51 protein-coding genes, 2 tRNA genes and 3 pseudogenes (1 of these 56 running past the window's edge) are annotated in these 57671 nt (G+C 69.3%); 36 read left to right on the forward strand and 20 right to left on the reverse strand.

Annotated features, from left to right (window positions below; translation table 11 throughout):
* The first annotated feature begins 102 nt into the window (after positions 1-102).
* From D1832_RS12175 to D1832_RS12215, 9 genes are all read left to right on the forward strand, one after another.
* Entirely contained in the window at positions 103-1356 is a 1254-nt protein-coding gene (locus tag D1832_RS12175) for a sugar transferase (RefSeq protein ID WP_118914352.1), read from the forward strand.
* Positions 1331-3457, forward strand: a complete 2127-nt coding sequence (locus D1832_RS12180) for a glycosyltransferase (protein WP_118914354.1) — start codon at positions 1331-1333, stop codon at positions 3455-3457. The genes D1832_RS12175 and D1832_RS12180 overlap by 26 nt, the downstream gene beginning before the upstream one ends.
* Positions 3454-4899 (forward strand): oligosaccharide flippase family protein, encoded by a 1446-nt coding sequence (locus D1832_RS12185; RefSeq protein WP_118914356.1) that lies wholly within the window; start codon positions 3454-3456, stop codon positions 4897-4899. The genes D1832_RS12180 and D1832_RS12185 overlap by 4 nt, the downstream gene beginning before the upstream one ends.
* Complete coding sequence (locus D1832_RS12190) at positions 4896-6161, forward strand: O-antigen ligase family protein (protein WP_118914357.1); 1266 nt, start codon at positions 4896-4898, stop codon at positions 6159-6161. The genes D1832_RS12185 and D1832_RS12190 overlap by 4 nt, the downstream gene beginning before the upstream one ends.
* On the forward strand, positions 6158-6790 hold the full coding sequence (locus tag D1832_RS12195) for a hypothetical protein (protein WP_118914359.1): 633 nt from the start codon (positions 6158-6160) through the stop codon (positions 6788-6790). Before D1832_RS12190 ends, D1832_RS12195 begins: the two co-directional genes overlap by 4 nt.
* The gene (locus D1832_RS12200; protein ID WP_118914361.1) at positions 6787-7566 is read left to right on the forward strand and encodes a polysaccharide deacetylase family protein; all 780 of its coding nucleotides are present in this window, start codon (positions 6787-6789) and stop codon (positions 7564-7566) included. The genes D1832_RS12195 and D1832_RS12200 overlap by 4 nt, the downstream gene beginning before the upstream one ends.
* The gene (locus D1832_RS12205; protein WP_182434781.1) at positions 7563-8594 is read left to right on the forward strand and encodes a glycosyltransferase family 4 protein; all 1032 of its coding nucleotides are present in this window, start codon (positions 7563-7565) and stop codon (positions 8592-8594) included. The genes D1832_RS12200 and D1832_RS12205 overlap by 4 nt, the downstream gene beginning before the upstream one ends.
* A gap of 62 nt (positions 8595-8656) precedes the next feature.
* Positions 8657-12583 (forward strand): AAA domain-containing protein, encoded by a 3927-nt coding sequence (locus D1832_RS12210; protein WP_118914365.1) that lies wholly within the window; start codon positions 8657-8659, stop codon positions 12581-12583.
* A 122-nt stretch (positions 12584-12705) separates the two neighbouring features.
* Positions 12706-12894, forward strand: coding sequence for a hypothetical protein (locus D1832_RS12215; protein WP_118914367.1), 189 nt, complete (start codon positions 12706-12708; stop codon positions 12892-12894).
* Between the two features lie 130 nt (positions 12895-13024).
* Here the strand turns inward: D1832_RS12215 and D1832_RS12220 are convergent, their stop codons facing one another.
* The 4 genes from D1832_RS12220 to D1832_RS12235 form a co-directional block, all read right to left on the reverse strand.
* On the reverse strand, positions 13025-13384 hold the full coding sequence (locus D1832_RS12220) for an MscL family protein (protein ID WP_047312278.1): 360 nt from the start codon (positions 13382-13384) through the stop codon (positions 13025-13027).
* A 710-nt stretch (positions 13385-14094) separates the two neighbouring features.
* Positions 14095-14313 (reverse strand): FmdB family zinc ribbon protein, encoded by a 219-nt coding sequence (locus D1832_RS12225; protein WP_047312570.1) that lies wholly within the window; start codon positions 14311-14313, stop codon positions 14095-14097.
* Positions 14314-14405: 92 nt separating this feature from the next.
* The gene (locus D1832_RS12230) at positions 14406-15965 is read right to left on the reverse strand and encodes a potassium/proton antiporter (RefSeq protein WP_118914369.1); all 1560 of its coding nucleotides are present in this window, start codon (positions 15963-15965) and stop codon (positions 14406-14408) included.
* A gap of 44 nt (positions 15966-16009) precedes the next feature.
* A complete protein-coding gene (locus D1832_RS12235) occupies positions 16010-16597 on the reverse strand; it encodes a 5-formyltetrahydrofolate cyclo-ligase (RefSeq protein WP_182434782.1) in 588 nt (195 codons plus the stop codon).
* Positions 16598-16616: 19 nt separating this feature from the next.
* Here D1832_RS12235 and galU point away from each other — a divergent pair, with 19 nt between their 5' ends.
* The 7 genes from galU to D1832_RS12270 all read left to right on the forward strand — a co-directional run bounded on the left by galU (position 16617) and on the right by D1832_RS12270 (position 22139).
* Positions 16617-17564 (forward strand): UTP--glucose-1-phosphate uridylyltransferase GalU, encoded by a 948-nt coding sequence (galU, locus tag D1832_RS12240; protein WP_118914372.1) that lies wholly within the window; start codon positions 16617-16619, stop codon positions 17562-17564.
* Between the two features lie 102 nt (positions 17565-17666).
* Positions 17667-18875 (forward strand): molybdopterin molybdotransferase MoeA, encoded by a 1209-nt coding sequence (locus tag D1832_RS12245; protein ID WP_118914374.1) that lies wholly within the window; start codon positions 17667-17669, stop codon positions 18873-18875.
* A 1-nt stretch (position 18876) separates the two neighbouring features.
* Positions 18877-19344 (forward strand): cyclic pyranopterin monophosphate synthase MoaC, encoded by a 468-nt coding sequence (gene moaC / locus D1832_RS12250; RefSeq protein ID WP_118914376.1) that lies wholly within the window; start codon positions 18877-18879, stop codon positions 19342-19344.
* On the forward strand, positions 19337-19831 hold the full coding sequence (locus D1832_RS12255) for a MogA/MoaB family molybdenum cofactor biosynthesis protein (RefSeq protein WP_118914378.1): 495 nt from the start codon (positions 19337-19339) through the stop codon (positions 19829-19831). The genes moaC and D1832_RS12255 overlap by 8 nt, the downstream gene beginning before the upstream one ends.
* A complete protein-coding gene (locus D1832_RS12260; RefSeq protein ID WP_118914379.1) occupies positions 19828-20430 on the forward strand; it encodes a GNAT family N-acetyltransferase in 603 nt (200 codons plus the stop codon). Before D1832_RS12255 ends, D1832_RS12260 begins: the two co-directional genes overlap by 4 nt.
* Before the next feature lie 84 nt (positions 20431-20514).
* On the forward strand, positions 20515-21465 hold the full coding sequence (locus tag D1832_RS12265; protein WP_118914381.1) for a hypothetical protein: 951 nt from the start codon (positions 20515-20517) through the stop codon (positions 21463-21465).
* Positions 21466-21698: 233 nt separating this feature from the next.
* Complete coding sequence (locus tag D1832_RS12270; RefSeq protein WP_147362698.1) at positions 21699-22139, forward strand: hypothetical protein; 441 nt, start codon at positions 21699-21701, stop codon at positions 22137-22139.
* Between the two features lie 295 nt (positions 22140-22434).
* Here the strand turns inward: D1832_RS12270 and D1832_RS12275 are convergent.
* The 4 genes from D1832_RS12275 to D1832_RS12285 form a co-directional block, all read right to left on the reverse strand.
* Positions 22435-22507, reverse strand: a tRNA-Ala gene (locus D1832_RS12275).
* 135 nt (positions 22508-22642) lie between these two features.
* Complete coding sequence (locus D1832_RS16135) at positions 22643-22882, reverse strand: hypothetical protein (protein WP_338067325.1); 240 nt, start codon at positions 22880-22882, stop codon at positions 22643-22645.
* Positions 22876-24099 (reverse strand): amino acid permease, encoded by a 1224-nt coding sequence (locus D1832_RS12280; protein ID WP_338067326.1) that lies wholly within the window; start codon positions 24097-24099, stop codon positions 22876-22878. The genes D1832_RS16135 and D1832_RS12280 overlap by 7 nt, the downstream gene beginning before the upstream one ends.
* Before the next feature lie 112 nt (positions 24100-24211).
* A complete protein-coding gene (locus D1832_RS12285) occupies positions 24212-25903 on the reverse strand; it encodes a dolichyl-phosphate-mannose--protein mannosyltransferase (protein ID WP_118914384.1) in 1692 nt (563 codons plus the stop codon).
* Between the two features lie 121 nt (positions 25904-26024).
* On the opposite strand from D1832_RS12285, the gene rsmI reads away from it, so the two are divergent.
* On the forward strand, positions 26025-26861 hold the full coding sequence (gene rsmI, locus D1832_RS12290; protein WP_118914441.1) for a 16S rRNA (cytidine(1402)-2'-O)-methyltransferase: 837 nt from the start codon (positions 26025-26027) through the stop codon (positions 26859-26861).
* On the opposite strand, the gene D1832_RS12295 is transcribed toward rsmI, so the two are convergent.
* The 3 genes from D1832_RS12295 to D1832_RS12305 all read right to left on the reverse strand — a co-directional run bounded on the left by D1832_RS12295 (position 26862) and on the right by D1832_RS12305 (position 28763).
* Positions 26862-27266: a hypothetical protein gene (locus D1832_RS12295; RefSeq protein ID WP_118914385.1), complete on the reverse strand. Its 405-nt coding sequence runs from the start codon at positions 27264-27266 to the stop codon at positions 26862-26864. It lies immediately after the preceding gene.
* A 2-nt stretch (positions 27267-27268) separates the two neighbouring features.
* Complete coding sequence (locus tag D1832_RS12300; protein WP_118914387.1) at positions 27269-27868, reverse strand: DUF4126 domain-containing protein; 600 nt, start codon at positions 27866-27868, stop codon at positions 27269-27271.
* A 106-nt stretch (positions 27869-27974) separates the two neighbouring features.
* A complete protein-coding gene (locus tag D1832_RS12305; RefSeq protein WP_118914388.1) occupies positions 27975-28763 on the reverse strand; it encodes a PDDEXK family nuclease in 789 nt (262 codons plus the stop codon).
* A gap of 342 nt (positions 28764-29105) precedes the next feature.
* Here D1832_RS12305 and metG point away from each other — a divergent pair.
* From metG to D1832_RS12350, 8 genes and pseudogenes are all read left to right on the forward strand, one after another.
* A pseudogene (metG, locus tag D1832_RS15895) lies at positions 29106-31030 on the forward strand (methionine--tRNA ligase).
* 31 nt (positions 31031-31061) lie between these two features.
* Complete coding sequence (locus tag D1832_RS12320) at positions 31062-31913, forward strand: TatD family hydrolase (RefSeq protein WP_118914391.1); 852 nt, start codon at positions 31062-31064, stop codon at positions 31911-31913.
* 327 nt (positions 31914-32240) lie between these two features.
* Positions 32241-33107 carry a resuscitation-promoting factor gene (locus D1832_RS16025; RefSeq protein WP_206609400.1) on the forward strand — a complete coding sequence of 289 codons (867 nt, stop codon included), beginning with the start codon at positions 32241-32243 and terminating at the stop codon, positions 33105-33107.
* Between the two features lie 77 nt (positions 33108-33184).
* The gene (gene rsmA, locus D1832_RS12330; RefSeq protein ID WP_118914394.1) at positions 33185-34093 is read left to right on the forward strand and encodes a 16S rRNA (adenine(1518)-N(6)/adenine(1519)-N(6))-dimethyltransferase RsmA; all 909 of its coding nucleotides are present in this window, start codon (positions 33185-33187) and stop codon (positions 34091-34093) included.
* 9 nt (positions 34094-34102) lie between these two features.
* Entirely contained in the window at positions 34103-35029 is a 927-nt protein-coding gene (locus D1832_RS12335) for a 4-(cytidine 5'-diphospho)-2-C-methyl-D-erythritol kinase (protein ID WP_118914396.1), read from the forward strand.
* Between the two features lie 51 nt (positions 35030-35080).
* Positions 35081-36904, forward strand: coding sequence for an ABC-F family ATP-binding cassette domain-containing protein (locus tag D1832_RS12340; RefSeq protein ID WP_118914398.1), 1824 nt, complete (start codon positions 35081-35083; stop codon positions 36902-36904).
* Between the two features lie 109 nt (positions 36905-37013).
* A complete protein-coding gene (locus tag D1832_RS12345) occupies positions 37014-37679 on the forward strand; it encodes a TetR/AcrR family transcriptional regulator (RefSeq protein ID WP_118914399.1) in 666 nt (221 codons plus the stop codon).
* Positions 37676-38605 carry a TIGR01777 family oxidoreductase gene (locus tag D1832_RS12350; RefSeq protein ID WP_118914401.1) on the forward strand — a complete coding sequence of 310 codons (930 nt, stop codon included), beginning with the start codon at positions 37676-37678 and terminating at the stop codon, positions 38603-38605. Before D1832_RS12345 ends, D1832_RS12350 begins: the two co-directional genes overlap by 4 nt.
* Positions 38606-38615: 10 nt before the next feature.
* On the opposite strand, the gene D1832_RS12355 is transcribed toward D1832_RS12350, so the two are convergent.
* From D1832_RS12355 to D1832_RS12365, 3 genes are all read right to left on the reverse strand, one after another.
* A complete protein-coding gene (locus D1832_RS12355; protein WP_118914402.1) occupies positions 38616-39020 on the reverse strand; it encodes an MmcQ/YjbR family DNA-binding protein in 405 nt (134 codons plus the stop codon).
* Between the two features lie 2 nt (positions 39021-39022).
* A complete protein-coding gene (locus D1832_RS12360; protein WP_118914404.1) occupies positions 39023-39544 on the reverse strand; it encodes a MarR family winged helix-turn-helix transcriptional regulator in 522 nt (173 codons plus the stop codon).
* Positions 39545-39620: 76 nt separating this feature from the next.
* Positions 39621-40340 (reverse strand): TetR/AcrR family transcriptional regulator, encoded by a 720-nt coding sequence (locus D1832_RS12365; RefSeq protein ID WP_227484564.1) that lies wholly within the window; start codon positions 40338-40340, stop codon positions 39621-39623.
* 113 nt (positions 40341-40453) lie between these two features.
* On the opposite strand from D1832_RS12365, the gene D1832_RS12370 reads away from it, so the two are divergent.
* From D1832_RS12370 to D1832_RS12390, 5 genes are all read left to right on the forward strand, one after another.
* Positions 40454-40532, forward strand: a tRNA-Gln gene (locus tag D1832_RS12370).
* A gap of 382 nt (positions 40533-40914) precedes the next feature.
* Positions 40915-41220, forward strand: a complete 306-nt coding sequence (locus tag D1832_RS12375) for a hypothetical protein (RefSeq protein WP_118914406.1) — start codon at positions 40915-40917, stop codon at positions 41218-41220.
* A gap of 117 nt (positions 41221-41337) precedes the next feature.
* Positions 41338-42192 carry a hypothetical protein gene (locus D1832_RS12380; protein WP_118914407.1) on the forward strand — a complete coding sequence of 285 codons (855 nt, stop codon included), beginning with the start codon at positions 41338-41340 and terminating at the stop codon, positions 42190-42192.
* A complete protein-coding gene (locus tag D1832_RS12385; protein WP_118914409.1) occupies positions 42189-42554 on the forward strand; it encodes a GntR family transcriptional regulator in 366 nt (121 codons plus the stop codon). Before D1832_RS12380 ends, D1832_RS12385 begins: the two co-directional genes overlap by 4 nt.
* 220 nt (positions 42555-42774) lie before the next feature.
* On the forward strand, positions 42775-45333 hold the full coding sequence (locus tag D1832_RS12390) for a glycogen/starch/alpha-glucan phosphorylase (RefSeq protein ID WP_118914411.1): 2559 nt from the start codon (positions 42775-42777) through the stop codon (positions 45331-45333).
* A gap of 99 nt (positions 45334-45432) precedes the next feature.
* Here the strand turns inward: D1832_RS12390 and D1832_RS12395 are convergent, their stop codons facing one another.
* The 6 genes and pseudogenes from D1832_RS12395 to D1832_RS12410 form a co-directional block, all read right to left on the reverse strand.
* Entirely contained in the window at positions 45433-46086 is a 654-nt protein-coding gene (locus D1832_RS12395) for a LuxR C-terminal-related transcriptional regulator (protein WP_118914413.1), read from the reverse strand.
* Between the two features lie 147 nt (positions 46087-46233).
* Positions 46234-47010, reverse strand: a pseudogene (locus tag D1832_RS12400) (alpha/beta fold hydrolase); the annotation flags it as partial.
* Between the two features lie 36 nt (positions 47011-47046).
* Positions 47047-47187, reverse strand: coding sequence for a hypothetical protein (locus D1832_RS15910; protein ID WP_241511001.1), 141 nt, complete (start codon positions 47185-47187; stop codon positions 47047-47049).
* A 97-nt stretch (positions 47188-47284) separates the two neighbouring features.
* A complete protein-coding gene (locus tag D1832_RS15915) occupies positions 47285-47734 on the reverse strand; it encodes a hypothetical protein (RefSeq protein WP_241511002.1) in 450 nt (149 codons plus the stop codon).
* A gap of 29 nt (positions 47735-47763) precedes the next feature.
* A pseudogene (locus D1832_RS16255) lies at positions 47764-48177 on the reverse strand (low temperature requirement protein A); the annotation flags it as partial.
* Complete coding sequence (locus D1832_RS12410) at positions 48156-48428, reverse strand: low temperature requirement protein A (RefSeq protein WP_118914419.1); 273 nt, start codon at positions 48426-48428, stop codon at positions 48156-48158. The gene D1832_RS12410 and the pseudogene D1832_RS16255, both read right to left, overlap by 22 nt.
* Before the next feature lie 246 nt (positions 48429-48674).
* Between D1832_RS12410 and glmU the strand changes: the two genes are divergently transcribed.
* The 6 genes from glmU to mfd form a co-directional block, all read left to right on the forward strand.
* The gene (glmU, locus tag D1832_RS12415; RefSeq protein WP_118914421.1) at positions 48675-50210 is read left to right on the forward strand and encodes a bifunctional UDP-N-acetylglucosamine diphosphorylase/glucosamine-1-phosphate N-acetyltransferase GlmU; all 1536 of its coding nucleotides are present in this window, start codon (positions 48675-48677) and stop codon (positions 50208-50210) included.
* A gap of 8 nt (positions 50211-50218) precedes the next feature.
* Positions 50219-51190: a ribose-phosphate diphosphokinase gene (locus tag D1832_RS12420; RefSeq protein ID WP_118914444.1), complete on the forward strand. Its 972-nt coding sequence runs from the start codon at positions 50219-50221 to the stop codon at positions 51188-51190.
* Between the two features lie 320 nt (positions 51191-51510).
* Positions 51511-52215, forward strand: a complete 705-nt coding sequence (locus D1832_RS12425; RefSeq protein ID WP_118914422.1) for a 50S ribosomal protein L25/general stress protein Ctc — start codon at positions 51511-51513, stop codon at positions 52213-52215.
* 113 nt (positions 52216-52328) lie between these two features.
* Complete coding sequence (gene pth, locus D1832_RS12430) at positions 52329-52919, forward strand: aminoacyl-tRNA hydrolase (protein WP_118914424.1); 591 nt, start codon at positions 52329-52331, stop codon at positions 52917-52919.
* Positions 52909-54489, forward strand: a complete 1581-nt coding sequence (locus tag D1832_RS12435; protein WP_118914425.1) for a hypothetical protein — start codon at positions 52909-52911, stop codon at positions 54487-54489. Before pth ends, D1832_RS12435 begins: the two co-directional genes overlap by 11 nt.
* A gap of 137 nt (positions 54490-54626) precedes the next feature.
* Positions 54627-57671, forward strand: partial view of a transcription-repair coupling factor gene (gene mfd / locus D1832_RS12440; RefSeq protein WP_118914427.1) — the 5' portion only. The gene runs 582 nt beyond the window's last position; 3045 of the gene's 3627 nt are visible here — the first part of the coding sequence; it begins with the start codon at positions 54627-54629; the stop codon falls past the right edge of the window.

The following is a 57671-nucleotide window of genomic DNA, read 5'->3' on the forward strand; positions in this document are numbered from 1 at the left end:
CTCGCCCTCGGCTTCCGCAACCTCACCCACTACATCGCCCGAGCACTCCTGGAAGCCGGGGGATTCAGACCCCAACTACACCCTCATCTGTGAAGAGCCCCGTTGGCCGTACTGGGTCTCGCAATCGGGATGGTCACCACCTACCGCTGGGCCGGGTTGTACCGACGCCGATTCAGTCAATCGGTGCTCGACGAACTGCCGTATCTCGTGCTCGGAATCCTCGTCGGTTTCGGCGTCGGTGCCCTCGCGCTTCTCGTCGACGACGCCCCGACGTGCGGCGAGTTGTTCGCGGGGTTCGTGCTGACCGTGACCGTCGTCATCGCCGGACGCACGCTCGTGTACCGCCTACGTCGCCGCCGCGCGCCCCGTCACGCCCAACGTGGCGGCACCCGGGTCCTCATCGTCGGTACGGGCGCCGGAGCCCGCGAGTTGGCCCGCCGCATCACCACAAGCGGTCAAGGCGCGGCGCTCGTGGGATTCCTCGGCGCCGAGCCGGACGACGGTGCGCTCGTCGAGCAGACGATCACCGCTCCCGTCATCGGCGACTACGCCGACTTCGGCGAGGTCGTCGAGACGTTCGGCGTCAACATCGTCGTCTGCGCCTTTCCCGAACTCCAGGAGTGGCAGCTCGCACACCTGCTGCGCCGCGATGCGCCGCCCGACGTCGAGGTGTACACCGTGCCGAACGGGTACAGCATGCGTCGCTGGGGCGGGCCGTGGGCCGATCACATCCGCGGTATCCCCATCATCCCCGTCGCCCCGGCCCAGATGCGGTGGGTGGACGTCGTCAGCAAGCGGGTTCTTGACATTGTTCTGGCGCTCGTCGCGCTCGTCCTTCTCTCGCCGGTACTGCTGGCCGTGGCGCTCGCGGTGCGCATCGAGCTCGGACGCGGCGTCATCTTCCGCCAGGAGCGCATCGGCAAGGGCGGAGAAACGTTCACCATGCTCAAGTTCCGGTCCATGCACCCGGCGCGCGAGGGGGACTCGCAGACCCGCTGGAGCATCGCAGGCGATCAACGCATCGGTGCCGTCGGCCGTTTCATCCGCGCCACGTCGCTCGATGAACTGCCGCAACTGTTCAACATTCTGCGCGGCGACATGAGCTTCGTCGGCCCGCGTCCCGAGCGCCCCTACTTCGTGGAGCGCTACTCGCAGATCTACCCCGACTACGAGGACAGGCACCGCGCGCCGGCCGGGCTCACCGGCTACGCGGCGGTGCAGGGCCTGCGCGGCGACAGCGACATCGCCGAGCGGGCGCACTTCGACAACCTCTACATCGACAACTGGTCGATGTGGCAGGACCTCAAGATCATCGTGAGGACGGTGGGCAGTGTTTTCGGACGCCACGGCAGTTGACGACGACGCGCGTTTCCCACGCCCCCTGCGGGTCGGCATCGTGTTGCCGACGCGCACCCGCGGCGGCGCCGAGGTGTGGCAGGAGCGGCTCGTCCGGGAAGAGGCGACGGCGGATGTCACGGTTCTCGCACCGCATGGCAGCGACGCCCTGCGCCGCTGGCAGGAACGGTCGGCGCGCACGCTCGACCTTCGCTCGGGGCGCCGCTTCCGCGGTGCTGCGGCGAGCGTCGTCGACCTGCGTGAATACCTGCGCACCTCCCGTCCCGACGTCGTCGTCGCGCACGGCGTGAAGGCCGCGCTGCTCACCCTGACCGCGGCCGCCGGCGCCGGAGCGCGCGTCGCCTGGGTGCGCCACGACGACAGTTTCCCGCGCCTCTCGCGCATCGTGAACACGCTGGCGGACGCTCGGCTGCTGGGCTCCGAGGGGGCCCGGCTCGCAGGTGACATCCGTGCGGTTGCCATCCAGGGGCCGCTTCCCGGTGCGCCACTGACGCGGGCGGCCGCGCGGCGGACCCTCGGGTTCGACGAGGGCTCCAGCGGCATCAGGCGTGCCGTCATGGCCACGCGACTCGCGCCCTACAAGGGGGTCGATGTCGCCATCCGTGCCCTCGCGTGCCTACCGACGTGGAAGCTGCACGTCTTCGGCGTCATCGATCACGCCTACCCGCAGGAGGCCGAGCGACTCACCGCACTCGCGGAACAACTCGGCGTGGGGGAACGGTTCGTGCTTCACCCTGCCCGTGACGACGCCTGGTCCCTCCTCGGTGCCTTCGATGCTGCGCTGATGCTCACGCGCACCGACGCGGGAGCCCACCTCAGCCGCGAGGCGTTCGGGTTGACGGCGTACGAGGCGGTGCGCGCGGGAGTGCCGGTCGTCGCGGCGTCACCTGTCGCCGAACAGCTCGGCGCTGCAGGCATTCTCGTCGGCTCCGAGGACGTCGACGCCGTCGTCGCCGCTCTGCGTGAGTGCGTGCGACCCGAGCGCCGCCGTGAACTGCTCGCCGCAGGCCCCGGTGTGCTCGCGACCACCGTTCTCGAACCCGACGAAGCCGCCGACCGCTTCACCCGCCTCCTCGCGGGGACCGCCCGCCGACCGGGGGCGGGCGTGCGAGGCGCCGAGCCGATGTCGGTCGTCACGACGGTGCTCGACGAGGCCGAGGCTCTCGCGCGCCTCCTCGACGACGTGGTGCCGCTGCTCGGTCCTGACGACGAACTCGTCGTCGTGGACGGCGGCTCACGCGACGGCACGTTCGAGGTGGCGCAGGAGGCCGGCCGCCGTGATGCGCGGGTACACGTGTTGCGGGCCGAGGGCGCCGGAATATCCGAGGGCAGGAATGCCGGGATCGCCGCCGCCGCCCACGAGCTCATCGCGTGTACCGATGTAGGGTGCACACCGGCCCCGACGTGGCTCGAGGCCTTCCGCAGCGCAGCGAGCGAGCACCCCGAGGCCTACCTCTTCACGGGTGTCTACACCGCGACGGCGAGGAATGCCGTCGATGACGCGTTCGCCGCCTGCGGCTACCCGGACGTCGCTGAACTGCACCACCCGAGCGCCGGTCAGCGCCTCTACGCGCGAGCGTTCGGCCGAGCGTTCCGCCCCGAGATGCCCACGGGGCGTTCCGTCGCCTTCAGGCGAGCCGCCTGGGCCGAGGTTGGCGGTTTCCCCGAGAACCTCCCGACGGGTGAGGACGTCACGTTCGGCATGCGGATCGCGGCCCGCCACCCGGCGCTGCTCGTCGCCGATGCCGCCGTTGAATGGGAGCAACGACCGAGCGTGCGCTCCACCCTGCGCATGTACTACCGGTACGGGCAGGGCTCGGCCGACTCGGGCAACACCCGGCTCGTCGTGCGTGACGGCCTGCGTCTGCTCGCCTACGGGGGTGGCGCCGTTCTCGCGACCAGAGGGCCCCTTGCCCGAACGGCACTCGCCGTCGGTGCGGTGGGCTATCTCGGCGTGCCGGTGCGGCGCGCGCTGCGGCGTCCGCGCGGCGTTCGCGCCGCAGCGCTCGTGCCCTTCGCGACGGCGGCTCGCGATGTCGCGAAGGTGGCCGGAGCACTCGAAGGCATGACGCGCCAGGCAAAGCGGGGCGCTCACTCGTGACTCGTGCACCCGCGACGCGCAGCTCGGCGCGGCGCCTCACCGTCGGAGCGCTCACCCTGAGCGTCGGCGAAGTCGTCGGCAAGCTCGGCACCCTCGGCATGCTCGGGCTGATGGCCCGGCAGCTGGGCGCGGCCGACTTCGGCCTCTTCAGCCTCGGCCTGGGCCTCGGACTGTTGCTCGCGTCGGTCGTGACGCTCGGCTTCGACCAGCGCCTCGTGCAACTCGTCGGCGCGGAACCGGAGTCGCTCGACGCCCGCCTGTCGGCCCTGCTGACACTGCGGATGGCGCTCGCGATCACCGTCGTCACCGTGTCCGCGATCGTCCTCATGACGCTCGACGAACCGGCCGCCTCCCGCGAGGTCATCGCCGTGCTTGTGGTCGCGGGATGTAGCGACACGCTCGTCGAGGCCTTCCGTACGGCCGCGAACGTGCGTGCCGTCCAGGTCGTGCCCGCCGCGGTGCTTGTCGTGCAACGGCTGCTGGCGCTGGGCCTCGTCGCCTGGGTCCTGGCCGAGGGACACGGGGTGGTCGCGGTCGCGTGGGCCTACTGCGCCGCGTCCCTCGGGAGTCTCGTCGTCATGGCGGGGGTGAGCCGTGTCGTGGCCGACGTCCGGCCGCGGGCGGCTCTCGTCACGCGCCACCACCTCGGCGACTTCCTCCGCGCCGTGCGGGTCACCGGGATCAATGACCTCGTCTCCATGACGCTCTTCCGCCTCGACGTCGTGTTGCTGGCCGTTCTGGCCGGTGAGGTCGCCGTCGGCCACTACACCGCGGCCTACCGGCTGCTCGAGACAGTGCTCTTCGTCAGCTGGTCGCTGTGCCGCGTCGTGCAGCCGAGCCTCGCCGACACCTCGGCCCCGATTGCGTCGCGCGCGGGCATCGTGCGCGCCTGCATCGTGCTGGTCGCAGCGGTCTACGTGCCTTACACCGCGCTCCTCGTGGTGCGCGGCGAAGACCTCATGCACCTGCTGTTCGGCGCCGAGTTCGCCTCGGCCCACGTGCTGTGGGGTCTGTGCCTCGCGCCCCTCGCATTCGGACTGGCACAGGTCGGTGCCACCGCGCTACTCGCCCTGCGTCCCGATCCCGCTGTGCTGTGGGCCAGCACCGCAGCCCTCGCGACCAACGTCGGGCTCAACCTCGCGCTCATTCCCGCGTTCGGCGCCGTGGCCGCCGCCGTGACGACGAGCCTGTCCTACGTCGTCCAGGCAGGCGTGACGGTGACGGCGCTGCGCCGTGTCATGCCGGTGCGTAGCGCGACTCGGCCCCTCGCAGTCGTCGCGCTCGCCGCGTTCGTGGCGGCCGCGGTCATGCTCGTCCCCATGGCGCCGCTCGTCGCGATGGCGTTCGGCGTGGGCGTCTACGTCCTCGTGTGGGGCGTCCTGACGTCGGTGTGGGATCGCCCCACGCTCGGTTTCCTCCGCTCTCTCGCGAGGCCGGCATGAGCGCCCAGCTACGAACCCGGCGCGAGGCACGCGAACACTGCACCGCAACCCGCCTGCGCAGCCTGCTTGCCGCGGCCGTCGCGACGACCCTCGCCGTCGCACCCTGGTCGGAGCGGGCCGTGGCGCCCCTCATGGCTCTCGTCTGCGTTTTCGCCGGAGTCGTGGTGCTCTTCGAGCGTCACGTGCACGTGCCCGTAGCCCTGCGCGCGAGCGCACTCGTACCGATCGGCCAGACGCTCACGCTGCCGTACGCCCCCGACCTGCCGTGGTCCTGGCGTCTTGTGGCCATGAGCTGGATGGGGTGGATCTGCGCCCTCGGTGTCGCCCAACTCGACGCGCGTCGCCGGGCCTGCATGCTCGTCGCTGTGAGCGCGTCCGCCGCCGTCGTGGCACTCGGGTCGCTCGCAGATCTCGGCGCGCTCTCGAGCCACGAGGGCGGCGGCGTCATCAACGGCCGCCTCCAGGGGCCGCTCGCGCAGCCCAACGAACTCGGTTCGCTCATGCAGATGGCCTTGCCGTTCGTCCTCCTCACGACGTTCGCCGCCTGGGCCCCGCGTGACGGCCGCATTCGTGCCCGGACGTGGCGAGTCACGAGCGTCGTCGGCCTCGCCGGCGTCGTCGCGGCACTCGTCTTCAGCCTCTCTCGCGGTGCTTGGATCGGAACGCTCGTCACGCTCACCCTGGTGGCGCTCGTGCGTCCCGCCGCCCGCCGCGGACTCATGACGTTCGGGCTCGCGCTCGTTCTCGTGGGGGCGCTCGCAGCCGCAGCGGGGGGATCGTTCGTCAGCGCCGTCAGCGCGCGGTTCGACTCCCTCACCTCGCCGACGCGCAGTGCGTCGGACGAGCGCCCGGCGATCTGGGCGTATGCCGGCGAGCTCGTTGACGGTCGTCCGTTCACCGGGGTCGGCGTCGGTGGCCTACCGGAAACCGCCGGCGACGCAACCTTCGGCATGATGAACGTCGCGCCGCTGCACGCGCACAGCATCGTGCTCACAGCGTTGGCCGAAGGCGGACTTCTCGCACTCGCGACCCTCAGCGTGCTGCTCGTCGTCGGCGTGCGCGTACTCGCGCGCATGAACGCGCGTGGTGCGCCGGTGGTCGAGGTGGCCGCCGCAGCCGCGCTCGCCGGCGCCTTCGTGCACGGCGTCATCGACTTCCCTTGGCGCGCACCGGCACTCACCGCCACCACCTGGCTTCTTGTCGGGCTTCTCCCGGTCGGCGTGACGCGCTCGCGCCGTTCCTCGACGAAAGGAAACCCATGACCGACCATCGCGAATCGACGGACCTGCCCGCTGCGGAAACCCGCGGCTCAGGTTCGTCACCGACCTCCAGGGACGCTGATGGCGCGTCCCGCACGGGCATCGGACGATGGCGCCTGCCGCTCGCCATCGTCGTCCTCGGCACTCTGGTCGTCGCTCTGACGGCGCTGCTCCTACCGGGTCGCTACGACGCGACATCCGTCGTCGGGCTGCGCGCCGCATCCGAGAGCGGGAAGCAGGCCGACATCGCGGCCAGCGCCGACAGCCTCAAGCAGGTTGCCCAGCAAGAAGCGGTGGCGAGCGGTGCGCCCGGACACGTCGAGAGCGTCGGTCGCTCCATCCCCGTGTCGCGTGACGCGAAAGCCACGGCCAACCTCGACCCCGACTCGACGACCATCCGCATCATCGCGCAGGGCGTGAGCGCACGTGAGTCCTCGGCTCTGGCCAACGCGCTCGCCGATGACGCTGTCAAGCGCGTCGGACGTGACGGCACGGCCCGCGCGGTCGTTCTCGAACGGGCCGAGCCGACCTATGCCGAGAAGAAGCCGAACCGGCTGCTCGTGGCCGGGGCGGGGGAGGCGGCCGTCCTTGCTGCGGCAGCGCTTGCCGGCGCAGCGCGGGGGCGGCGATGAAGGGCCCCACGCCGATCGTCCTCATGTACCACGGCGTGGCCCAGGTGCCGCGCTCGCTGGACCCGGCGAACATCTTCGTGACGAAGGAAGCGATCTCCCACCAGATCGCACGCCTCACCGAGCGTCACGGGTTCCGTCCGCTGACCGAGGCGCAATACCTCGACGCGCTGGCCGGTGAGCGCCGCGTGCCCTCGAACAGCTGCCTCATCACGTTCGACGACGGCTACGCCTCCGTGCTCGACGAGGCGGCGCCGTTGCTTGCCGCCGCGCGTGTCCCGGCCATCTGTTACGTCTCACCCGGGTTGCTCGGCGCGCAGCCCGACCGCAGTGAACCGGCCGCCTCGGCCCGCCTCGATCGCGACGGCGTGCAAGCACTGCGCGAGTACGGAGTCGAGATCGGTTGCCACAGCGACCTGCACGCGTCCATGCGCGGGATGAGCGCCGAGCGGCTCAGTGCTGCGACGAGCGTCGCGCGTGAGGAGATGAAGGCGCTGTTCGGCCACACCCCGCGCACGTTCGCCTACCCCTACGGCGATCACGACGCGGCGGCGCGAGCTGCTGTGCGCGAAGCCGGCTTCGAGTGCGCCTTCGCGACCTACGAGGGATACGGACGTTTCGCCCTGCCACGGGTCGACATCAACGCCACCGACACCCCGTTCACCTTCGACCTCAAGCTGCGGCGGCTGTACCCGTTCGTCCGTCGTTCGCTGGGGCGCGTTCCCGTGGTGCGACGAGCGACGCACCACGTCGTCGGCTACGCCCCGAGGCAGCCGTGACCCGGATCCTTCACGTCACCGAATGCTTCACCACCGGAGTTTCGCGCGCCATCCGCACGATCGCGCAACTCGCGCCGGAGCACGAACACCACCTGCTGTACACCGGCCTCGACGAGCCGGGCGAGTCCACGTTCGCCTCCTGCCGCGAGCTGCCGGACGGAACCTCGGCGCGCATTCGGGCGGTGCGTGAGGTCGCCGGCGCGCTCGGTGCCGATGTTGTTCACGCACATTCGAGTTGGGCCGGCGTCTACGCGCGGGCGCTGCCGTTGTCGGCCCGCGTCGTCTACCAGCCGCACGGGTACAAGCTCTCCGACACGAGTGCGTCACGGCCGGCGCGTTTCGCTGTGGCAGCCGCCGAGAGCCTGCTGGGGCTGAGGAGCGATGCCGTCGTCGTTCTCTCACCGCAGGAGGCACGGCTCGCCCGACGGCTGACACCGAGGGCGCAGGTCGTCGTCGTGCCGAACGTGCCGACGCTGCCGGTTCGTGAGGGATCACCGGAGAGCTCGGAGGCCCCGCGGGGCGGTGGCGAGATGGCCCATCCGACGATTGTCATGAGTGGCCGGGTCAGCCGGCAGAAGGATCCGGAGTGGTTCGTCGCCGCCGTCGAGCTCGTGCGTCGAGAGCGTCCGGACGTGCGGGCGGTGTGGCTCGGCAGCGACGACGACAAGGGCTTGACCGAGCGCCTCATGGCCGCCGACGTGACGGTGACCGGTTGGGTCGACGCCGACGAGGTGCGGCGCTTGGTGGGTGCGGCGGGCGTCTATCTCCACACGGCGCGGTACGAGGGGTTCCCGCTCAGCGTTCTCGACGCGCTCGCGCTCGGTACGCCGACGCTCGTGCGTGACATCCCCGCGTTCGAGGGAACACCGCTGTGGGCCGTCGACTCACCGGCGGTGGCCGCCGATCGTGCCCTGGCCCTGCTCACCTCGCGTGAACAGCGGGAGGCCAACCGTCGTGCGGGAGCACAGCTGCTGACCACCATGTCGCCGGACGCCCAACAGGCGGCCCTGGCCCAGCTCTACGGGTGAAGTCGCACCCCGTCACGGCGAGGCGAGGCGAAACAGACCCTTGGTCTCGATAGCCTTCCGGGGTGACGAACGACGACCGCAGCGCTCCTGAGGCCCACGCGAGCGTGCTCGACACCGAGCGCGCCCAGGCCGTGCGTGACGCTGCCGCTCTTTGGCAGCGTCACCTCGTCGACCTCGGCGGACGCAACTCGCTTCTGTGGCAGCGCACCGACGACACGGTCGAGCTCGATCTCACGACGGCGCACCCGGCCGGCGTCGCGAAGTTGCTCTCCGGCCGCAACGTGCTCTTGTCCGAGATCGTGCGCGAACCCAGCGCCTACCGTGCCGCGTACGAGCGGGCCATCGCCGTGCGCGATCTCTCGCGTGAGCTGCTCGAGGAGCGCGGCATCATCAGTTGCTTCCTCGCCCTCGGGCGTGCGACCTGGCAGCTCAGCGGTGACGCCGTCCCCGCCGCCCCGATCCTCCTGCGCCAGTGCGACATCCACTTCGGTGGTCGCGACGGTGACGACCTCGTGCTCGAGGTGTCGCGCACCGTCGAACTCAACTCGGCGCTGTCGACCTATTTCGCTTCGCGCGGCATCAACATCGACCAGGACTACCTGACGTCGCTCGCGTCCGGCCCCCACGGCTTCGACCCTGCTCCGACCTACGACATGATGCGCCGGGCCGGCGCGAGCATCCCCGGCTTCCGTGTCGACGAACGTCTCGTCGTCTCGACGTTCAGCTACGCCAAGCTCTCCATGGTCCGCGACATCTCCGACCAGTCGGCGTTGCTGCACCAACACCCCGTCATCGCTGCCATGGCGGGTGACGAGCAGGCCACGTTCGACGTCGGCGCGCAGATGCCCGAACCCGGCCTCGACGCCGACCCGCGCGATGAGTTCCTCGTCCTCGACGCCGACGCGCAGCAGCAGGCGGCGATCGACGCCGTCATGGGCGGCCAGCACCTCGTGCTCATGGGCCCGCCCGGTACGGGCAAGAGCCAGACGATCGCCAACCTCGTGGCCACCCTCACCGCACACGGCCGCAGCGCTCTCTTCGTTGCGGAGAAGCGCGCTGCGATCGATGCGGTCATCGGCCGGCTCGAGGGTCTCGGGCTGCGTGACCTCATGCTCGACGCCCATGCGGGCTCCGGCACCGCAGCCGACCTCGTCGACGCTCTCGCGCGCCGCCTCGTCACAGCGCCTGCCTCGGGGGCACCGCACGTCGGTGATGCCCTTCGTTCGAGTCACGACACCGGCCCGGGCCAGGACGCTCCTGACGAGGCCGTCATCGAGACGCTCGAGGAGCACCGCTTCACCCTGCTCGAGCACGTGCGCGCGCTGCACCGCGTGCGTGACCCGTTCGGCGTCAGCGCCAACGACGCGCAGGATCGCATCGCCGAACTCAACGCCCTGCCGGTGGCGCCGCGTTCGCGCGTGCGCCTCGAAGGCGAGCCGTTGCGGCGCCTCGACGAACAGGGCCGTGACGAGGTGGGCCGCCTGCTGAGCGACCTCGCGCGCCGCAACGCCTGGCGTGACGACGGGCAGCCCGACCCCTGGTTCGGCTCGCGCGTGCGCGGGCGTGACCACATGGAGCGCGCGAAGGCACTCGTCACCCGCCTCGCCGGCGAGAACGGGAACGACGGCGATCTCGCCGCTCACCGATCCCAACTCGACGAACTCTTCACGAAGGCGGGCCTCCCGCTGCCGGAATCGGCCACGCGTGCGGCCGAGGTCCTGGATCTCATGGAACAGGTGAACAAGACGCTCGACGTCTTCACCCCCGAAATCTTCGGTGTTCCGCTCGACATCGCCGTCACGGCGAGCGCCACCCGCGCCCAGCGGAAGGAAACGGGCGAGGCTCCCGGCGTCCTCGAACGACGCCGTGTACTCAAGCAGGCCCGTGCCACGTTGCGGCCGGGACGGCCCCCGGCCGATCTGCACGCCGCGCTCGAGCGGGCGTGTGTGCAGCAGACCCGTTGGAAGGAGCTCGGCGGTACCGGGCGCCCCAACGTTCCCATCGGTACGGAGGAGGCCCGCAGCGCCCACGCCCGCCTCACCGAGGAGCTCGACTGGCTCGGTGTGCGGCTCGAGGGCACGGCGGGCGCCACCGAACTGCTCACCACACACTTCGACGAGCTCGCGGAGCGAGTTGCCGATCTTGCCGCCAATGTCGATCGACTCGAGATCGTGCCGACCGTCGGAGGCGATCTCGAGCGCCTGCGCGCCCAGGGTCTCGGCGCCGTCATCGACGACTTCGCCGCTCGCGGTCTCGGCCCTGACGCGGTCGGCCCCGAGTGGGAGTTCATGTGGTGGACGAGCGTTCTCGGTCGTGTGCGCCGTCACGACCCGGCCTACGAGCAGCACCGCGGCAACGAACTGCGTGCATCTGCGGTGAAGTTCGCCGACGCCGATCGCCAGCACCTTGCTGCAGCCCCCGAGCGTGTGCGCGCCCGCGCCTACCGACGCATCGACGCCGTCGCGGAACACTTCCCCGAGCAGGTCGAGGCGATGGAATCGGCCCTCGTCTTCGGTCATCACGCAGGCAGCGCCGACGCGCTGCGCCACGCGTTCGCCGGCGCCCCCGACCTCATGACGGCGCTCGCTCCCTGCTGGGCCATGAGCCCCCTCGTCGTTGCGCAGACACTCCCGCCGGGGCAGTGGTTCGACGTCGTCATCTTCGACGAGGCGAGCCAGATCCCGCCGGCCGAGGCGATCTCCGCCATCAGCCGTGGTGCACAGGTCGTCGTCGCCGGAGACACCCAGCAGCTTGCGCCGACGAGCTTCTTCCAGCGCACGGCCGCGGGTGAGGACACGGCACACACGGGGGAGTCTGTGCTCGACGTGCTCTCCGCACTCCTGCCGGTGCGCCACCTGCGTTGGCACTACCGCTCGCTCGACGAGCGCCTCATCGCGTTCTCCAACGACGCGGTCTACGACGGTGAACTCGTGACGTTCCCGCGGGCACGTACCGAGAACGTCCTACGCTTGCACGTCGTCGGCGCGAACGCCGTGGCCTCCGACGACCTCCCGGTCGCCGCAGCTCAGGCAGCCTCGGTCGACGAGAACGCACCGGAGGTCGCGGCCGTCGTCGATCTCGTCTCACAGCACGCCCGTCAGCGGCCCGAGGAAAGCCTCGGCGTCATCGCGCTCGGTCTCACGCACGCACGCCGCGTCGAGCGCGCCGTGGCGGCGGCAGCCCGCACCGACGAGGCGCTCGCGGCCTACCTCGAGGCGCACGTCGACGAGCCGTTCTTCGTCAAGAACCTCGAACGCGTCCAGGGTGACGAGCGCGACGCGGTGGTCCTCACCCTGGGTATTGCCCCGACGAGTGGCAGCCTCGTGCGCCGCTTCGGGGCGCTCAACCACGTGGGTGGCGAACGACGCCTCAACGTTGCCATCTCGCGCGCCCGTCGCCGCATGGATGTCGTGAGCACGTTCGCCGGCGAGGACCTGGAACCCACGACTCTGCGCTCGCGCGGGGCGACGCTGCTCCGCGATTTCCTGCTCTACGTCGCCGAGTGCGACGAGCGCCTCGAACCTCGTGCCGAGGACGTCGACGGGGTCACCGTGGTCGGCGGCAAGCGTCGCCGTGCTGCAACGTCCGGATCCGTCGCGTTGCGCCGGGTCGGGGCCGACGCGGAGATCGTGCCCGTGCCGTTCGTCGTCGAGGACTTGGCGCGGCGCCTTCGCGCCGAGGGGCTCACGGTGCACACCGGCTACGGCCATTCGCGCATGCGCGTCGACCTCGCGATCGAGCATCCGCGCGAGCCGGGGCAGATGCTGCTCGCCGTCGAGAGCGACGGCGAGCACTACGCGGCGATGAACAGCGTGCGCGAACGCGACCGGCTCCGTCCCGACGCGCTGCAGCGTCTCGGCTGGGCGCACGACAGGGTGTGGACCGTCGACCTCTTCCGTGACCCGGCGCGCGACACCGCCCGCATTGTCGAGTTGGTTCACCGTCTCGCGGCGCAGGTCGACGTCGCAGGTGAAAGCGTGCCGCAGTGACCGACGTGTCAGGGCCCGACGGCGCTGACCGCCCGAAGGCTGCGGGAGGCGAGCGCCAGGGGAGTGGGCGGCCATCGCGTCGCGGTCCTCGTCGCGCCACGGCTGCCCAGACCGGATCGGTCATGCCCGCCGCCTCCGCCACGCCGGAGGCGGATTGGGCCGAGTGGCTCGCTCGCCGGGAACCCGAGACCCAGACGCCGCCTTCGCCCGTGAGCACGGACGAATCCGAGGCGAAGGGGGCAGCCGAGAAGCCGCGCCTGAACGAGCGGGATCGGTGGTTCCTCGAGCAGCGTCCACCGCACTGGGACTGAGTGGCCCGGGCGTCGCGAGCGAGTCGCGAAACGATCCGAGCGCGCGGTCACGAGAAGGGGCGTCGACACCGTGATGGTGTCGACGCCCTTTCGCGTCAGAGGGTCAGTGCCCTCGGGATGAGCGTGAAGCTCAGACGCGACGCTGCGCGCGCAGCTCGTCGCGGATCTCGGCGAGGACGGAGATCTCCGTGTCCTCGACGTCGGCCGGCTTCTCGAAGCGGGCCTTGGCAGCCTCGTACGGCTTGACCATGAAGAAGTACACGACGAAAGCGAGGATGAGGAAAGCGACGAGAACCGTGAGGAACGCGCCCACCGGAACGTCGCCCGGCTTCCAGTTGTTGAAGTCCGGCGTGCCGCCGAGCTTGCCGATGAGGCTCATGACGACGTTGACGAAGGCCTCGACGACCTTTGCGAAGGCGCCCGCCATGATGAACGCGACGGCAAGCTCGATGAGGTTGCCGCGCATGATGAAGTCCTTGAAGCCCTTCATGGCTTCTCCTTACTACTCAGTACCAGTGAAAAGGTGCGAGGTGAGCGTACCCATCCAGGTGAGACACAAAGAAATGCGGCAATCCCCCAGCGTGCCGGAATTCGTGATAACCGGGCGGTCAAGGACTGACCGTGAGGAACAGATCTGACCAGGACGAGTGTCCATCATTGGTATGGCGCGCAATTTTCATCACGTCGGGCGGCGTGAGGGCCACGAGAACAGGTGCTCGATCGACTCGATTCGACACGTCCGCGCTGCGGGACTTCGTCTCGAATGGTGGTACGACTGGCGCCGCCGAGGTGAGGCGCGTGCCGTCGGGTGCCCAGACGTCGACGCGTGAGGTGCGAGTCAGTCGGTCCGCTAGTGCGGCGTCCGCGTCGATCGTCACGAACTGTCGGCCGCGCAGCTCAGGGCGTTCGGAGTTGTCGGTTGTCGACGCGCCGGACGAGGGGGATGAGGAAGCAGGGACGTCGTGGGTTCCACCGCCGGTGCCACGAGTGCGGCAGCGGCGAGGCAGACGCAGGCGCCGAGTTTGCGGAGTCGACGTCGCCTCGTGGCGGCGGCTCGGGTGGGCGCATTGAGACGGTGGACGACGTCGAGATCGCGCAGGCTGGGCATATGTCGACGCTAGGCGCGTGGCAGTTACGCGTCACGCGGGACGCCCCGTGCCCTGTGGAAGAGGCCCACCGGCCGTCAGGGTTGGGGAGAAGTCAGTCGCTGGACGAACTCGACGAACCACTGTCGGCCGAGCCGGAACGGCTGTCCGTGCGGTAGAAACCGCTGCCCTTGAACGTCACGCCGACGCCGTCGAACACCTTGCGCAGGTCGCCCGAGCACACCGGGCACGTCGTCAACGCCGGGTCGGAGAAGGACTGCCGCTCCTCGAAGCGGTGGCCACAGTTCTTGCAGGCGTAGACATAGGTGGGCATGGTCTCCTCCAACGGGGCGAACGGCGGGCGCTCGTTCTTTCGAGCGTCATCGTAGGACAGGGGCGGGGGTGGCCGCTCTCGCCCCGCGAAGCTCAGGAGTGACCGGTCCCGGCATGCTCGGTGTCCGGGCCGGTGTCGGTACGCCAACCGGCCAGGCGGCCACCCGCGCTCACTTCACGAACGCGCTGGGCGGCGAGACCACGCACCGACTCCTTCGTCACGACGAGGAGTTGGTCGCCGGCGCGCAGGACGCTGCGCTCGTTCGGGACGTATCCCTCGTCACCGTTGACGACGAGGGTGACGTTGGCTCCGACCGGCAGGCGCAGTTCGTAGACGCGCACGCCTATGAGGCGTGAGGTCGGGCCCACCTTGACCTGGAGCATGTCGGCACCGAGGTCCGTCAGGGGCGTGTTCTCGACCTCCAGCTCGACGGTGTGGGCTTGCTCGTCGATGCCGAGGCGTTTGGCGACGAAGGGCAGGGTCGGCGCCTGCAACAGGGTGAAGACGATGACGAGCACGAAGACGAGGTCGAAGATCCATCGCGTGTCGGACGCGCCCAGCGTCAGCGGCACGGTCGCGAGAACGACGGGTACCGCGCCGCGCAGTCCGGCCCAGGACAGGAAGACCTGCTCACGCCACGAGAAGCCGAACGGTGTCATTGACACGAGAACAGACGCGGGGCGCGCGATGAGCAGGAGGACGAATCCGACGACGATCGCCGGCACGAGCTGGTCGGCGAGGCGTGACGGCGATGCGAGCAGCCCGAGGAGAACGAACAGACCGATCTGTGCGAGCCACCCGAGGGCCTGACCGAACCCGCGCACCGCCTGACGGTGTGGGATGTTCATGTTCCCCAGAACGAGCGCGGCGAGATAAGTGGCGATGAAGCCGCTCGTGTGGACCGTCGCGGCTGCGGCGTACGCGAAGACGCCACCCGCGACGACGCCGATGGCGAACAGGCCGGACGAGCCCGGCGCGATGCGTTGCGAGAGTGAGCCCAGCACCCAGCCGACGAGCAGGCCGACGAGCGCGCCGCCAGCAAGTTCGAAGACAGCCGTTCCGGCGAGTTCGAGAATGGTGTGGTGCTCGCCGCCGGGTACGACCTCGCTGGCCAGCGCCATCACGAGGAGGACGACGGGGGCGTCGTTGAAGCCCGACTCGGCTTCGAGCACGCCGGTGAGGCGGTGCGGGAGAGGGACCTTGCGCAGCACGGAGAAGACGGCCGCGGCGTCTGTAGAGCTGACGATGGCGCCGAGCAGGAGCGAGGTCGACCACCCCAGGTCGAGCAACCAGTGGGTGAGTGCGCCGACCACGCCGACGGACACGAGGACGCCGAGCGTCGACAGGAGCAGTGCCGGGGCCACGGACGAGCGGATGCTGCGCCATTCCGTCGTCAGGCCGCCCTCGATGAGAATGAGCACGAGTGCGGCGTAGCCGAGAACCTGAGTGAGGTTGTCGTTGGAGAAGTCGATGCCGAAGCCGCCCTCGCCGAGCACGACGCCGATCGCGAGGTAGATCAGCAGGGTCGGCAGCCCGGAGCGGTTGGCCAGGCGCACCGCGGCGACCGCGACGAGGAGAACCATAGAGCCGACGAGAAGAACGAAGGGAAGGTCGTCGGTACCGAAGCCCGTGCCGGCCGCTGATGCGATCATGCGCCGCCCCCTCCTACCCGCTCACCGTTCGTCGTCACTCGGCATTATCTCAGGGGCTCGCGCAACCACGTGAGCCCGTTCACGGTGAGCACGGCGTCGACGCGCTCGTCGTGGGCCTGCGTGGGGAAGTCGACGCCGAACTCGTCCGGAAAGACGACGGCGATGACGGGCGTTCCCTCACGGCGCCGGGGGAGCGCTCGGTCGTAGCAGCCGCCTCCTTGCCCGAGCCGTTCCCCGCGCGCTCCGATGGCAAGGGCGGGTGCCACGACGACGTCGGCGAGCGCGATGGCGTCCTTGCCGAGATCCTCACCGGTTGCGAGGTCGCGCCACGACAGATCGAGGTCCTCGAGGGTGATGGGGACGATGACTCGGCCGTTCTCCAACAGGCGCGCGTTGAGCGGTTCGAGATTCGACTCGGTGTCGAGCGGCTCGAAGGTGGCGACGCACGACGCGGCGCGCAACGCCGGTTCCGCGAGACGGAGCAATCGCCGCCCGTCGGCCTCACGCTCGGACGTCTCACCCATGTCACGGCGGGCCCGTCGCGCGGCGCGCAACGTGCGCCGGACGGCACGTTTAGCCTCCCGTGACGCCGCGTTCACCTCCGGCCCCGTGGAAGCGTCGTTGTCACCCATGACGAGTAGCCTAGGAGACATGACTGAATCGACGACGCCCGCCATCCGACGCCGTGCGCGCAAGGCCGTCATCCCGGCCGCCGGCCTCGGTACCCGCTTCCTGCCCGCCACGAAGGCCATCCCGAAGGAGATGCTGCCGGTGGTCGACAAGCCGGCCATCCAGTACGTGGTGGAAGAAGCCGTCCGTGCGGGCGTGCCCGACATCGTGACGATCACCGGCCGTTCCAAGGCCTCCCTGGAAGATCACTTCGACCGCCACTGGGAGCTCGAGCAGGCCCTCGAGCGCAAGGGCGACGAGAAGCGCCTCAAGCGCGTGCGCAAGTCCAACGATCTGGGCGACGTGCACTTCGTCCGTCAGGGCGAGCCGAAGGGGTTGGGCCATGCCGTGCTCATCGGCAAGAACCACGTGGGTAACGAGCCGTTCGCCGTGTTGCTCGGTGACGACCTCATCGACGAGGGTGATCACCTCCTCGAGGAGATGATCGAGGCGCAGTTCAAGCACGGCGGTTCCGTCGTGGCCCTCATGGAGGTTCCGGCCGAACAGATCAACCTCTACGGCTGTGCCGAGGTGGAGCAGATCGACGGTGAGACCTCGGGCGTCGTGCGCGTCAAGGGCCTCGTGGAGAAGCCCTCGCCCGAGGAAGCACCGAGCAACCTGGCCATCATCGGCCGGTACGTGCTCGACCCGTCGATCTTCGAGGTGCTCGAGCGCACCGAGCCGGGCCGCGGCGGCGAGATCCAGCTCACCGACGCTCTGCAGGAGCGTGCGAACGCCACGGGTGACGGCGCGGGCGTGGTCGGCGTCGTGTTCAAGGGCAACCGCTACGACACGGGTGACCGTCTCGACTACCTCAAGGCCGTCGTGCGACTCGGCGTTCGTCACCACGACTTCGGTGACGACTTCCGGTCGTGGCTGCAGGAGTGGGTCACCACGGACGAGGGCAAGGGCAACGAGAAGCGCGCCTGACCCCCTGCTTCGAGCCGCCCCGGCAGCGCCCCCGCGAGGGACGCCGCCGGGGCGGATCTCTTCGTGTGGCCCGTTGTCGGTGATGAGCGGCACAATGTAGGGGTGATCTCCCACGACGACCATCTCGCGCGCATCCTCGCGGCGGCGCCTGCGCCGCGGGTGGAGCGTCTCGCTGTGTCCGGCGGATCGCTGCTCGGACGCGTGCTCGCTGCGGACGTGAGGAGTGCCGTCGAGCTCCCGGCGTTCACCAACTCGGCGATGGACGGCTACGCCGTGCACTCCGCCGACGTGAACGAGCCCTGTGAGCTGCCCGTCGTCGGTGACATCGCTGCCGGAGACACTCGCTCCCTGAGCTGTGAGCCCGGCTCGACCTGGCGCATCATGACGGGCGCACCCATGCCCGAGGGAGCGGACGCCGTCGTGCCGGTGGAGCTGACCGACGGTGGCGTGGAGCGTGTGCGGTTCGAGGCGGCGGCCACGCCGGGCAACCACATCCGTCATGCCGGCGAGGACGTACGGGTGGGCGACCTGCTCCTGCCGCGGGGTACGCACGTGGCGCCGCACCACGTGGCGGTGCTCGCATCGAGCGGCGTCGCGCAGGTCGATGTCGTCGCGCGGCCGCGCGTTGTCGTCGTCTCCACCGGTGACGAACTGCGGGCGGCCGGAAGCGAACTCGCCCACGGCCAGATCCACGACTCCAACGGCCCGATGCTCGCCGCGCTCGTCGAGGCCGCGGGGGCGCAACTCGTCGAACAGGTTCACCTGCCCGACGATGCCCGGGCCGTCTCGCAACTGCTCGAGCGGGCCGTGGAGAGCGCCGACGTCGTCATCACGACCGGCGGTGTGAGCGCCGGCGCGTTCGACGTCGTCAAGGAGGCACTCATCGACGCCGGCGACGTGACGTTCGACAAGGTCGCGATGCAGCCGGGCAAGCCGCAGGGGTTCGGGCTGCTCGGCGAGCGCCGCGTACCCGTCTTCACCCTGCCCGGCAACCCGATGAGCACGCTGGTCTCCTTCCACGTCTTCGTCCTTCCGACGCTCGACGCCATGGGTGGGCGCCCTCCCCGCGAGTGCGAGCGCGCCGTGGTCGAGCGCGGTTGGACGTCGCCGCCCGGGCGTGCGCAGTTCGCGCGGGTCGCGGTGCGTCGTGACGGTTCGGGGCGCCTCGTCGTCCACCCGAACTCACGCCAGGGCTCGCATCACCTCGGCGAACTGGCCGAGGCGAACGCGCTCGCCCTCGTACCGGCCGACGTCGACGTGGTTCAGGCGGACGACGAGCTCGACATCCAGATGCTGCTGACGAAGGAGTGACATGAGCGATCTCACGCACGTGCGGGCCGACGGCAGCGCGCACATGGTCAACGTGGCGGGCAAGGCCGTGACGCAGCGCTCTGCCTCGGCCGCCGGGCGGGTGCTCCTGCACCCCGACGCCATTGCCGCTCTGCGGGACGGCGCAGTGCCCAAGGGTGACGCTATCGCCGTCGCGCGTATCGCGGGCCTTCAGGCGGCCAAGCGCACCCCGGAGCTCATCCCGCTCGCGCACCCCATCGCCGTGCACGGAGTCGAGGTCGATCTCGACGTCTCTGACGACGGCGTCGACATCCGCGCCACGGTGGTCACCGCCGACCGCACCGGCATCGAGATGGAGGCGCTCACCTGCGTCAGCGTCGCGGCGCTCGCGCTCATCGACATGGTCAAGGCCGTCGACAGGCACGCGCGCATCACGGACGTGCGGGTCGTCGCGAAGTCGGGTGGCCGAAGCGGTGACTGGCATGAGTGATGCTCGCGCCGTCGTCGTGACGTGCTCCACGCGCGCCGCCGCGGGGCAGTACGAGGACGAGACGGGGCCGGCCATCGTGAGCTGGCTCGAGGGCCGGGGATTCGAGGTCGCCTCCCAGGTCGTGCCCGACGGCGACGCGGTGGGCGCCGCGATCGGCGCGGCCCTCGGCGTGGGCGCCGACGTTGTCATCACCACGGGTGGCACCGGCGTCGCGCCGAGCGACGCCACCCCGGAGCAGACGCGCCCCCACCTGTTGGCCGACCTTCCAGGTCTCGCCGAGGCGGTGCGCGCTCGCGGTGTTGCGGCGGGCCTCCCGACGGCGGTTCTGTCGCGCGGTCTCGCCGGCGTTGCCGCGTCGGCCAACGCGACGGGCCGGGCGCTCGTCGTCAATCTGCCTGGGTCGAAGGGCGGCGTGAAGGACGGCCTCGCCGTGCTCGACGGTGTCATCGACCACGTTCTCGACCAGTTGCACGGCGGTGCGCATTGAGCCGACGTCCGTGGCCGGTGACGATCGGTGGCGCCTGGAGCGGTTCGCGCATCGAGTTGCGGCCCCTACATCCTCGTCGTGACCGCGAGGAGTGGAGCGCGTTGCGCCGCGAGAGCAGCGCGTGGACGGGGCCGTGGGATTCGACGAACCCCTACCCGCAGCAGGCGTTGAGTTACCGCAAGGCCATCGCCTTCCAGGACGCCGAAGGGCGCGCGGGACGGCTGCTGCCGTGGGTACTCACCGTCGACGGGCGCCTGGCGGGTCAGGTGCACGTGTTCAGTATCGTGCGCGGCGCCCAGCAAGGCGGCACCATCGGGTACTGGATCGCCGAGCGATACGCGGGCCGAGGCATCACGCCGGCCGCGGTGGCCATGGCGATCGACCACTGCTTCGGCGTCGAACGGTTGCACCGCATCGAGATCAACGTGCGCCCCGAGAACGTCAATTCGCTTCGGGTGGTGGAGAAACTCGGACTCCGCGACGAGGGCGTGCGCCGTTCTTTCCTTCACATCGCGGGGGAGTGGCGTGATCACCGCACCTTCGCGGTGACGGCCGACGAGGTCGGTGCGGGCGGTCTCGTGGGGCGACTTTCGGGCTGATACCCGAAACCCGTCAGGAACGAGGCGCGACACGCCCGGCGTGTCTCACTCGTTGTGATGTGTTCGACCCATAGCCTTTGTGACGTGAGATCCAGCAGCCTGATTTTCTTCGTCATCTTTGCCGTGTGGGCTGCCTCCATGCTCCAGCACTGGGTGCGGCGCCGCGAAGACCTCGCAACGGCCCGCACCGTCGACCGATTCTCGGAGGCGATGAGGATGCTCGAACGTCGAACGCCGGTGAAGGCGCAAGCGACTCGTCGCGACGAGGAGGCGAAGCCGACGCTGCTTCGCCCCCAGGTCTCGGTCAAGGGTGCCAAGCCCGCTGCTGACGCTGCTGGCACCGAATCGGTCGCTCCTGCTGCCACTTCCACGTCGAAGGCGACGAAGCGCGTCGGTGGTCTTTCCCTCTCTTCCCCGGAGGTGAAGGCCAGCGCGCTCCTCGCCGCTCTGGCACTCCTCGTGCTCACCGTCGTGCTCGCGCCGTTCGGTGTCGTGCCGGCGTGGACGCCGCTGCTCGGTCTCGCTGCTGTCGGTGGCGTCGTCGTGTGGCTGCGCCGCAGCGCCATCGCGGCACGTCAGGCTCGCGCGGCCAAGCCGGTCGCTCGTCCGGCGCACGCGCCCAAGGCGTCCGCCGAGGGTGCGACGAAGTCCGCCGCGGCGGCGCCGACCGCGAAGGCTGCCGCTCCGGCTGCCACCTCGACGAAGCGTTCGCCGCTCGTTGCGCAGACGCCGGTCGAGCGTGAGGAAGCTGTCGAGGTCGTCGAGACCGAGACGCACACGGACGCCGTCGCGAAGGCCGAGGCCGAGGTGTTCGACGCGCGCCAGTGGGCGCCGGTCGACGTCCCGCGCCCGACGTACACGATGAAGGCCAAGGCAGAGCGCGAGGAGGTTGCGCCTGCGGCCACGGTCGACGAGACAGACACCCGCCCGCTCGCCGCCCGCTACGAGAACGCACCCGTCGACGAGATTCCCTTCGATGGCATGGCCCTCGACGAGGACTACGACGAACTGCCCGAGGTCTACCGCGCCGGCTGACCCCGCCGCAACGTCCTGACGAAGGCGCCCATCGCTGTGAAGCGGTGGGCGCCTTCGTCTGTCGCGGGTCGGCTGCTGCGTGGGTCGCCCTGTGGCGGCGGAAAACTCCCAAGGTTGGGCGTTGTAGGCCTGCCGACGGCCATGTTCGGCGAACAAGGCCCAAGGTTGTGAGTTCTGCAGACGAGGGGTGCCTGAGTCGGGTGGCCGCGTCCAGGATTCGTAAGATTTCGGCCATGTCATCGTGCACGACGACCGACCCGCCGATGAAGCGATCGGCCGCAGTGTTCCTCATCGGGTTGCTCGCCTTCGCCACCGTGGCGTTCTGCGGCATCGGAGCGATGGCCTGGCTTCAGGCCGTGCAAGACCGCGCCACCGAGCCGGTGAAGGTGCACGGCGTGGTCACGGACCGGTTCTCGGGCGGCGGGGCAGGAAAGTCTCCGCGGCTGGCGATCTATCTCGATGATCGCCGGCTGGGGTTCATCGAGGGTGAGAGGCGGGTGGGGGAGGAAGTCGAGGTGAACCGTCTCGGCTCCGGCCAGTACAGCTGGGACCGGCCGAGTGCGTACGGCCACCTGCTCATCCCGCTGGCGCTACTCGTCCGGCTGATCCCCGAGACGTTCGCCGTGAGGAGCATCGTGCGCGGCCAGCGCGGGGCGACGTCCACGCGAAGATGACGCGGGTGTCTCGGAGATGTCGACCGGGTGTCTGACGCTCGCCCTCGCAGCTCCTGCACAGGGTGGCAAGGATCCTTCCCTTGTGGTGTCCAAGGGGCCGGGTTGCGCGCAAGAAGGGAAGTTTCGGCCCTTCTTGCGGGAGGCGGCCACTGGGGTGGGTTCCCCTCCGCGCGCTATGGGGACTCCGTCGGGCTCGCTGGCGCTCGCCCTCCTCCTCGAATCACAGAGTTCTTAGATGAACAGCACGAAGGCCCCGCGGCGAAAAGCGTGCCGCAGGGCCTTCGTGCTGTTCAAGTGGAGCTATGGGGATTCGAACCCCAGACCTTCTCATTGCGAACGAGACGCGCTACCAACTGCGCCATAGCCCCTTGAAGCGAGTGACACGTTACCACCGAGGTGAACACTCGGCCAACCGGTGTCGGCGAGCCGAGACCTCGCGCACACAACGGGGCCCGCCCTCCGCGAACGAGGAGCGGGCCCGCCCGAACGAGCAAGGCCGAGCGTCAGACCCTCGGCGGCCCGGACGTCGCGACGTCGTCGGCCACCTCGGCAGTATCGGCCGACTCGACGGCCCTGATGATCTCGTCCTCGCTGCCCCCACGGAAGCCGTGCTTCGCCACACCGACCCCGATGACGACGGCCGCGAGGCCGAGCGTCAGGAACAGGTTGAGCTGCTGGTCCTCGCGCAGCGCCATCGCGCTCAGCGTGAACACGATGAACGCGATCGTCAGGTACGTCAACACCGGGAACGCCCACATGCGGACGGCCGGGCGGCGCCCGCCTTGTCTATCGCCGCACGTGCGCGCAGCTGCGTCACGGCGATGACGATGTAGACGAACAGTGCGATCGCGCCAGACGTCGACAGCAGGTACGTGAAGATCTTCTCGGGCAGCAGATAGTTGCCGAACACCGCGAGGAAGCCCACCGCCACGGACGCCAGGATGGCCACCTGCGGCACGCCGCGCTTGTTCGTCGAGGCGAAGGCCTTCGGTGCGTCGCCGCGCTGACCGAGGCTGTAAACCATGCGGCTGGCCGTGTAGAGCGCCGAGTTCAGACACGACGCAACCGCCGTCAGGATGACGAACGCGAGCACCGTCGCCAACTTGCTCAACCCCATGTTGTTGAGCGCCTCCTGGTAGGATCCGTTCTCCTGCAGCGAAGCGCTGTTCCACTTCGTCAGCGCGATGACGACGAAGATCGAGCCCAGGTAGAACAGCGAAATACGCCAGATGACGGAGTTCACGGCTTTGCGGATGCCCTCGACGGGGTTGTTCGACTCCGCCGCGGCGATCGTCACGATCTCCGTGCCCATGAACGTGAACATCGTTGTGAGCATGGCCGCGAGCACGCCGCTCCAGCCGTCGGCGAAGAAGCCGTAGTCGATGAAGCCGCTCAAGCCGGATGTGTGTGAACCGGGGAGCAGCCCGAGAATCGCAAACATACCGAGGCCGATGAACCCGACGATGGCGAGCACCTTGACGAGCGCGAACCAGAACTCGAACTCGCCGTAGTTCGCGACGGAGAACAGGTTCGTCACCGTGAGCAGTGCCGTGATGATGAGCGCGAACACCCACTGGGGCCAGTCGATCCAGCCGGAGAGGATCTTCGCGCCGGCCGTGGCCTCGACCGGGATGACGAGCACCCAGAACCACCAGTACAGCCAGCCGATCGAGAACCCGGCCCAGCGCCCCAGCGCGCGGTCGGCGTAGACGGAGAAGGAACCCGAGTCGGGGTTCGCCGTCGCCATCTCGCCGAGCATGCGCATGACGAGGACGACGAGCGTCCCGGCGAGCGCGTAGGAGATGAGAACGGACGGGCCGGCGAGCTTGATCGCTGCGGCCGAACCGACGAAGAGGCCGGCGCCGATGACGCCCGCGATCGAGATCATCGTGACGTGCCGCGGCTTGAGGCCGCTGCTCAGGGCCGACGGTCCGTCGGAGACAGGCTGGGGTGCGTTCATGCGTCGCACTCTGCACCCGGCACCTGCACCACGGCAATATGCACAATCGAAGTTTCGGCGATCGTGCCGGGATCGTGACCTGACGTGCTCGGGCCCCGACGCCGAGGGCCCGTCAGATCCAGGACGGTAGCCACATCCGCCAGCTCCAGTGACTGTGCGGGATGACCTGGGCCGTGTAGATCGGCCAGAAGAAGATGAAGACGCCGACGGCCAGCACGACGTACGCGCCGACCACCCCCGCGCCGATACGTCGACGCTTGAGCGAGGCGTGCGCCGGGCCGAGGATGAGGCCGAGACAGTACGTCACCGCGAGGATGACGTAGGGCGCGAAAACGACGGCGTAGAACGTGAAGATCGTGCGCTCCTGGTAGCCGAACCAGGGCAGCCAGCCGGCCGCGATGAGGGCGAGCAGGACGCCGGGGCGCCAGTCGCGGCGCAGCGCCCACATGAACAGGCACACGAGGATGGCGCCGATACCGGCCCACCAGATGCTCACGTTGCCGAGCGACGTGATGGCCTTCGAGCACTCGTTGACGCCGCACCCCTCGACGCCCCTGGCCGGGCTCTCGTAGAAGAACGACGTGGGGCGCGTCTGCGCCATCCAGGTCCACGGGTTCGACTGGTAGGTGTGCGGCGAGGTGATGCTCTTCGCCGAGTCGTACATCTGGATGTGGTACTGCCACAGGCTCCGCAGGGCGTCCGGCATCCACCCGAAGAGGCTCGAGTCGGGCGAGAAGCCGGTGTCCTTCGTCGCGGGGTTCTGTTCGGCCCAGTGACGACCCCAACCGTCGGTGGAGCGCAGCCAGCCGGCCCAGGTGACCAGGTACGTCAGGCAGGCCACGGGCACCATGATGAGCGCGCCGGTGAAGCCGTCCTTGACGATCGTGCTCGAGAACCAGCGGCGCGCCCCGATGGCGCGGCGGGCGCCCAGATCCCAGAAGACGCTCACGAGCCCGAGGACGACGAGGTAGAAGCCGTCCGACCACTTCGTCGCCATGCCGAGGCCCAGGCAGACGGCGGCGACCCAACGCCACGGACGCAGACCGAGCGACGGCCCGCCGAGGCGCAGCCGCTGGCCGATCTTGTCGTCGCCGTCCCACGTGCCGTCGTTCTTGAGCGTGGCGACCTTGTGGGCGAGCAGGCGACGGGTGCGGTCGCGGTCGGCGAGGATCGCGACGAACGCGGCGAGCGCCCAGAAGCTGACGAGCCCGTCGAGCACCGACGTGCGCGACATGACGAACTCCATGCCCTCGAACGCGGTGAGGATCGCGGCGATCGTCGCGAGGGTGGCGGAACGGAACAGGTGCCAGGCGGCACGCCCGACGAGGAGCACCGCAAGCGTGCCGGCGAGCGCGACGGAGATGCGCCACCCGAACGACGATGTGATGCCGAACAGGTGCTCACCGGCGCCGATGACCCACTTGCCGAACGGCGGGTGGACGATGAAGTCCGGCTCCGGCCCGTAGACGGTGGCGACCTGGTTGTGCGTGAAGAACGCGTCGGGCTCGGGCATGTTCTCGGGCACCTTGCGCTCGTGCCCGTAGAGCATCATCGACCAGCCCTGCTTGACGTAATACGTCTCGTCGAACACGAGCTGGTGCGGTCGCCCGAGATCCCACAGGCGGAGGAACCCGGCCAGAACGGTGACGATCAGGGGGCCGATCCAGCCCCACAGCTTCGCCTTCGCGGTGAGCGGTTCGCCGAGCAGACGGCGGCGCAGATCGAGTTCTTCGCGCGAAACGCCGGTGGCGGGCTCGGCAGTCGCCGATTCGTCGTCGGGCTCGACGCTCGTGCTCGCATTCACCGTGGGCCGTCCTCAGAGGTCGTCCGGCGGCGTGCGCCGGGCGTGGAACCTTGCGCCCCGAGCCTAATCGGTGCGACCGGAGCGCGTGCACGAGCCGTGACACGATGGGCCGGTGAAGCAGATCTCGTCGTCCGAGGGCGCCCTCGTCTTGGCCGCCACCCCGATCGGTGACCCCGCAGACGCCGCGCCGCGCCTCGCGCAGGAACTCACCGATGCGCCGGTCGTCCTGGCCGAGGACACGCGCCGCACGAAGCGCCTGTGCGACGCCCTCGGCGTCACGCCGAGAGGCACGATGCTGAGCTACCACGAGCACAACGAAGCCCGCCGCACGCCGGAGATCGTCGAGCGCGTCGCCGCGGGCGAGCGCGTCCTGCTCGTCACGGACGCCGGTATGCCGAGCGTCTCCGACCCGGGGTATCGCCTCGTCGCGGCGTGTGTCGAGCGCGACCTCGCGGTGACGTGTGTGCCCGGGCCGTCAGCTGTGCTCATGGCGCTCGCGGTGTCGGGCCTGCCCGTCGATCGGTTCTGCTTCGAGGGGTTCCCGCCGCGCAAGGCGGGGGAGCGTTCGCGCATGCTGGCGGGCCTCGCGGACGAGCAGCGCACGATGGTCTTCTTCGAGGCGCCGCATCGCTTGGCCGCGACGCTCGAGGCGATGGCGGAGGCGTTCGGCGGCGAGCGTCGTGCCGCCGTCTGCCGTGAGCTGACGAAGACGTACGAGGAGGTGCGCCGCGGCGGGCTCGCGGAACTCGCCGAATGGGCCGTCGAGGGGGCGCGGGGTGAGATCACCGTCGTCGTCGAAGGCGGTGCTGCGAAGGAGGTTTCGCTCGAGGACGGCGTCGCCACCGTGCTCGATCTCGCAAGTGGCGGCGTGCGCCTCAAGGACGCGTGTGCCCAGGTCGCGGAGGCCACGGGCCTGTCGAAGAAGGCGCTCTACGACGCGAGCATCGCGGCTCGCTGATCAGTCGAGGTTCTTGACGAAGTTCGTGCAGTCGGGGTCGAGCGGAGTGCGCAGTTCACCGCGGTCGGGGTCGCTCGGCGGGTAGCACGCCCACAGCACCTTCGTCAGGTTCCACGTCGACGCCGGCACGACGCCCTCGAGTTCGTGCGAGGTGCCCGCAGGTGACGGCGCGTCGAGGCGGGCGCGGACGTGAACGTCGTCGCCCTTGCGCTCGGCGGAGATGACGGTGACCGTCTTCGTCGCCACGTGCGCCGTCGACTTCTCGTGGGTGAGGTTGCGCCACGTCTGCACGCCGGCAATGACGGTGACCGCCAAGACGGCTCCGACGAGGACGTTGCGGATACGCCGACGGCGTCGGATGCGACCTTCGATGTCAGGGTCGCGGTCGAGTCGGGGGAAGGCCATCGTCAGACCACCCCGGCGGCGCGGCGCCGATCGGCTCGTCGCTCACGCATGCGCACGACGCTGCGCCAGAGCATCCACGCGACGAGGAGCAGCAGGACGAGAGCCAGCACCGGCGCGAAGACGGCGGCGAGGCTCAGGGTGATGGCGGCGGCGTCCTCGGCGGTGGACAGGACAGGGGCGGCGAAGCCCGCCGTTCCGGCGTTCGCGACGGGTCGGGCCGCAGCCTTGCCGGTGTGGAAGATGCCCGCGACGATGGCGCCGCCGATGAGGCCGACCCACGGGTGATCGGTCATCCAGGCGGAGCTGTCGAGGTCGGCGGCCGCGGCGGTGGCGGCGAACACGACGGCGCCGGACGCGGGACGCACGACGGTGCCGAGGGCGTCATTGACGGAGTCGAGGGCCGGGATCTTGTCCACGACCACCTCGCCGATGAGAAGAACCGCCCCGATGACGATGGCCCACGTGCTCTCGACCCACTCGAATCCGGCGGGCAGGTTGACGACGTCCGTGAAGCGCGCGAGGAGCGCCACGAGGAGGAACGGGATGTAGGCGTTGAGGCCTGCCGCAGCGGAGAGTCCCGCACCGGTCAGTGCAGCGAACATGGGCGTTCCTTGTCGTCAAAGCGTCAAAACATTGCGACAACTGTGGCACACGCACCCCTATTCCCCGATTCTGTAGACGTTCGGCGTCTTATATGACGCGCAACGTCTACAGAATCCCTCGGTCCGTGAGGATTCGTTCGATCTGGGCGAAGAACGGTTCGGGATTGACCCGGAGCGCCAGGCGCGGGATGCGTAGCGCAGTGAGGTTCTGGAGCATCACGTCGTTCTGACGCAGCGCGTCCGCAATCGGGGCGTCGCCGACGAAGTGGTGCGCGCCGTCCACCTCGACGACGAGACCGGCCTCCTCCCAGAGCACATGGAGGTGGATCCGGCCACCGACGCCGTGACGCGTGACCTGACGGCTCGGCACAGGCAACCGTCGGCGGCGGCATGCGCGGACGAAGTCGAGCTCACCCATCGATTCACTCCCGCCCGTGATGTCGGCAAGGACCCCCGTGATGAGCGCGCGACGCGGCAGCTTCGGTAGGAGCGTGAGGGCGTCGACGAGCTGATCGGCGCGGACGATGCGCTGCTGCACCGTCATCGCGAGGAGCGTTGCGGCCTGCCGATCGCTCGCAGCCCACGCTGCAGCACGGAGTGCGGCAACGGACGGGTGCGCCCGGGCGACGGGGTGCGGCAGGAGTCGCGGAACGGCTGCCAGGCAGTGGTGGTGGATCGTCGCGCTGCGCGGCCCGCCGCGCGAGAACCCGGACTCGGCATCCGGCGGAACAGCGCCCTCGGCGCGCCCTCGTGAGCCTCGCGGAAGCCCGACGTCGATACGCGACGAGCGCCATCCCTCGAAGCCCGCGAGGACGAGGGCCGCCTCACCGTCGGCCCACGCCGAGGCGCGGCATTGAGAACGCTGCTGATGATCACGCTCCGAACCGGGCACCACGGTGCGTCGTGGATTCGAAGGGCGTGGGCGCCGTGGGGTGACCACCGCCCGGCACGAACCTGCGTCCGTATCGCGTGACGATCGATGCCGGCGGCGTTCAGTTGCCGCCGCGACACGACGCCGAACGTCGGCGTCGCCAACTCACGCGCGAGTTCGGCGACCAGCCGGGACGAGGACTCCATGCACCCCAGAGTGACCAGAGCAGCGGCCCGCCCGCAGAGCCCCTGTGGACAACCCGATTCTGTAGACGTTGCGCGTCATATATGACGCGCAACGTCTACAGAATCGGGTTGTCGTGAACGCCACGGAGCTGATTTGTCGGCGCCTCCTAGACTGGCCCGCATGACCAAGGTGCTTTCCGCTGTTGCCTGGCCGTATGCCAACGGCCCCCGTCACATCGGGCACGTCGCCGGATTCGGTGTGCCCTCCGATGTCTACAGCCGCTACATGCGGATGGCCGGCCACGACGTCCTCATGGTGTCGGGTACGGACGAGCACGGCACCCCGATCGTCATCATGGCGGAGAAGGCGGGCAAGACCCCGCAGGAGTTCGCGGACGAGAACGCGAGCATCATCGTCGACGACCTCGTCGGCCTCGGCCTGTCGTACGACCTGTTCACCCGCACGACGACGGCCAACCACTACGACGTCGTGCAGAAACTGTTCCTCGCCCTGTATGAGAACGGTTACATGGTGGAGCAGACGACGAGCGGCGCCATCAGCCCGTCGACCGGCCGCACGCTACCCGACCGCTACATCGAGGGCACCTGCCCGATCTGCAAGTACCCCGAGGCGCGCGGCGATCAGTGCGACAACTGCGGTAACCAGCTCGACCCCACCGATCTCATCGACCCGAAGTCGAAGATCAACGGCGAGACGCCGGAGTTCATCGAGACGCAACACTTCTTCCTCGACCTTCCGGCCCTCGCCGACGCCCTCGCGGCGTGGCTCGACGGCCGTGAGGCGGAGGGCTCGTGGCGCCCGAACGTCATCAAGTTCAGCCAGAACATCCTCAAGGAGATCCGTCCGCGCGCCATGACGCGCGACATCGACTGGGGTATCCCGGTGCCGCTCGACGGCTGGCGCGACCTGCCGACGAAGCGCCTCTACGTGTGGTTCGACGCCGTCGTCGGCTACCTGTCGGCGTCCATCGAGTGGGCGCGCCGTCTCGGCGAGCCCGACAAGTGGCGCGAGTGGTGGAACGCCGACGTGGCGGGCCAGCTCGTCGACCAGACCGCGGCCGCGAGCGAAGCGAGCACCGGTGACGCGACGAGCGCAGCGAGGAGCGGCGCCCAGAAGACATCAGAAGTACTTCGCATGATCGCGACGAAGGAGCGATCATCGCGAAGTACTTCATGGGGAAGGACAACATCACCTTCCACAGTCAGATCTGGCCCGCGGAGCTTCTCGGTGCGAACGGTGAGGGCTCGAAGGGCGGTTCGGTGAGCGAGTTCGGTCGCCTGGAGTTGCCCAGCGAGGTCGTGAGTTCCGAGTTCATGACGATGGAGGGCAAGCAGTTCTCCACGAGCCGCGGGCACGTCATCTACGTCAAGGACGTCGTGGAGCGTTACGGCCCGGATCCGCTGCGCTACTTCATCTGTGCGGCCGGGCCGGAGGCGCAGGACGCCGACTTCACGTGGGCAGAGTTCGTGCAGCGCAACAACTCCGAGCTCGTCGCGGGCTGGGGCAACCTCGTCAACCGCACGGCGAACATGATCCACAAGAACTTCGGTGAGATCCCGTCCCCGGGCGAGCTGGACGACGTCGATCGCGCCGTGCTCGAGCAGGTGCGCGGCGGCTTCGCCACCGTCGGATCGCTCATCGAGCGCAACCGACTCAAGGCGGCGCTCACGGAGACGATGCGCCTCGTCGGTGAGGCCAACCGCTACGTCACCGTGACGGAGCCGTTCAAGCTCAAGGGCGACGATCAGCGCGAACGTCTCGCGACGGTGCTGCACACGCTGGCTCAGTGTGTCGTCGACCTCAACACGATGATGGCGCCGTTCGTGCCGTTCTCGGCCAACCTCGTGCACGAGGTCATGGGCGGCGAGGGCGAGTTCATGCCGATGCCGGTGGCGAAGGAGGTCACCGACCTCGACGACGGCCGCCCGTACCGCATCATCACGGGCGAGTACTCGAACACGCCGTGCTGGCAGCCGCGCGACATCACGCCGGGCACGCCGGTCGCCAAGCCGAAGCCCGCGTTCAAGAAGTTCGACCCGTCGGTCGTCGACGAGGAACTCGAGCGGATGAACGCCTCGGCCTGAGCCGAGGGCGAACACCCCGCGAGGAGGGGCGATGAACGACGAGAACCGCACGTACCGCGACAAGCCGGAGGCGCCTCAACCGTTGCCGCTGGCCGTCGTCGACAACCACACGCACCTCGACATCAGCCGTGACGGGGCGCCGAAGCCCGACGTTCGCCGCACGATCGACGAAGCGGTGGCGGTCGGCGTCGACCGCATGGTGCAGGTCGGGTGCGATCTCGACGGAGCGCGCTTCACCGAACGCGTCATCGACGAGCACCCCGAGCTTCTCGGCGCGGTCGCGCTGCACCCCAACGAGGTGCCGAAGCTCGCCGAGGCGGGCGAGTTGGACGCGGCGTACGTCGAGATCGAGCGCATCGCCCAGCACTCCCGGGTGCGCGCGGTGGGGGAGACGGGCCTCGACTACTTCCGCACCGGCCCCGACGGCATCGCCGTGCAGCAGAGCGGTTTCCGCTGGCACATCGCCCTCGCGAAGAAGCTCGGCAAGGCACTGCAGATTCACGACCGTGACGCGCACGACGACGTCATGCGCATCCTCGCCGAGGATGGCGCGCCGGACGTCACGGTGCTGCACTGCTTCAGCGGTGACGTCGAGATGGCGCGCGAGTGCGTCGAGCGCGGGTACTACGTCTCGGTGGCGGGCGTCGTCACGTTCAAGAACGCGCGTGATCTGCGCGACGCCCTGGCCCAGGTGCCGCTCGAGAACCTGCTCGTCGAGACGGACGCTCCGTATCTGACGCCGTCGCCGCACCGTGGCGCGACGAACGCCCCCGCGCTCGTGCCCCTCACCGTCCGGGCCCTGGCCGAGGTCAAGAACGTCGACGTCTCGACGCTCTGCGCGGCCCTGAGCGAGAACTCGGAGCGCGTCTACGGACCGTGGTGAACGCCTCGTACCCCGGCAGGTCCGAGTCGCTCGAGGCACCGATAGGAGCCGATGATGTGACGAACGCCACACGCACGGCTTTTCGCCTGCGATAGCGCGTGTTTCAGAGTGGCCCCGCCTGACTCGCGTTACATTTTCGTTACCTTGGTTTGATCCGTGCCCGTGCTTCCGGCAAGGTGTATCGGGTTCGCCCGAGTCTGGATCACCGGACGCGCCGCCCCTCGAAGGGGGCTTCGGCCACGTTCTCCTAAGGAACGTCAGCCTCTTCCCGCTGTTACCGCAGCGTGCGCGTGCGCCCAGTGCCGGGACCTACGACATCGGAGCATGATGACCAACCTCACCAGCCGCACCACGTCCCGCTCGCTCGCCGCCGTCGCTGCTGTTGCGGCCGCCTCGACGCTCGCTGCCTGCGGCACGTCCGACTCGAACACGGCGTCCGACGTTCCCGCGATCAGCTCGAGCTCGTCGAGCACCTCCTCCTCCACGCCGTCCCCGAGCACGTCCTCGGCGAAGCCGTCGGAGAGCGCCACGTCCAAGCAGACGCAGGCCACCAAGAACGACTCGAAGCGCGCTTCGCGCTCGCAGGCCCGCCAGGCCGCCCCGGCTCTCACGTACGTGAACTGGACCCAGGTCGAGGCCGTCCCGAACAAGACGGTTTACGTCTACAGCAAGGACATGCCCAAGGGCACGTCCAAGGTGACGCAGGCCGGCCGCGACGGCGCCGCCACCGTCACCTACCGCTCCGCCAAGAAGGGCGAGCGTGTCGTCTCCTCGAAGGCGATCGACTCCAAGGTGACCAAGAGCGCCGTGCGCCGCGTCATCACGATCGGCACGGGTCAGGCCCAGGCCGCCCAGCCGCAGGCTCAGAAGCAGGTCTCGCGCTCGCAGGCCCGTCAGGCTGTGACGCAGCAGTCCGCACCGAAGAAGCAGCAGTCCGCTGCTCCCGGCGGCAGCTCGCGCTCCGGCTACTGGAACCGCATCGCCTCGTGCGAGTCGGGCAACAACTGGAGCATCAACACCGGTAACGGCTTCTACGGTGGTCTGCAGTTCACGCAGCAGACGTGGGCCGGCTTCGGCGGTACGGCGTACGCGCCGCGCGCCCACCTCGCCACCCCGGCGCAGCAGATGGCGATCGCCGACAAGGTCCTCGCCGTGCAGGGCCCGGGCGCTTGGCCGGTCTGCCACAAGCGCTGACCAACAGGTCGTTCGTGACGAAGCGGTCGTCTCCTTCGGGGGGCGGCCGCTTCTCGCATGCCCGATAGGGTGGGCGCATGGTTGACGACGCCGCGCAGGCTGCACGTACCGAGCCCGGCGAGACGCGGGGGTTGCTGTCGGCCGCTGACATTCGGGCGCTCGCCGAGCGTCTCGGGGTTCGCCCGACGAAGACGTGGGGGCAGAACTTCGTCATCGACCCGAACACGGTGCGCAAGATCGTGCGCCTCGCCGGGGTGGGGCCGGGCGACCACGTCGTCGAGGTCGGCCCGGGGCTCGGGTCCTTGACGCTCGCGTTGCTGCCGCAGGTCGCCGGCGTCACGGCCATCGAGGTGGATCCGAACCTCGCGGCGCAGCTACCCGCCACCGTCGAGACGTTCGCGCCGGCTGATGCCGACAAGCTCACCCTCGTCCAGGCCGACGCGCTCACGGTCACGTCGTTGCCGCACGAGCCGACGGCGCTCGTCGCGAACCTGCCGTACAACGTGTCGGTGCCGGTGGTGCTCAACTTCCTCGAGTTCTTCGCCTCCCTCGAGCGCGTGCTCGTCATGGTGCAGCTGGAGGTGGCGCAGCGCCTCGCGGCCGAGCCAGGCAGCAAGGTCTACGGTGTCCCGAGCGTCAAGGCGGCTTGGTACGCCGACGTTCGCCTCGCCGACCGTGTCGGACGCAACGTCTTCTGGCCCGCTCCCAACGTCGACTCCGGTCTCGTCGCGATGGCGCGCCGCGAGCCGCCGACGACGAGCGCGTCGCGCGAGAGCGTCTTCGCCTGCATCGACGCGGCATTCGCGCAGCGTCGCAAGACGCTGCGGGCGGCGCTGGCGGGGTGGGCGGGCGGTGCCGACAAGGCCGAGGCGGCGCTCGTCGCGGCCGGCATCGACCCGCGTACCCGCGGTGAACGCCTCGGCATCGAGGAGTTCGCGGCCATCGCCGCAGCGCGAGAGGCCATGGGCGACACGCCGCGTGCATAGGGTGGGGGCATGACCGCTGAGATCGCACGTGCCACCCGGGTCGTCGTTCGGGTTCCCGCCAAGGTGAATCTCGAGCTGCGGGTCGGTCCGTTGCGCGACGACGGTTTCCACGACCTCGCCACCACGTTCCACGCCGTCGACATCTTCGACGAGGTGACGGTGACGCCGGACGCCGAGTTCTCCGTCAGCGTCACGGGCGTGGGTGAGGACAAGGTGCCCACCGACGAGGCCAACCTCGCCTACCGCGCGGCGGCGTTGCTCGCCGAGCGCTTCGACGTCGAGGAGCGGTGCGCGATCAGTATCGTCAAGGCCATCCCGGTGGCGGGCGGCATGGCCGGCGGTTCGGCCGACGCGGCCGCCACCCTCGTCGCGTGCGACACCCTGTGGGGGCTCGGCCTGCGCCGACACGAGCTCGAGGAGATCGCCGCCGAGCTCGGATCCGACGTGCCGTTCGCCCTCACCGGGGGCACCGCGCTCGGTACGGGCCGCGGCGAGCAGATCGTCCCGGTGCTCGCCACCGGTACCTTCGAGTGGTTGTTCGCGCTCACGCACGAGGGGCTCTCGACGCCGTCCGTGTACGCCGAGTGTGACCGGCTGCGCGAGGGTGAGGACGTGCCCGAGCCGCAGCCGTCCGACGGTTTGCTCGCGAGCCTGCGTTCGGGTGACGTGCACGGCGTTGCGCTCGCCATGCACAACGACCTCGAGTCGGCCGCCCTGTCGCTCATGCCGTCACTGCGCCCGCTCATGGAGATGGGCCTCGAGATGGGGGCTCTGTGCGCGCTCGTGTCGGGCTCGGGCCCCACGGTCGCGTTCCTGCTCAAGGATCGGCAGGACGCCGTCGCCCTGCGGCGCGTGCTGGAAGCCGGTGGTCTGGCGGACGACTTCGTCCACGCCAGTTCGACGCCCCACGGCGCCCAGGTGCTCGTCGTCGACTGACGCAGGCCCTCAGGTTTGGGCGGCCCGCCGCGGTGGGGGAGAATCGCGGCCATGGTCAACCTCGTCTCCGCTGAGAAGATCTCACTCGCCCTCGGCACCCAGCAGTTGCTCGACGACGTGTCGCTGGGCATCTCCGGCGGCGACCGCATCGGCATCGTGGGCCGCAACGGTGGAGGCAAGTCGACGCTGCTCAAGGTGCTCGCGGGCGTGCACGCCGTCGACGGAGGCCGCCTCACCCGCACGAACGGCCTGACGCTCGGCATGCTGACCCAGACCGACACGATTCCGCCGGAATCGACCGTGCTCGACGCCGTCGTCGGCGACCGCGCGGAGCACGAGTGGGCCGGTGACGCGCGCATCCGAGACGTCATCAACGGACTCATTCCGGGCATGGAGCTCTCCGACGTCGTCGGCCCGAAGTCGGGTGGTGAGCGCCGCCGCATCGCGCTCGCGCGCCTCCTCGTCGACGACCCCGACCTCCTTCTGCTCGACGAGCCCACCAACCACCTCGACGTCGAGGGCGTCCAGTGGCTCGCCACCTTCCTGTCGACGCGCCGCAACCGGCCCGGTACGGCGCTCGTCACGATCACCCACGACCGGTGGTTCCTCGACGCCACGAGCACGAACACGTGGGAGGTCATCGACGGACGCGTCGAGCAGTACGAGGGTGGGTACGCCGCCTTCGTCCTCGCGAAGGCCGAGCGGGCGCGCATCGCCGCCGTCACGGAGGAGCGTCGGCAGAACCTGCTGCGCAAGGAACTCGCGTGGCTGCAGCGCGGGGCGCCGGCGCGCACGAGCAAGCCGAAGTTCCGCATCGACGCCGCGAACGAGCTCATCAAGAACGAGCCGGACCCGCGCAACGACGTCGAACTCGTGCGCTTCGCGACGACGCGCCTGGGCAAGGATGTCGTCGACCTCATCGACGCGTCGATCACCGTCGGCGGGCGGGAGCTGCTCGCCAAGCAGACGTGGCGCCTCGCTCCGGGTGAGCGCACGGGCATCGTCGGGGTGAACGGTGCGGGCAAGTCGACTCTGCTGCGCGCGATCGCCGGGCAGCAGGAGCTGTCGGCGGGCAAGCGCAAGGAGGGCAAGACCGTCAAGATCGCGTACCTCACGCAGGAGGTGCGCGAACTCGACACGGTGGAGGGCTGGCGCGTCATCGAGGCCATCACTGACGTGGCGAGCTACATCGTGCTCGACGGCAAGGAGACCTCCGCCTCGCAGCTGGCGAAGCGGCTCGGGTTTTCGGGCGGGCGTCAGCAGTCGCGCGTCTCCGAGCTGTCGGGTGGCGAGCGTCGGCGTTTGCAGTTCCTGCGGCTGCTCATGGCGGAGCCGAACGTCCTGCTCCTCGACGAGCCGACGAACGACCTCGACATCGAGACGCTGACGTCGATGGAGGACGTGCTCGACGGCTGGGCGGGCACCCTGCTCGTCGTCTCGCACGACCGCTACCTCCTCGAGCGTATGTGCGACCGTCAGGTCGCGCTGCTCGGCGACGGCAAGATTCTCGACCTCGTCGGTGGCGTCGAGCAGTACCTCGAACTGCGCAAGCACCACCTCGAGGCGCAGGCGGCGTTCGAGCGTCAGGGCGCCGCGGCCAAGGGCGTCGACGCGACATCGCTCGCTGAGGGCGACGCCGCTCCGGCGCGCCAGGTCTCGGCCGCCGAGGAGCGCGAGGCGCGCAAGACGGTGGCGCGCATCGAGCGTCAGCTCGCGAAGGTGGCCGACCGCGAGGCGAAGCTGCACGACGAACTCGCCGCCGCGGCGAGCGACTACGGCAGGGCCGCCGAGATCAACGTGAAGCTGCAGGCCGTGCTCGAGGAGAAGGAGGGCCTCGAGCTCGAGTGGCTCGAGGCGGCCGAACTCCTCAGCTGACGACGGCGCACGACGGCGATGCCCGGTCGGACCCCACGGTCCGACCGGGCATTCTCGTGCCTGTGCGCAAAGGTTTTGAACGTGTTCAAAAAGGCGTAGTGTTCCTCACATGACGACGAAGTCGGAAGCCACACGGGAGGTGCTCGTCGAAACGGCGCTGCGCCTGTTCCGGGAACGGGGCTACGAGAAGACGACAATGCGCCTCATTGCCACGGAGGCCGGTGTCTCGCAGGGCAACGCGTACTACTACTTCGACGGCAAGGACGCCTTCGTCCAGGAGCTGTACCGGCGCATCCAGGTCGAGCACCGGCGTCTCGCGGAGCCGCGTCTGCGCGAGGGGGCGCCGCTGGCGCAGAACCTGCGGGTCCTGTGGGAGGCGGGCATCGAGGTCAACGCGCCGTACCACGACTTCGGTTCGACGATGCTGCACGTCGCGCTGCGTCCGGGCGCCGGCGTCAGCCCGTTCTCGGCCGAGTCCGCGTCGCCGCGTGACGAGGCCATCGCCCTCGTGCGCCACGTGCTCGTCATCTCCTCCGAGGTGCCGAGGGGGCGACTCGGCGAACAGTTGCCGGTGCTGCTGTGGACGGCCTACCTCGGCGTGGTGCTCCACTGGGCCGTCGACGACTCGCCCGGTCTGAAACGGACGCAGACCCTTGTCGAGGGCGCGCCACCCATCGTGGGCAAGCTGCTGTCGCTCGCGCGCTTGCCCTTCGCCCGTGGCGTGACGGGTGACCTCACAGATCTCATCGACCGGCTGTCGAAGGAGCAGAAATGAACTCAGGCGTGATTGTCATGGCGGGGGCGTCGGGCTTCATGGGCCGACGGCTGCAGGAGGCGTTCCGGCGTGACGGGTTCGAGGTCCGCACGATCGGCCGCGGTGCGCAGAACGACGCGCAGTGGGACGACGACCTCGCGCCCGTGCTCGACGGCGCCGACGCGCTGCTCAACCTGGCCGGTCGCTCCGTCAGCTGTCGGTACACGAAGAAGACGGCCGACGAGATCTTCTCCTCGCGCACCGAGACGACGCGCAGCCTCGGCGAGGCATTGGCGCGGTGCCCGAACCCTCCGATCGTCTGGCTGAACGCGAGCACGGGCACGATCTACCGCGATGCCCGTGACCGGCCGCAGGACGAGGCCGACGGCGAGCTCGGCACGGGATTCTCGGTGTCGGTGGCCCGCGCCTGGGAGTGTGAGCTCTTCGACGCCCCGACGTCGGTGCGCAAGGTGGCGCTGCGAACGTCGATCGTGCTCGGCGCGGACGGCGGTGCCCTCAGCCCTCTCATCAACCTCGCTCGCGTCGGGTTCAGCGGTCCGCAGGGTGACGGCGACCAGGTGTTCAGCTGGATCCATCTCGATGACGTGTATGGCGCGGTACGGCACATCATGGCCGACGACCGGATCGCCGGGCCGGTGAATCTGGCCTCGCCGCATCCGGTGAGGAACCGGACGCTGACGGCGGCCGTGCGTCGTCACTTCGCCGGTCGACTTCCCGATCGTGGAGTGCCGCTGCCGCGGTGGTCGCTCGAGTTCGGCGGGCGCGTCATCCGCACGGAGCCCGAACTCGTGCTCAAGAGCCGGTGGGTGGAGCCCGGCGTTCTCACCGCGACGGGGTACGGGTTCGCGTTCCCGGGCCTTGATGAGGCGCTCGCCGATATCGCGAAGGAAACGCCAAGGGGGCTGTTGCGGGTGCAGCTCGGCTGAAGTCTTCGCGTCAGCGGGCGTCGAGCTGGGCGATGAGCCGCTTGCCGGCCGTCGCGCGGTAGGAGGAATCGATCAGCTCGTGCACCTCGCTCCAGTCGCCCGGGCCGCCGAGGCGACCGCTGAGGTCGTAGGCCAGCCAGCCGCGGGTGCCGAGGTAGGCGGGGACGAGGAAGCGGCCGTCGGCGAGGAGGGCGTCGCGCTCGTCGGGGCTGGGCAGGAACGTGATGGCCTGCGCGAGGGCGTCGTCAGGGACGCCGCGGGCGCGGTCGTCGCGGTGGACGTGGCCGGCCCACCAGCCGAACGTCTTCGTCGTGTAGAAAACGGGCGATCCGTGGGAGGTCTTCTCCTGGGCGCCGGGGAACGAGAGGCAGATGTCGCGGACGCGGGCGAGGAGGTGCGCGGAGTCGGCGGTCATCGTCAGGTCTCGACGGCGGCGAGAAGGGCGCGCAGGGAGTCGGCGAGGTCGGCGCGGCTCCGTTCGTCCATGCCGGACAGGAGGCGCCGCTCGTGGGCGAGTAGGGCGTCGAAGGCGGCGTCGACGACGGTGAGGCCGTCGGGTGTGAGGCGCACGAGCACGCCGCGGCGGTCGCTGGGGGAGGGTTCGCGGGCGACGTAGCCGCGCTTCTCGAGGCGGTCGACGCGGTTCGTCATCGTGCCGGACGTGACGAGGGTCTGCTGGACGAGCGCGCCGGGGGAGAGCTGGAAGGGCTCACCGGCGCGGCGCAGCGCGGACATGACGTCGAACTCCCAGCCTTCGAGCTGGTGCTCGGTGAAGACGGAGGAGCGGGCCTGGTCGAGGCGACGTGCGATGCGGCTGATGCGCGAGAGGACGTCGAGCGGGGTGGCGTCGAGATCGGGACGCACCGTGTTCCAGGCTGTGACGATCGCGTCGACCTCGTCGCCGCGCGTCTCGGGCTGGGGTTCGCGGTGGCCTGTCATGCGTGCAGTCTACCGACGCATCAAGAAACTTGACGTCGAGAGACTTTGGCGCGGTGCCGGCCCAGCTCGCGCCGGTTCAGGCGTCGGCCGACGCGGCGCCGTCCGCACCCTCGTCATCGAGACGCGTGACGAGCGACGAGTTGCCGCGCGGCGGCGCGGTGGCGTCGATGGCCGTGGTCTCGAGGCGGGGTGAGGCTTCGAGGCCGGTGAGGCCGTTCCAGCCGAGGTTGACCATGTGCGCGGCGATTTCTTCGGCGGTGAACTCGTGGCCGTGTTCGAGCCACCAGTCGCCGGTGAGGGCGACCATACCGACGAACATCTGCGCGTAGATGGGGGCGAAGCGCTCGTCGATCTCGCGGCGGCGCATGACGCGGGCGAGGTAGGTCTCGATCTGCGTTGCGAGGTCGGACATGAGGCTCGACAGGGGGCCGGTGGAGTGCCAGGACGGGGCGTCGCGGATGAGGACGCGGAAGCCGTCGGGGCGCGTGCTGATGTAGTGCAGTTCGGCGACGGTGGCGCGTTCGAAGAACTCGCGCGGGCTCATGTCTTCGGTGATGGCGTCGGCGATGGTTTCGAGCAGGGCGCGGGTCTCCCGATCGACGACGACGGCGTAGAGGCCCTCCTTGCCGCCGAAGTGCTCGTAGACGACGGGCTTCGTGACGCCGGCCGCGGCCGCGATCTCCTCGACGGTGGCGTCGGCGACGCCGCGCTCGGCGAAGACGCGTCGCCCGACGCCGATGAGTTGCTCCCGACGCTCGGTGCCGGTCATGCGGATCTTCGGCCGTGACGTCGTCATTCCCTCATTGTGCCCTGCTCACAGGCGAGTTCGGCGCTCGCGGGTCGGGCCGTGCGCCGATGTGCCGCAGGTGCGGGCGGTGAACTACTCTGGGGCGGTCCGTTCGCGGACGTTCCCCGGTTGCTCTGCTGGCAGGGGCCGCCTGACTTTGAATCAGGATTAGCGACGTTGGTTCGATTCCAACCCGGGGAGCCCGCCCAAGCTAGTTTGCGAGTAACTGCCCTCTCCGTTTGCGAATCTACGGTTCGCAGCGATTTCGGCGGCTGATTTCTCCCCGAGCGTGTCGAGATGAAGTCCCATCCGGCACTTCGGGCCTAGTGTGGCTGCCGGCGGATCGTCGGTGTGGTGATGGGGCACGCACAATGCCCCGCTCGGTGGTGAGCGAGGCATTGCAAGGTGGATTATCCACGGTGAATAAGGTTCAGGTTCTCCACTCGGTGGGACTTCCTTTTACGCCGCCCTCGCACAACTCGGGCTCCGGTGTTCCAGTGTGGGTTTCCCTGCTCCATTGGCGACAGCTACGACCACTACTGGTGGCCCGAAGATGCGCGCGGCATGACGGGGGCTCTGTTCCATGCTCCTGGGTAGCTGGTGCATCGCGGGCGGCGTTGGCATCCTCGTGGCCATGCTCGTCGTCCTGCCGATCAAGGCATTCACCTCGACCAGCGAGGTGATGGAGGGCACCGACCTCAGCCGCTCGCTCGAACATCTTTCGAGGAATGTCATCGCCGTCCGCGCCGCGTTCGCAGCCCTCGCCGTCGGCGTCGTCACGGTGGCACTCGCCGTGACGGAGGTGTCGCGCACCGCCACCACCATTGGGGCCGTCCTCACGTCAGCCCTACTTTCCCTCGTTCTGGTGACGCATGTGCGACGCCCGTAGGGCTCGTAAGCGTCAGGTGGCGGGTCGTGGTCTCACACCCTTGTTCCAAGCCATTGACACAAATGGTTGCCGGGTCGCACACTTGTTGTATCAATCACTTGAAACAAGGAGTCCGGGATGCCCATTCTGTTCATCGGCGCGGTCATGCTCGTCGTCGGCATTGTGGTTGTCGCCCTTTCTGCGCGGCGCGGTGACGACTCGGGCACATCCATCGAACGAAGCGCAGGGCGGCATCTTCGCGCCACTCGCCTCGTCGCCCTCGTCTGCGGGGTCGCGGCCTTCGCCGGGAGCGTGACCTTCGGCGGTTCGCTGGGGCGTGGCCTTGTCGTCGCTCCCGCCCTCGCGGGCGCGGTGGCCACCGTCGTCATGGCGGTCGGCGAAATGAGCGCGCCGCGCGAGGGAGCGCTCGAGCGTTCGGCGTCCCTGGCACGCCGAAACCCGTCCGACTTCGTCTCGCGTGCGGCAGCCACAACAATGCTCGTCACGCTCGGGGCGCTGGTCGGACTGCTCGTGCTCGCCGGCCTCACCGCGTCGGCGGACTACATGGGCCGCGATGGCCGCGCCGTCGAATGGGCGACGGCCCTGGGGGGCGAGGGCCGCAGCCCATGGCCGGGGGCTTACTACGGGGTGCCGCTCGGGGTCAGCCTGCTCGTCCTGTGCGTGGGCCTGCTCGTAGGACTCCGCGCGGCCGCTGCGCGTCCGCAACTCAACGCCGATCACGCCGAAGCCGTCAGCGACGACGCTCTGCGTCACCGCAGTGCTCGCTCGCTCCAGTGCATTGCCCTCCTGGCGCTCGGTCTCAGCCTTGCCGGCGTCGCGCTCCTCGTGACGGGCGGCACCCGAACGACCCAGCCTGGTGCGCCGACCTGGGTCTCCGTGGCGCACTGGTGCGGCGTCGCAGGGCTCCTGATCGCGCTCGTCGCCTGCCTCGTGGGCGTGCGCACCCAGCTCGCTCGGGCGGCCACGCGATGAGTGCACTGCGCGTCGACGCTGCCGACCCCACCCCGCCCTACGAACAGATCCGGCGGCAGCTGGCCCTCCTCATCGACACGGGCGAACTCGGGCAGGGCGAGAGGCTGCCGACAGTGCGACAACTCGCCGGCGACTTGCAGGTGGCCCCCGGCACGGTCTCGCGGGCGTTCAGGGAACTCGAGGCCGGGGGCTACGTCGAAACACGCCGCGCCGCAGGAACTCGAGTGAAGGCTCGACAACGTCGGAGTGACACGAGCGAACTCGACTCCCTCGCCGCAGGCTTCGTCGCTCGCGCGAGGACGCTGGGCGCCGACTCCGACGACGTGCGCGCTTCCCTCGAGAGGGTTCTGAGGAGAAGCTGATCGCCTGGCCGGCGTTCCGGTTGCGGCGATGCCGCGGCTGCTGCTGTCCGCCCGAGATACGGACGAGTAGCTGTTCGCGGGGGAGTGCGGCCGGAGAATCGATTTCGGCGAGACATCACGGCCACCGTCACGCGTGGATCGCGCACCCAGCAGCCACGACCTAGGATCGGAAGTGCCGCACGAGCGGGCCCGACCGACCTCGATTTCCCCCGGAGAGTTCATGTCCCACGACCCGTCCGATCGTCCCAGCGCAGGCTGGCTCGCCGACGAGACCCCGCGACTCGACAGCTCCGTCAAGGGCTCGGCGTTCGAGCCCACGAGCCCCCGGGCCACCGAGCCCGTTGTCGGCCCCGAGCGCACGGTCGACGGCTTCGCCAAGGCGTTCCTCGACGAACTCAACTTCGAGGCCGGCGTCGCGCTCAAGCGCTCGACGACCACCGACCAGTACCTCGCGCTGGCCCGCACCATCCGCGGCTACCTCATGGCCGACTGGCTGCGCACCGCGGAGCGTCGTCGTCAGAACCCGACGAAGATGGTCGGCTACCTCTCGGCCGAGTACCTGCTGGGCCGCCAGATGGGTAACTCGCTGCTCGCCACCGACCTCGGAGACATCGCCGAGCAGGCCATGACGTCGCTCGGCCTCGACTTCAATCTCCTGCGTGCCCAGGAGATCGAGCCCGGCCTCGGCAACGGTGGTCTCGGCCGCCTCGCCGCCTGCTTCATCGACTCGCTCGCGTCGATGGACGTGCCGAGCATCGGCTACGGCATCCGCTACGAGTACGGCATCTTCCGTCAGACCTTCGAAGAGGGGCGCCAGGTCGAGGTGCCCGACGCGTGGCTCTCCCTCGGCGCCCCCTGGGAGTTCCCGCACCCCGACCGCGCCGTCCAGGTCAACTTCGGCGGCACCACCGAGCAGTACATCGACGGCGATGGCCGCACCCGCCCCCGCTGGCTGCCGGCCTGGAACGTGCAGGGCATCCCGTACCACTACATGGTTCCCGGCTACCAGAACGGCGTCGTCAATACACTGCGTCTGTGGAGCGCCCGCGCCACGCAGGAGTTCGACCTCGAGATCTTCAACTCCGGCGACTACGCCGAGGCCGTGCGCGCCCAGACCTTCGCCGAGAACATCTCGAAGGTGCTCTACCCGGAGGACTCGACGCCGCAGGGGCGTGAACTGCGCCTGCAGCAGCAGTACTTCTTCGTCGCGTGCTCGCTCAAGGACTTCATCGACCGCACGCTCGAGGAGGACTTCGACCTCACGAGGCTCGACGAGCGCATCATCTTCCAGCTCAACGACACCCACCCCGTCATCGCCATTCCGGAGATGATGCGTCTGCTCATGGACGAGCACGACATGGAGTGGGCCGCCGCGTGGGAGGTCACGAGCAAGTGCTTCGCCTACACCTGCCACACCCTGCTGCCCGAGGCCCTCGAGGTGTGGCCCGTCGAGCTCATGACGCGCCTGCTGCCGCGCCACATGGAGATCATCTACCGCATCAACGAGGAGTTCCTCGACACCGTTCGCGAAGCCTTCCCCGGTGACGAACTGCGCGTTCGCCGCATGTCGGTCATCCAGGAGCACCCCGAGCGGGCCGTCCGCATGGCCAACCTCGCGACGGTCGCCGGCGTCAAGGTCAACGGCGTCGCCGCGCTCCACTCGGAACTGCTGCGCGACAAGCTGCTTCCCGACTTCGCGGCCCTGTGGCCGAACAAGTTCACCAACGTGACGAACGGCGTGACGCCGCGCCGCTTCATCCGCCTTGCGAACCAGCAGCTGTCCACTCTCATCACCGACACGATCGGCCCCGGCTGGGAGACCGATCTCGAGCGTCTGCGCGAACTCGAGCCCTACGCCGACGACGCCGCGTTCACCGAGAGCTTCCGCCAGGTGAAGCAGGCCAACAAGGATCGCCTGCGCTCCATCCTGAGCCAGCGTGACGGCATCGAACTGCCCGAGCACGCGATGCTCGACGTCATGGTCAAGCGCCTGCACGAGTACAAGCGTCAGACGCTCAAGCTGCTGCACATCGTCTCGATGTACGACGACATCACGAGCGGGCGTGTGCGCCGCGAGGACGTCGTGCCGCGCACTTTCGTCTTCGGCGCCAAGGCGGCGCCAGGTTACTTCATGGCGAAGGAGATCATCTTCCTCATCAACTCGGTGGCGAAGACGATCGCGCAGGACCCGCGCGTCACCGACCTCATGGCCGTCGCGTTCCCCGCGAACTACAACGTGACGCTCGCGAACAAGCTCATCCCCGCCGCCGACCTCTCCGAGCAGATCTCCCTCGCCGGCAAGGAGGCCTCCGGCACGGGCAACATGAAGTTCGCCCTCAACGGCGCGCTGACGATCGGCACCGACGACGGCGCGAACGTCGAGATCCGCGAACTCGTCGGCGACGAGAACTTCTTCCTCTTCGGCATGCTCGAGCCCGAGGTGGCGGCGCTCGCGGACCGCGGCTACACACCGTCGTCCTTCTACGAGTCGAACCCGGCGCTCAAGCGCGCCATCGACCTGCTCGCGAGCGGCCACTTCACCGGTGGCGACCGCTCGCTCGCGGCTCCGGTTGTCGATGATCTGCTCTACAAGGACAGGTTCATGGCGCTCGCCGATTTCCAGTCCTACCTCGACGCGCAGGCCCGCGTGGATGCCGCCTACCGCGACGTCGACGGCTGGACCCGCTCGGCGGTGCTCAACGTCGCGCGCTCCGGCTTCTTCTCATCCGATCGTTCGATGCGCGACTACCTCGACCGCATCTGGATGCCGAAGAGCTGACGCCCGAAACGCGAACGCCCGCGTCACCTGGCCGTTTCGGCCGGTGACGCGGGCGTTCGCGCTGTTGGTGACGTTCTCGCTGCTCGGTGGGTCGCGGCGTCAGGCGGTCTGCGCGGACGTGTCCGGGGTGCTCGGCGGCGTCATGTGGAAGCCGTAACCGACGCCCCACAGCACGGCTTCGGAGCGCGTCGTGACGCCCATCTTGCGGTAGGCGGTGCGGATGTAGCTCTTGAGGGTGTTGAGCGTGAGGTGCAGGTGCACGGCGATGATGTCGTTCGGCATGCCCTGGCAGATGAGCGCGACGACCTCGCTCTCACGCTCGGTGAGGCCCTGGCGGCGCCCCGGCCACGCGCCGCGCTCGAGCTCGATGGGGAGCGACTCCGACACGACGTGCTCGCCGGAGTCGATGGCGCGCAGGGACCGCACGAGTTCCTCGCCGCCCAGCGCCTTGGACAGGACGCCCGTCACCCCCATGTCGAGCATCGGGTCGACGAACGACTGCGGAATGCTCTTGGTGAACACGGCGATGCGCTTGACGTTCTCGTCGGCGCTCAAGACGTTGAGGGTCGACCAGCCGCGGTCGGCCATGGCGAAACAGTCGTACAACGCAATGTCGACGCCCTGGCTGATCTCGGTCTGCGCCACGAGCTCGACCTCGTCCGCGTACGGCCTGAGGAGAGCGTCGAGACCTTGGACGACAATCTCGAAGTCGTTGATGAGCGCAACGCGCAGTTTCTTGTGCTGGGTTGACACCTGTTGTCCTCCAACCCGATTCGCCCGAGGGCCCGACGATGGTTCTCGCGGGAGTCTATCGACGCGCCGACCGCTCGGGCGCAGGACCGGGTAGAAGGTCGATTTCACGCTTGCCGCGCGAGGGTGATCCGGGCCGGCGGAACGAGGTCAGCCGGCAGGTGTCATCCGGCCCAGGAGACCGTTGAGCGCGCGCACGAAGCCGTCCGGGTCCGCCACCATCGACAGGTGCCCGGCGTTCGCGACGGTCGCCGACGGCGGGTGGCCGAGGTTGCGCTCGGCGCCCTCGCGTGAGCCGCCACCGGTGGCGTCCTCCTCGCCCCACAGGACGGCGCGCGGCACCCGAATCGCGCGGACCTGCTCGGGCGTGAGGTGGAGCATCGGTCGATCCGCCGTGTCGAGCATCGCCTCCTCCGCGACGCGTTGCCGCAGCGGGCGGATCCACGCGTCGACGAGGGCATCGCCCTTCGCGCCATGCAGGCCGTGGCAGACACTTCCGCACTGTGCGTCGAAGATGCGCCGAGGGAACCAGTTCCAGTGCGTGCCGAGGCGGTACAGCGACAGGGCGTACGGAGTGCGTGCGATGAACGACGCGACGGCCGGCGGTTCGCCCTCGCGTCCGTCGAACGGGAGGGCGTCACCGTCGGCGAAGACGATGCCGGAGATCCGATCGGGGTGCTCGAGGGCGACCGCCCCGACGACGGCGGCCCCGAGTGAGTGCCCGACGAGCGTCGGCTTGTCGAGCTGCAGCGCCTCGACGACGCCGAGGACGAGGTCGCTCTGGTCATCGAGCGAGTAGCGCTCCGAGTACTGCGAGTACCCCGAGCCCGCGAGGTCGACGGCGACGACGGGCCGGTCCTTCGCCAACTGCGGTGCGACGAGAGACCACGACACGGTCGACTCGGCGAAACCGTGGACGAGAACGAGCGCAGTCTGCGTCGAAGCTGCGTCGCCCCAGCGTTCCTAATGGACGCTGATGGTTCGCCCGTCGCGCAGCTGAACGTCGACGTCGGCACCTGTCGGTGCGTCGAGGCGTTTCGGGGGAGTGGTGAGTGCGTTGAACGTCAGCGACAGCACCGTGACGACGAGAAACGTCGTGACCACGCCGCGCAGCACCCGGCGGCCGACGGAGCGCACACGCGTACGACGGACGGGTTGCTCGGCCGGTTCGGCCGAGGAGGGACAGACGCGTGGCTCATGCTCAGCCGAGCTCGCCGTTGCCGACGCTCGGCTCTGTCGTGCGCTTGGCCGCCGCGCCCATCCGCTCCTCAAAGCCACCCGATTCGACGAACGCCGTGATGCGCTTCGTGCCCATGGCCTGCAGAACGATGTCGGCGACGACGTTGGCGAAAAGTGCCACGAGGACGATCCACGGCACCCAGGGGTCACCGAAGACCCAGACGACGGCCACGGGCACGTGGAACACGAGGGGGCACAAGCAGGCGAGCGATCCGGAGTGCAGGTGCGCCGCGCCTTCCTCGGCCTGCGCCGAGTGGACGGCGTCGGCCATGCCGGCCGCCATGAGGACGAGCCCGGAGGCGATGCCGAGCTGGGCGCCGCCGATGAAGTCGGCGATCGAGGTGTCGTCGCGATCCATCGCGGCCTCGATCTTGGTACCGTCGCGTCGTAGACGAGCCACCACAGCGCGCACGACAGCGCCATGGCGCACGCCGCCGTCACCCAGTGCATCGGCTCGCGATGATCCTCGTCGAGGGCGTTGACGATCTGGACGACGCACTCACCGAGCAGAAGCATGAGCAGTAGGCCGATGCGCTCGACCATGTGCGGGCCGTGCAGGCGTCGGCCCTCCACGTCGCCGCGGCCGGCGAACGAGAAGCCGATCTCGGCGGTGGCCAGCACCACGAGAGCCACGACGAGGAGCCAGACCTGGTGGACGAAGCCGACGGCGAGGGTGGCGAGGAGGAACGGGGCGAAGGGTAGGGCGCGCGTCAGGTGGTTCGGGCGTTCGATGCGTCCGCGCAGCCACAGCGGCCACGTCGCGGCGCGTGCGATGGCGTACCCGATGACGAACAACCAGAAGTGGCCCTCGGTCACGCCCTCCACACCGATCGCTAGGACGCCCATCCCGGCCATCGAGAGGAAGAGCAGCGGGCGCCGCGCGGGCCGACCACACCCGACACGTTCGTCATGGCGCTGACGTTGGACCACGCGAGCCACACGACGAACGTCAGCCCGATGGAGGTCCAGATGAGCGACCACGACGGATCGCCGTGCACGAGATGGGTGAGGCGTACGATGACGACGACGAAGACGAGGTGGTAGAAGAGCTCGAGCCAGCCGACGCGCTGATGCAGGACGGCGGGCTTCGCGCCGGTGTCGTTCATTCCGCAAGGATGAAGGACGCCGAGCCCCCCTCTCGCGCTCCAACGAGCGCCGCCCGGATGCCGGAACGGCGCCGCACGACACGCTGGCGAAGACGCCCATGGCGCCTTGCGTCCAGGCCGGGACAAGCGTTCCCCGGGGCGAGGCGGGAAGTGGGGCGGTAGAGTCGCTGTGCTACTGCTGCCCGTTCGTGATCCGAGGCGGGCCGCAGCTTCCAGACATCACCGAATCGCAGGGGAGCTTCACACGTGAGCGCACCGCGTCCCGCAGCCATCATCGTCCTCGCCGCCGGCGAGGGCACCCGCATGAAGTCAGACATCCCCAAGGTGCTGCACACGATCGGCGGACGTTCCCTCGTCGGGCACGCCGTCGCGGCCGCCCGGGGCACTGAGCCGTCGCACCTCGCCGTCGTCGTGCGCCATCAGCGTGAGAGGGTCGCGGCGCACATCGCAGAGATCGCTCCCGACGCGACGATCGCCGACCAGGACGAGGTCAAGGGCACCGGTCGCGCTGCGGAGTGCGCGCTCGAGATGTTGCCGAACGATCTCTCCGGCACCGTGCTCGTCACCTACGGCGACGTGCCGCTGCTCGCGACGCAGACCCTCACCGAGCTGACGACGGCGCACGAGCAGGGCGGCAACGCCGTCACCGTGCTCACCGCCGTTGTGCCGAACCCCACCGGCTACGGGCGCATCCTGCGTGACGCCGCGGGTTCCGTCGCGGGCATCATCGAGCACAAGGACGCGCTGAAGGCCCGCGAGGAGGGCACCGAGCACAAGGACGCCGTCGAGATCCGCGAGATCAACTCCGGCATCTACGCGTTCGACGCGGCGGTGCTGCGCGAGAGCCTCGCGAAGGTGACCACCGACAACGCCCAGGGCGAGAAGTACCTCACCGACGTCCTCGGGCTTGCCCGCGAGGCGGGCGGCCGCGTCGAGGCGCACACGATCGACGACCTCATGCAGACCGAGGGCGTCAACGACAAGGTTCAGCTCGCCGCCATGGGCCGCGAGCTCAACAAGCGCATCGTCGAGCAGGCCATGCGTGACGGCGCCATCGTCATCGATCCGGCGACGACGTTCGTCGACGTCGAGGTGACGATCGGGCGCGACACCGTCGTCCACCCGAACACGCAGTTGCGCGGCGCCACGACGATCGGCGCGAACTGCGCGATCGGCCCCGACACGACGCTGGTCGACACCGAGGTGGCCGACGACGCGTCCGTCGTGCGCACGCAGGCCAACCTCGCGACGATCGGCGCCGGCGCGAGCGTCGGCCCGTTCAGCTACCTGCGCCCGGGCACCGAGCTCGGCGCGAAGGGCAAGATCGGCGGGTTCGTCGAGACGAAGAACGCCCAGATCGGCGACGGCGCCAAGGTGCCGCACCTCACGTACTGCGGCGATGCCGTCATCGGTGAGGGCGCGAACATCGGCGCGGGCACGATCTTCGCCAACTACGACGGCGTCAACAAGCATGTGACGCACGTCGGCGCCCACAGCTTCGTCGGCTCCGACTCGGTGCTCATCGCACCCGTCACCATTGCGCCCGGCGCGTACGTCGCCGCCGGTTCCGCCGTCGACGGCGACGTCGGCTCCGGCCAGATCGCGGTCGCCCGCGGCCGGCAGCGCAACATCGACGGGTGGGTCGAGCGCCGCCGTGCCGGGACGAAGACGGCGGACGCCGCGCGTGACGTCGCGCACGCCTCGCCCCGGGCCGCCGCCGGTGAAGCGGCGTCCACTAGTGTTGACGAGGAATCCTCCGCAGACGAAGGGATCACGAAGTGAGCCTGTCCATGAAGCGCACGACCGAGAAGAACCTCATGGTCTTCTCCGGACGGGCCAACCCCGAACTCGCGCAGGCGGTGGCTGAGGGGCTCGGCACCCAGCTCGTGCCGACGCAGGCCTACGACTTCGCCAACTCGGAGACGTACGTGCGCTTCGACGAGTCGGTGCGCGGTTGCGACGCCTTCGTCATCCAGAGCCACACCGCTCCGGTGAACCAGTGGATCATGGAGCAGCTCATCATGGTCGACGCGCTCAAGCGCGCCTCGGCCAAGCGCATCACCGTCGTCGCGCCGTTCTACGGCTACGCACGTCAGGACAAGAAGTCGCGCGGCCGCGAGCCGATCTCGGCCCGCCTCGTCGCCGACATGTTCAAGACGGCCGGTGCCAACCGCCTCATGGCGGTCGACCTGCACACCGACCAGATCCAGGGCTTCTTCGACGGTCCCGTCGACCACCTGCAGGCCCTGCCGGTCATCACCGACTACGTCGCGAGCAAGTACGGCAACGAGAACCTCGCCGTCGTCTCGCCGGACGCCGGCCGCATCAAGGTCGCCGAGGCCTGGAGCAAGCGCCTCAACGGCGCACCGCTGGCCTTCATCCACAAGACGCGCGACGTGACGCGCCCCAACCAGTCGGTCGCCAACCGCGTCGTCGGCTCGGTCGAAGGCCGCACCTGCCTGCTCGTCGACGACATGATCGACTCGGGTGGCACCATCTGCCACGCGGCCGACGCGCTGCTGAACGACGGCGCCGCGTCCGTCGTCATCGCCTCGACGCACGCGATCTTCTCCGACCCGGCCGTTCAGCGCCTGAACGACTCGGTGGCCCGCGAGGTCATTGTCACGGACACCCTGCCGATCACGCCGGAGAAGAAGTTCGACAAGCTGACGGTGCTGTCCATCGCGCCGCTGCTGTCGCAGGCCATCCGTGAGGTCTTCGAGGACGGCTCGGTCACGAGCATGTTCGACGAGGCGCAGTAAGCACTTCGCCCGATGACGGCCTCGAACCCCGCACGTGCGGCGGTTCGGGGCCGTTTCGCCTCCGTGGCGTCGCTCGTTTAGACTGGTCGACGTTGCCTCGGCGAGGGATGCTGCACGGGCGCGCGACGAAAGTCGCCGTTCGGATCCAGGGTCCGTGATCGACGCGGTGGTTCTCCGTTCGACGTCCGCTCTGTGTGAGCGTGTGACGAAGTGGCGTACCCGCGCGAACTCGTGCCCGTACATCGCCCCGCGTCGAGGCCACCGCACCCGATACGTCGGTTCGCGCGCAAGCGCGAGCCCCTTCCGCTTGGAGGCCAGCCATGGCACAGGAGAAGACCTACCTCGACGCCACCATCCGCACGGAGTTCGGCAAGGGCGCTGCCCGCCGCATCCGCCGTGAGGACAAGATCCCCGCCGTTCTCTACGGCCACGGTGAGAAGCCGGTTCACCTCGAACTCGAGGGCCACGCCACGATGCTCGCCGTGAAGAACCCGAACAACCTGCTCACGATCCGCTACGACGGCAAGGAAGAGCTGGCGCTCGCCCGCGACGTCCAGCGCGAGATCCTGCGCCGCAACATCGAGCACGTCGATCTCGTCATCGTGAAGCGCGGCGAGAAGGTCGTCGTCGACGTCGCCGTCCACGTCGAGGGCGAGGCCGCTCCCGAGACCGTCGTCACGACGGAGAACGCGACGCTGTCCGTCGAGGCCCCGGCCACCGACATCCCCGAGTTCTTCACGGTTTCCGTCGAGGGCCTCGAGGCCGGTACGCAGATCCTCGCGAAGGACATCACGCTGCCCGAGGGCGTCACGCTCGACTCCGACGAGGAGCTGCTCGTCGTCAACATCACCGAGCAGATCTCCGCTGAGGCTCTCGAGGCCGAGCTCGCCGAGGCCGAGGCCGAGGCCGGCATCGAGCACGACGAGTCCGACGAGGAGGCCGCTGAGGCCGAGGCCGCCGAAGGTGCCGAGGGCGAGTCCGCCGAGGGCGACGCAGCCGAGGGGGACGACTCCGAGCAGGAGTGATCCCCGGTCCGAACAGGACTCTCTGACGAGGCCCCTCGTCGCCGTCGCAGGCGGCGGGGGGCCTTCGTCGTCACCGCCCTGCGGCATACTGGTCGCTCGTGGAAAGGACGCCCATGGACCCCTGGCTCGTCGTCGGCCTCGGCAACCCCGGCCCGAAGTATGCGGGCAACCGCCACAACGTCGGCGCCATGGTGGTCGAACGCATGGCAGCTGACGCAGGCGTCACGTTGCGCGCCCACAAAGCACGGGCCGCCGCAGCCGAAATCCGCCTCGGCACCATGCCGGGCGGCATGCCCGGGCCCAAGGCCGTCATCGCGGTGCCGAGCAGCTACATGAACGAGTCGGGTGGACCCGTCAGCGCGCTCATGAAGTTCTTCAAGATCCCGCCGGAGCGTCTCGTCGTCCTGCACGACGAACTCGACATCGACTTCGGCGCGGTGCGCCTCAAACTCGGCGGCGGAGAGGGCGGCCACAACGGCCTGCGCTCCATCAGCAAGAGCATCGGCACGAAGGACTACCTGCGCGTGCGTCTCGGCATCGGTCGTCCGCCCGGACGCATGGACGTGGCCGACTTCGTGCTCAAGGACTTCAACGCGAGCGAACGCAAGGAACTCGACTTCCTCGTTCCCGCAGGCAGCGACGCCGTCGAAGCCCTCGTCCACCGTGGGCTCACCGACGCGCAGAACATCGTGCATGCCCACTGAACGCGTCACCGAGCACGTCAGCCGACGTCTCGCGCTGCACGCCTGGTCCGCGACGGCCGTTGTCGCCGTCGGGGGCCTGCTCTTCGTCCTCATCGCGCCCGGAGTGGGCGACATGTGGGCCGCCCTCGCACGCGCCCAGGCCGCTCGTGACGGCGTGACGCTCGGGTACTGGTTCAGCTGGTACTCCGGAGCGCATCCGCCCGGCGGCTACTCGGTCATCGTGCCGTGGCTGTCGGCGCTGCTCGGTGCGCACCTCGTCGTCGCGCTCGCGGCCCTCGCGATTCCGTGGGCCGTGGCCCTCACTGTGACCCAGGTTCGCCGACCGATCGTCGCTGTCTGGGTGGCGACCATCAGCGCCCTCCTCACCCTCGGTGCCGGCCGGACGACGTTCCTCGTCGGTGCGGTCATCGCCATCGGAGCCCTCGACGCCGCCATCCGCGATCGGCGCTGGCTCGCGTCGTTCCTCGTCGTCCTCAGCGGCCTGGCGTCGCCAGTGGCCGTGGCGTTCGTGCTCGTCGGTCTGGGCGCGGGATTCCTCGGCAAACGCCTGTCGATCGTGCCGATCCTCGCGGGGCTGGCCTTCCTCGGTGTTTCGTCGTGGCTGTGGGGCAGCAGCGGCCCCGAAGGCTACGGCTGGGCTCGCGCGCTCATCTCCCTCGCCCTGCTCGCGGTCTTCCTCTTCGCGAACCCGGCGCGTCCGGTCAAGGTCGCCATCGTCATCGCAACGTTCGCCATCGTCGTGTTCTCGGCCGTGCCCAACGCGATGGGGTCGAACCTCGCGCGGCTCGTGTTCGCCGTCCTGCCCGTAGCAGTGGCCGCGACGGCCCGGCGCAGCAACCGCTTCACCGCGCTCGCCGTCGTCCCGTCACTCGTCTGGTCCGCCTACTTCACCGCGCACGATCTGGCCGATTCGCGCGCTTCGGCGTCGTCGGTCACGGTGTACCAACCGCTCGTGGACGCCCTGAAGCGCCAGCCCGGTATCGAGACGAGCCGCGTCGAGGTGGTCGCCGACGGCACGCACACCTCGGCCTTCGTCCTCGCCATGGGCTTCTGGCTCGCCCGCGGCTACGAGACGCAGGCCGACCGTAGCCTCTCCGATGCCTTCGTCGACCGGGAGGCGAGCATCTCGCCGGAGCACCTGAACGGCTGGTTGCGCGACTCGAGCGTCCGGTACGTCGCGCTCAACCGGCACCCGGTCAAGCGCACGGGGGAGTGGCGCACCGCCAACGCGCAGCCCGAGGGATGGCGCGAGGTCTGGTCGAACCGTGACTGGCGCCTGTTCGAGGTCTCGGGCACGAAACCGCTCATCGGTGACGGCGCCACGCTGCGCGGCAAGAGCGCCTCGCACCTCGTCCTCAACGTTCAGCCTGGGCGCGGCGTCGTGGTGCGCGTGCGCTGGTCGTCCTACTTGCACAGCCGCATCGTCGAGGAGAAGGGCCCGGGTGACGCGTCGGGTCACCCCGACGAGACGCCGCGCGTCATCCTCGAACCGTCGGGTGACGGGTGGACGATGCTGCGCCTCGAAGGCTCCTCGGTTGCTCGTGACGTCGAACTGTTCGGCCGCCCCTGAGCGGGATGATTCCGCGCGGTTCCGGGGTTGTCGCAGAGCGCACCTAGACTGAGGTCACGCCTTCGTCCGCCCCGGCGGCGCGCGAAGGTGTCACGGCTGCGCGCCCTGATCCAACCGCCCGCGAAGGAGTTCCGCGAATGCCCGAGGCCACCAATCTGCCGCTCATGCCGCTGCTCGAGCGGGTGTGCGCGGACGCCTCGGTCGGCAGGCTGCTCGCGTTGCGCGGCGAGGAGGGCCTCGTCGATGTTGCGGCCGCCTCCGGCCTGCGCGGACCGATCGCGGCGGCGCTCGCCGGCGCCTGCGCGCCCGGTGAGGGTGGCGTTCCGTTGCTCGTCGTCACGGCCACCGGTCGTGAGGCCGACGACGTCACGGCCGTCTTGCGCAGCTTCCTCGATTACGACGCCGTCGCCGACTTCCCGAGCTGGGAGACGCTCCCGCACGAGCGGATGTCGCCGCGCTCCGACACGGTCGGCAAGCGCCTGGCGGTGCTGCGACGCCTCGCGCACCCCGAATCCGGCGGCACCTACGGGCCGATCGAGGTCGTCGTCGCCTCCGTGCGGGCGCTCATGCAGCCGCTCGCCAAGGGGCTCGGTGATCTCGAACCGGTCAGCCTCGCGGCCGGCGACGAGCGCCCGCTCGAAGACATCGTCCAAGCCCTCGTCGGTGCTGCGTACACGCGCGTCGACATGGTGGAGAAGCGCGGTGAGTTCGCCGTGCGCGGTGGCATCCTCGACGTCTTCCCGCCCACCGAGGACCACCCGGTGCGCCTCGAGTTCTGGGGTGACGTCGTCGAGGAGATCCGCTGGTTCAAGGTGGCCGACCAGCGTTCGCTCGAGGTCAACCCGCACGGGCTGTGGGCGCCGCCGTGCCGTGAGCTGCTGCTGACGCCCGAGGTCCGTGAGCGCGCCGCCGAGCTCGCCCCGACACTGCCCGGCGTCACCGACATGCTCTCCAAGGTGGCCGAAGGCATCGCCGTCGAGGGCATGGAATCCCTCATGCCGGCACTTCTTCCCGCGGGGATGGAGACGCTCGTCGACGTCGTGCGCCCGGGAACCCACGTCGTCCTGCTCGACCCGGAGCGTGTGCGCACCCGCGCCCACGACCTCGTCAACACCTCCCAGGAGTTCCTCGACGCAAGTTGGGCCAACGCGGCTGCCGGCAACGCCATTCCGGTCGACCTGCGCTCGATCCTCGACGGCGGTTCCTACTGGGCGCTGTCGGATCTGCGCGACAAGGCGCTCGCAGGCGGGCGCGCGTGGTGGTCGTTCAGCTCCTTCGCTGCCGACAACGACCTGCAGGAGTTCCTCGAGGACGAGTTGCCCGGCACTCGCGTCACCATCGCGTCGGAGGACGTGCCCAACTACCGCGGTGACACGGAGAAGGCCTCGGCCGACATCAAAGCCCACGTCGACGCCGGGCGATCCGTCGCCGTCGTCACGGACGGGCCCGGCTTCGCCAAGCGCGTGACGCAGGTGCTCGGCGAGCACGATGTGGCCTCGCGCCCGATGACGCAGGTGCAGGCCGGCGTCGAGGTGGCCACCGGCGCGCTCGGGCACGGCTTCGAGATGCCCGACCTCGGTCTCGTCGTCCTCACCGAGGCCGACCTCACCGGTTCGGCCGGGGCGAGCACGAAGGACATGCGACGCATGCCGTCGCGCCGCCGCAACGTCGTCGACCCGCTGCAGCTCAAGCCGGGCGACCACGTCGTCCACGAACAGCACGGTGTCGGCCGCTTCGTCGAGATGATGCAGCGCACCGTCGGCGGAGCCACCCGTGAGTACCTCGTGCTTGAGTACGCCTCGAGCAAGCGGGGGCAGCCGGGCGACCGACTCTTCGTCCCCACCGATCAGCTCGACCAGGTCACCCGGTACGTCGGCGGCGAGATGCCCACCCTGTCGAAGATGGGTGGTTCCGACTGGGCCGCCACGAAGTCGAAGGCGCGCCGTCACGTCAAGCAGATCGCGGGTGAACTCATCCGCCTCTACTCCGCGCGCCAGGCCACGCCCGGTCACGCGTTCGCACCGGACACCCCATGGCAGCGTGAGTTGGAGGACGCATTCGCCTACGTCGAGACGCCGGATCAGTTGAGCAGTATCGACGAGGTCAAGGCTGACATGGAGAAGACGGTTCCGATGGACCGCCTCGTCTGCGGTGACGTCGGCTACGGCAAGACCGAGATCGCCGTGCGCGCCGCGTTCAAGGCGATTCAGGATTCCAAGCAGGTCGCCGTTCTCGTGCCGACCACGCTGCTCGTCAAGCAGCACTTCTCCACCTTCTCCGAGCGGTACGCGGGCTTCCCCGTCACGGTGCGTGCGCTCTCGCGCTTCCAGAGCGACAAGGAGGCCCGCGAGGTGCTCGCGGGCCTGAAGGACGGCTCGATCGATCTCGTCATCGGCACTCACCGCCTGCTGAGCAAGGAGGTCCAGTTCAAGGATCTCGGCCTCGTCATCGTCGACGAGGAACAGCGATTCGGTGTCGAACACAAGGAGCAGCTCAAGCAGCTGCGTACGGCCGTCGACGTGCTCGCGATGTCGGCCACGCCGATTCCGCGCACGCTCGAGATGGCGGTCACCGGCATCCGCGAGATGTCGACCCTGGCCACGCCGCCGGAGGAGCGCCACCCTGTCCTCACCTTCGTCGGTGCGTACGACGAGAAGCAGATCACGGCCGCCATCCGGCGCGAGCTGATGCGTGAGGGTCAGGTCTTCTACGTCCACAACAAGGTCGGCAGCATCGAGAAGCAGGCTGCTCGCATTCGCGAACTCGTGCCTGAGGCGCGTGTCGCCACGGCCCACGGAAAGATGGGCGAGGCCCGTCTCGAGGAGGTCGTCGTCGACTTCTGGGAGCGCAAGTTCGACGTGCTCATCTGTACGACGATCGTCGAGACCGGCCTCGACATCAGCAACGCCAACACGCTCATCGTCGAGCGGGCCGACCAGCTCGGCCTGAGCCAGCTGCACCAGTTGCGTGGACGTGTCGGCCGTGGCCGCGAACGCGCCTACGCGTACTTCATGTTCCCCGCGGAGAAGCCGCTCACGGAGACGGCACACGACCGACTCCAGACGATCGCGAGCCACACCGACCTCGGGGCGGGCATGCAGATCGCGATGAAGGACCTCGAGATCCGCGGCGCCGGAAACCTCCTCGGCGGTGAACAGTCCGGTCACATCGCCGGCGTCGGG

The sequence above is a fragment of the Dermacoccus abyssi genome (assembly GCF_003515945.1).
Lineage (GTDB): Bacteria > Actinomycetota > Actinomycetes > Actinomycetales > Dermatophilaceae > Dermacoccus > Dermacoccus abyssi.

Excerpts from the sequence above, each read along its gene's own strand:
- D1832_RS16025 (WP_206609400.1), top strand. The coding sequence starts at position 32,241 with ATGACCAACCTCACCAGCCGCACCACGTCCCGCTCGCTCGCCGCCGTC.
- D1832_RS12385 (WP_118914409.1), top strand. The coding sequence starts at position 42,189 with ATGAGTGCACTGCGCGTCGACGCTGCCGACCCCACCCCGCCCTACGAA.
- D1832_RS12335 (WP_118914396.1), top strand. The coding sequence starts at position 34,103 with ATGACCGCTGAGATCGCACGTGCCACCCGGGTCGTCGTTCGGGTTCCC.
- D1832_RS12380 (WP_118914407.1), top strand. The coding sequence starts at position 41,338 with ATGCCCATTCTGTTCATCGGCGCGGTCATGCTCGTCGTCGGCATTGTG.
- D1832_RS12355 (WP_118914402.1), bottom strand. The coding sequence starts at position 39,020 with ATGACCGCCGACTCCGCGCACCTCCTCGCCCGCGTCCGCGACATCTGC.
- D1832_RS12365 (WP_227484564.1), bottom strand. The coding sequence starts at position 40,340 with ATGACGACGTCACGGCCGAAGATCCGCATGACCGGCACCGAGCGTCGG.
- moaC (WP_118914376.1), top strand. The coding sequence starts at position 18,877 with ATGAGCGATCTCACGCACGTGCGGGCCGACGGCAGCGCGCACATGGTC.
- D1832_RS12300 (WP_118914387.1), bottom strand. The coding sequence starts at position 27,868 with ATGTTCGCTGCACTGACCGGTGCGGGACTCTCCGCTGCGGCAGGCCTC.
- D1832_RS12195 (WP_118914359.1), top strand. The coding sequence starts at position 6,158 with ATGACCGACCATCGCGAATCGACGGACCTGCCCGCTGCGGAAACCCGC.
- rsmA (WP_118914394.1), top strand. The coding sequence starts at position 33,185 with ATGGTTGACGACGCCGCGCAGGCTGCACGTACCGAGCCCGGCGAGACG.
- D1832_RS12350 (WP_118914401.1), top strand. The coding sequence starts at position 37,676 with ATGAACTCAGGCGTGATTGTCATGGCGGGGGCGTCGGGCTTCATGGGC.
- D1832_RS12270 (WP_147362698.1), top strand. The coding sequence starts at position 21,699 with ATGTCATCGTGCACGACGACCGACCCGCCGATGAAGCGATCGGCCGCA.
- D1832_RS12220 (WP_047312278.1), bottom strand. The coding sequence starts at position 13,384 with ATGAAGGGCTTCAAGGACTTCATCATGCGCGGCAACCTCATCGAGCTT.
- D1832_RS12360 (WP_118914404.1), bottom strand. The coding sequence starts at position 39,544 with ATGACAGGCCACCGCGAACCCCAGCCCGAGACGCGCGGCGACGAGGTC.
- D1832_RS12320 (WP_118914391.1), top strand. The coding sequence starts at position 31,062 with ATGAACGACGAGAACCGCACGTACCGCGACAAGCCGGAGGCGCCTCAA.
- pth (WP_118914424.1), top strand. The coding sequence starts at position 52,329 with ATGGACCCCTGGCTCGTCGTCGGCCTCGGCAACCCCGGCCCGAAGTAT.
- D1832_RS12390 (WP_118914411.1), top strand. The coding sequence starts at position 42,775 with ATGTCCCACGACCCGTCCGATCGTCCCAGCGCAGGCTGGCTCGCCGAC.
- D1832_RS12345 (WP_118914399.1), top strand. The coding sequence starts at position 37,014 with ATGACGACGAAGTCGGAAGCCACACGGGAGGTGCTCGTCGAAACGGCG.
- D1832_RS12420 (WP_118914444.1), top strand. The coding sequence starts at position 50,219 with ATGAAGCGCACGACCGAGAAGAACCTCATGGTCTTCTCCGGACGGGCC.
- D1832_RS12280 (WP_338067326.1), bottom strand. The coding sequence starts at position 24,099 with ATGAACGCACCCCAGCCTGTCTCCGACGGACCGTCGGCCCTGAGCAGC.
- D1832_RS12425 (WP_118914422.1), top strand. The coding sequence starts at position 51,511 with ATGGCACAGGAGAAGACCTACCTCGACGCCACCATCCGCACGGAGTTC.
- D1832_RS12375 (WP_118914406.1), top strand. The coding sequence starts at position 40,915 with ATGCTCCTGGGTAGCTGGTGCATCGCGGGCGGCGTTGGCATCCTCGTG.
- D1832_RS12255 (WP_118914378.1), top strand. The coding sequence starts at position 19,337 with ATGAGTGATGCTCGCGCCGTCGTCGTGACGTGCTCCACGCGCGCCGCC.
- D1832_RS12295 (WP_118914385.1), bottom strand. The coding sequence starts at position 27,266 with ATGGCCTTCCCCCGACTCGACCGCGACCCTGACATCGAAGGTCGCATC.
- D1832_RS12340 (WP_118914398.1), top strand. The coding sequence starts at position 35,081 with ATGGTCAACCTCGTCTCCGCTGAGAAGATCTCACTCGCCCTCGGCACC.
- D1832_RS12410 (WP_118914419.1), bottom strand. The coding sequence starts at position 48,428 with ATGAACGACACCGGCGCGAAGCCCGCCGTCCTGCATCAGCGCGTCGGC.
- D1832_RS12215 (WP_118914367.1), top strand. The coding sequence starts at position 12,706 with ATGCCCGCCGCCTCCGCCACGCCGGAGGCGGATTGGGCCGAGTGGCTC.
- D1832_RS12200 (WP_118914361.1), top strand. The coding sequence starts at position 6,787 with ATGAAGGGCCCCACGCCGATCGTCCTCATGTACCACGGCGTGGCCCAG.
- D1832_RS12435 (WP_118914425.1), top strand. The coding sequence starts at position 52,909 with ATGCCCACTGAACGCGTCACCGAGCACGTCAGCCGACGTCTCGCGCTG.
- D1832_RS12230 (WP_118914369.1), bottom strand. The coding sequence starts at position 15,965 with ATGATCGCATCAGCGGCCGGCACGGGCTTCGGTACCGACGACCTTCCC.
- galU (WP_118914372.1), top strand. The coding sequence starts at position 16,617 with ATGACTGAATCGACGACGCCCGCCATCCGACGCCGTGCGCGCAAGGCC.
- D1832_RS12235 (WP_182434782.1), bottom strand. The coding sequence starts at position 16,597 with ATGGGTGACAACGACGCTTCCACGGGGCCGGAGGTGAACGCGGCGTCA.
- D1832_RS12225 (WP_047312570.1), bottom strand. The coding sequence starts at position 14,313 with ATGCCCACCTATGTCTACGCCTGCAAGAACTGTGGCCACCGCTTCGAG.
- D1832_RS12190 (WP_118914357.1), top strand. The coding sequence starts at position 4,896 with ATGAGCGCCCAGCTACGAACCCGGCGCGAGGCACGCGAACACTGCACC.